The following is a 57,671-nucleotide window of genomic DNA, read 5'->3' on the forward strand; positions in this document are numbered from 1 at the left end:
CAGGCCGCCGCCGACGTCGATGTGATCCACTGGCAGGCCGAGGTTGCGCAATTCGCCGTAGTAACGGATCGCTTCCTTGAAGCCGTGCTGGTAGTCCGCCAGGTTGGCGATCTGCGAACCCATGTGGAAGTGCAGCAGGCGAATGCCCTGATCGAGGCCCGCGGCGCGGAAACGCTCGACCACCGACAGCAGTTGCGCCGCCGACAGGCCGAACTTGGATTTCTCGCCACCGGTGTCCGCCCACTTCGACGAGGCCAGCGACGACAGACGCACCCGCAGGCCCACCTGTGGCTTGACCTTGAGCGATGCCGCTTCTTCGATCACCAGACCGACTTCGGATTCTTTCTCGATCACGATGAATACGTTGTGGCCGAGCTTCTGGCCCATCAGCGCCAGGCGGATGAACTCGCGGTCCTTGTAACCGTTGCAGACGATGGTGCCGCCCTTCGGCGCCAGCGCCAGCACCGCCAGCAACTCAGGCTTGGAACCGGCTTCCAGGCCGATGGAAACGTTCTGGGTGGCGATGATGTTTTCGATCACCGCTTCCTGCTGGTTGACCTTGATCGGGTACAGCGCGGTGTACTTGCTCTGGTATTCCAGGCGCTCGATGTTGGCGTCGAACGCGCCGGTCAGCTGACGCACGCGGTCTTGCAGGATGTCGGGAAAACGAACCAGCAGCGGCAAGGACAGGCCGCTTTTGCGCAGCTGGTCGACTTGCTCGAACAGGTCGATGGGCGAGCTGCTCGGACCGTTCGGACGAACCTCGACGCGACCGGCGTCATTGATCGCGAAATACCCGGCCCCCCAATGGCGAATCCCGTAAACACTGCGGCTGTCCGCAACTGTCCATTGGCTGCCATCGTCTTTGCGTGTGCGTCGTACGGACATCGAAGTCCCCTATAAAGAAGTCATGGTGCGTCGCCTGGAATCAGGCCGGCGCAGTCTAAAGAATGAAAATGACGGTTCATCAACGGGGGAATAGACCCCGCCGACCGCAACGAGTTTAGAAACCGGTCATGAACAGGCTCTGTGAAAACCATGGTGACGACGCCAGGCCTGAAGGACTTCAGGACTGGATCAAGCCACAGGTGGTTTTCACAGAGGCTGCTAGCCGCCGGATTTCTTCGACTTGAAACCGAGCTTGATCAGTTCTGCCAAGAGTAGCTCGACATGATCGCCCTGGATTTCGATGACGCCGTCTTTCAACGCTCCACCGGTACCACAGCGTTTCTTCAGCGTGGTCGCCAGTTCCTTGAGCGCGTCTTCAGCCAGCGGCACGCCGGTGATGGTGGTCACCGTCTTGCCGCCACGGCCCTTGCTTTCGCGACGCACGCGAGCAATGCCGTCGCCAGCAGGGATAACGGTCTGTTTGCAGATGCAGGCGTCCACCGGTTTACTGCATTCCGGGCAATGACGACCTGCGTCGGTGGAAAACACCAGGCCGCCCAAGGCGGCGAAGGATGCGGCTTTTTTGGCCACCGGCAATCCTCTATGGGAGGACAAAGACTGGTCGCAGCACTTGGGCAAGGCTATCGACCGCGAAGCCCCACTCAGGCAGGGGCAGCGCTACTGAGCCGGGCTATGTCGGTTCAGCTTGAAAAGGTCGCGCAGTGTAACGGCAAAAACGCCGATTGCTAAGAGCCAATCGGCGCCAATTTATAGCTCTTTTGCGACGTCTTCGCCGCGAGACCTCAGATAGCGTTTCAAGGCTGCCAGGGAGTCCGGGCAATAAGGCTTTTCCCTGATTTCCCGCAGCACTTCTTCAACCGGTAAAAAGCGCGCTTCCAGCACCTCTTCCGGCTGCAAAACCAACGGGCCATCCCACACCGCCGAAAACGCCGAGCACCAGAGGCGATTGCCGGTGTCCTCGAAGAAAAAATGGTCATGGGCGGTCAACTCGACACCACTGACCCCCAATTCCTCTTCCAGCTCCCGGGCCGCCGATTCGGCATAGGTTTCTGTGGCGAGCACCATGCCGCCCGCCGCCACGTCCCAATAACCCGGATAGATCGCCTTGCTCAGGGTCCGCCGGTGCACGCACAGCTCGCCCCGTGAGTTGAACAACATGATGTAGGTGCCCCGCCCGATCAACCCGCGTTCGCGCAAGTCGGAACGCACCAGCGCGCCGAGCAGGTTGTCCTGCTCGTCGACCCAGGCAATCTGCTCTGCGTCGGAAGCGGCCCGATGGGCTGCCTCGCGCAGGTTGTTGCTGGAACTGTCGACCATGACTCAGCCCTGATTCAGCAGTTGACGCAAATCGATCACCGCCGCGTTGGCCCGGGAAATGTAGTTGGCCATGACCAGCGAGTGGTTGGCCAGCACCCCGAAGCCGCTGCCGTTGAGGATCATCGGGCTCCAGACCGGCTCCTGCGATGCTTCCAGCTCACGGATGATCTGGCGCACGCTGACCGTGGCGTTCTTCTTGGCCAGCACGTCAGCGAAGTCGACTTCGATGGCGCGCAGCAGATGGGACAAGGCCCAGGCCTGGCCGCGGGCTTCGTAGAACACGTTATCGATCTGCATCCATGGGGTCTCGACGATTTCCTCGTCGACCTGAGGCGCGACACCCGGGGTGACGGCTTCAGTCTTCAGCGCGGTGTTGAGCTTGACCCGGCCAACGCTGGCCGACAGCCGTTGCGACAGCGAACCCAGACGCGTCCCGACGTCACCCAGCCAGTTGTTCAGGTTGTCGGCGCGGGCATAGAACAGCGCGGTCTTCTGGTTCGGATCGGACAGGCGGTTCTGATAGCGGGTCAGGGAGTTGATGCCTTCCTGGAACTCGGACTCGCTGGAAGGCAGCATCCAGCTCTTGTTGTCGAAGTTGAAACGCGGTTCGGCCTTGGCCAGATCGGCGTCTTCGGTGGATTGCGATTGCGAGCGAGCGAAGTCCTTGCGCATCGCGCGGCTCAGATCGCGGACCTGAACCAGCACGCCGTATTCCCAGCTCGGCATGTTGTCCATCCACAGGCCCGGCGGGAAGCGGTCGTTGGAAATGTAGCCACCCGGTTTGTTCAGCAGTGTGCCGGCAACGGTCTTGAGGGTTTCCACGGTGGTATAGCCGACCACCATCTGCTTGCCTTCTTTCTCGGCAGCCATCTGCGCGGTCTGCTGCACCGGAAACAGTGCAGGCTCCTCGCTCCAGTACCAGCCCAGCACAATCGTCACCAGCAGGTAGATACCGACCAGCGTGGCCAGCGCCCGGCTGAACACCAGGCCGCCCAGGTAACTGCGGGTAGCCGATTTCGGTTCGGCGGCACGTTCGGGCGCGCTACCGGCGCGGTTCTTCCAGTCCAGCATGGCGATTTCCTTTCAAGCTCTTGGGTTCATCGGTTCGACCACAACCATACAACAACGTGCCTTGGCCCGGCACCCGCCGTTGGAATCATGTCGGAAATAAGCTTCCCGATGGGTGAAAACAGACCACGCCATCGGATGCGCCATGCCACCGCCGTCAACCACCGGTGCTTGATTGGCTGAACCGGAGGATTGCCTCTAAGGGATTCCCCTAGCCGCCCTGACCGAGAAATGCCTTTGCATTCATGCCGTTAATCAATCAGGGAGCGAGCCCCCATATTCCCTCGACAGTCGCCACGCACCCCACTGGGAAAAACCCTGAGAGCCCCGATCTACAGGCCTCCTTCAAGAATCGCCAGCCAATTACAGACTAGCCGGTCACAAACTGAATGCGCTCGCTTTGCAGATTATTGACGTACGACACTCATGCAATTGAAAAGAGATGCTAGCATAGAGCCACCAGTCGACCTCAGCGTGCCCCCTAACTAGTAGTCAGGATATGACCGAGCCAGAAGATCCCAGCCGCGAGCGCCTCAGGCACCACTTTGCCCAGCGGGTAATTCATCAGGCACGTCAGATTCTTGAGATATGGCAGCGCCTGCAACGCAGCGAGTGGTCCACCAACGATCTGTCGGAACTGAGCGAGGCCAACCTGCGCCTGCTACGGTTTGCCGAGCGCTTCGAACAGCCGGAACACATACAACTGGCTCGCCAGATCAGCCTGTCGCTGGAGGCTGTCGACGCTAATCGCGGACGCCTGAGCAGCGACTTGATCACCGATCTCAACCGTTTGATGCAGCGCCTGTCGCGCACCGGCCTGCGCCACGGCGACCAACTGGACCAGACCTTTCTGCCGCCGTTGCGCAAGCCGATCTACGTGATGCTGCAGGATCACGACCGGGCCGAGCGCCTGGCCAAGCAACTGGAATTCTTCGGCCTCAGCGCCCAGGCCCTGGACAGCGTAGCGGCGTTCCGCTCCTCGATGGTCGAGCGTTTGCCGGCGGCGATTGTCATGGACGTGGACTTCAGCGGCCCCGGTGTCGGCCTGAAACTGGCCGCCGAAGCCCAGGAAGGCCTCGATCATCGATTGCCGCTGCTGTTCTTCAGCCTGCATGAAACCGACACCCCGACCCGCCTGGCCGCCGTGCGCGCCGGTGGCCAGGAGTTCCTCACCGGCACCCTCGAAGCGTCGAGCCTGCTGGAGAAAATCGAAGTCCTGACCTGCGTCGCCCAGTACGAACCCTATAAAGTCCTGATCATCGACGACTCCCGCGCCCAGGCCTTGCACACCGAGCGCCTCCTTAATAGTGCAGGGATCGTCACCCGGACCCTGATCGAGCCGATCCAGGCCATGGCCGAGCTGGCGGATTTCCAGCCGGACCTGATCATCCTCGACATGTACATGCCGGCCTGCACCGGTACGGAGCTGGCCAAAGTGATCCGCCACAATGACCGCTATGTCAGTGTGCCGATCATTTACCTGTCGGCCGAGGACGACCTGGACAAGCAACTGGACGCCATGAGCGAGGGCGGCGACGACTTCCTGACCAAGCCGATCAAGCCCCGGCACCTGATCACCACCGTGCGCAACCGTGCCGCGCGGGCGCGCAATCTGAAAGCGCGGATGGTCCGCGACAGCCTCACCGGCCTGTACAACCACACCCACATTCTGCAATTGCTCGAGGACTGCTCATTCCGCGCCCGCCGCGAGAGCAAGCCCCTGAGCTTTGCCATGCTCGACATCGACCACTTCAAGCGGGTCAACGACAGCCACGGCCACCCCATGGGCGACCGGGTGATCAAGAGCCTGGCACTGTTCCTCAAACAGCGGCTGCGCAAGACCGACTTCATCGGTCGCTACGGTGGCGAAGAGTTCGCCATCGTCATGCCCGACACCGACATCGAAGCGGCCCACAACGTATTGGACGAAATCCGCCAGCGTTTTGCCGAGATTCACTACCCCGCCCAACCGGAAGACCTGTGGTGCACCTTCAGCGCCGGGGTGGTTGAACTGTGCGAAGACACTGACAGCCTGCTGATGGCCAGCCAGGCGGATGAGGCGCTGTATCGAGCCAAAGCGGCCGGGCGCAACCGCGTGCACGCCGTGCCCGCGTCAAAGCAAAGTGCCACTTTTTCATCTCAATCGACCCCTTCCGTCATAACCGTGTAACAAAATCGCAATAAATTCAGGCGCTTAACATTCCGCCGCTGGTAGTCCCGCGATGCGCCTGAAGCTGCTGACCAATCTCAATACTGTCCTTTTAGTTGCCGTGTGCGTGGCCCTTGGCGCCACGCTCTGGTGGTCGCAAAAAGCCCTTGAGCGCCCCTATCTATTGATGGAGCGCTACCTCGGCCTTTCCCAGCAGTTTCAAAACGACGTGGCACGCAACGTCGAGGACTACCTCGCCAGCGGCGACGCCCTGCGCCTGAGCAGCGCCAGCCAGGCCATCGACAACCTGCAACAGGAACTCGGCCAATTGCCACCGGCGCTGGCTGAAACCTTGCGCCCCAGCCTGTCGAGCCTTAACGAATTCAGCAAAACCGACTTGCTGGCCGCCGGCAAACTCGCGGGCGACCCGCAGGCCCTGTTACTGCAAGCCGAACGCGAACTGGGCGCCAGCCTCGATCAACTGAGCCAGTACGCCAACGGTAACGCGGCGTACCTGACACCCCTGCTCGCCGCCGCCCAGCACCTGGGCAAACTGTCCCTGGCCCGGGACAAGCTGGTGAGCAGCGGTCGCAGTGAGCTGGCGGCCGATGTCGAGCGCGAAGTCGGCAACATCCGCGCCCAGGCCAGCCAACTGGACGCCTTGCCATTGCTGGGTGTGGCGGCCAGCAGCGAGTCGAACACTGATGATTTCGCCGCGATGATGGGCCTGGAAAACACCGAGAAAACTGCTGCCGAAGACGCCGGGGTCGGTTTCAAGCGCGAGCTCAACAGCCTGCTCAACCGCTATCCCGCGGAATTGGCGCGCACCCGCGACCAGATCCAGAAACGCGCCGACCTCAGCGCCGCGACCCACCTGAAAATCGCCGATGTACAGCAGGCCATCGCAGGCCTGGAGCCAGTGGTGCGGGCCCAGCACGGGCAAATCCAGGGCGAGGTGCGCCTGATGCAAGGCCTGATGATCGGCCTGATTCTGTTGATTGCCCTACTCATCGACACCCTGCAACGCAAGTTGGCGCGGACCCTGACCAACCTCGCCCCTGCCCTCTCGACCTGGGCCGAGGGCGACTTCAGCCAAGACATCCAGCTGGGCAAGACCAACCGCGAACTGCATGACATCGAAGCCTCGCTCAATCGCCTGCGGGCCTACCTGGTGGATCTGGTGGGGACCATTCGCCTGAACGCCGAACAGGTCGCCGGCAGCAGCCGGACCCTGGCGGAGCTGAGCAATGACCTGCACAGCGGCGCCGAACACCAGGCCGGTGACACGGCGCTGATCCGCGATTCCCTTGGCGAACTGGAAGCGACGATCCAGCAAGTCGCCGGCGATGCCAGTCAGGCGGCCGACGCCAGCCGCCATGCGGGGCTGGCGGTGAAACACGGGCAGAAAGTCATCGGCCAGAGCCTGACCGGCCTGCATGCGCTGGTGGGTGAAGTCCAGGGCAACGCGCAGATGATCGAGCATCTGGCGCAAGAGTCCGCGACCATCGGCGGCGTGCTGACGGTGATCCGCTCGATTGCCGACCAGACCAACCTGCTGGCACTGAACGCCGCCATCGAAGCGGCACGCGCCGGGGAAATGGGCCGCGGCTTTGCCGTGGTCGCCGAGGAAGTCCGCTCACTGGCCATGCGCACCGCCGGTGCCACGGCGGAAATCCAGACCCTGATCGCCGGGCTGCAAACTGCCGCGCAACAATCGGTCGAAGGCATGCGTGCCCAGGTCGAACACGCCGAAGCCACCGCCAGCCAGGCCCAGGCAGCGGATGGCGCGCTGGATAAAATCGTCGGGGCGATCCAGACCATTTCCGACACCGCGGTACGCATCGCCGATGTCACCGCCCAGCAGAGCGGCGCGGTCAGCGAGATCCGCGATCACAGTGAACGCATCCACCAATTGGGTGGGGATAACTTGCTGCGCATCGGTGAAGGACGTGAGCAGGGGGAGAATCTACTGGTACTGGGTGGGCGACTGCATACAGCCGTTCAGGCTTTCCGCGTCTGATATATCGCCATCGCGAGCAGGCTCGCTCCCACAGGGTCATGCGCAGCCCCTCTGTGGGCGCGAGCCTGCTCGCGATGGCATCAGATCAATCCCCCTCAATACCTTGCCTGCACACCTATCAGCTGTCCGCTATCATCCCCCCAAGCCCGATACGCGAGACCGCCATGCGCCGTTTGCTCTGCCTGCTGCTGTTAGTGCTCGCCCTGCCGGCCGCCGCCACCGGCCTGCTGGAGAGTCGTCCCAGTTCGACCCTGGGTTCGATCAACAACAGCGCTGACTTTTTGCCGGTGCGCGAAGCCTTCAAGTTGAGCCTGGTGGAAAGCACGCCACAATCGATCAAGCTGCGCTTCATCGCCACCGAGGGTTATTACCTCTACCGCCACCGCTTCCAGTTCCGCGCCGATCCGGCCGATGTCAGCCTCGGTGCGGCACAATTGCCCAAGGGCGAACAGAAGCACGACGAGTACTTCGGCGATGTCGAGGTCTACCACGGCATCCTCGACGTCGAACTGCCGCGCACCGATCAACGCCCGTTCACCCTGGCCGTGACATATCAGGGCTGCGCGGACAAAGGTCTGTGTTATCCCCCGGAAACCGAACGCCTGAGTATTGATGGCAACGGCGCAACCACTGTTCATGACTGGGGTTGGCGCGAACTGGCGCTGTTCTTCCTTGCGGGCCTGGGCCTGACCTTCACCCCGTGTGTGCTGCCGATGCTGCCGATCCTTTCCGGTGTGGTGCTGCGCGGTCAGGTCGGTGGCTGGCGCGGCTTTAATCTGTCTCTGGCTTATGTGCTACCGATGGCGGCCTGTTTTGCCCTGCTCGGCGCCCTCATGGGCCTGTTCGGTGCACAGCTCAATCTGCAGGCACGACTGCAATCGGCCTGGGTGCTGGTGCCGTTTGCGATGTTTTTTGCCCTGTTTGCCCTGGCGATGTTCGGCGTCTTCGAACTCAAACTGCCACAGGCGATCAGCAGTCGACTGGACCGCATTGCCGGTCGCACCGAAGGCGGTTCCCTCTGGGGCGCGGCAGTCTTGGGCGTGGTGTCCAGCCTGCTGGTTTCGCCCTGCGTCTCGGCGCCCCTGGCCGGCGCGTTGCTGTATATCAGCGCCAGCGGCGATGCCCTGGGCGGCGGTTTGAAACTGTTCATGCTTGGCCTGGGCATGGGCGCCCCGCTACTGCTGGTGGCGACGGGCGGCGCGGCATGGCTGCCGAAAAGCGGGCCCTGGCTGGTCTACGTGAAAAACGCGATTGGGGTTTTGCTGCTGGGGTTGGCGATTGGTTTGCTCGGTCGGGTACTGCCCGGCCAGGTCACCCTGCTGCTGATCGGCTTGCTGGCCGGCGGCGTCGGTTTGTTCCTGGGGGCGCTGGAATTCGTCTACAAACCGCCGAGAAAGCGCCTGGGCCAGTTGCTCGGCATGTTCCTGCTGTTTTACGCCCTGGCCTGTTGGTACGGCGGGTTCAGCGGCCAGAGCGACCCGTTCAATCCGATCGGCCAGCCACGCACAGCCGTAGTCGAGGCCTCCGCGCCCGACGCCAACGCGTGGCAAACCGTCAGCACCCCGCAGGACCTCGATCGCGTACTGGCCGAAGCCCGTGCCGCCAGCACCCCGCTACTGCTCGACTGGTACGCCGACTGGTGCATCAGCTGCAAAGTCATCGAACACCAAGTGCTTAATGACGCCATCGTCGTCGAACGTCTGAAAGGCTATCGACTGATTCGCTTCGATATCACCGACAGCAACGCCGAACAACGGGCACTGCTGGACCGCTACCAACTGTTCGGTCCCCCGGCGCTGATGTTTTTCGGCAAGGACGGCGTTGAACGGATCGATGTTCGTGTGATCGGAGAGATCAACGCCAGCGACTTCGCCGAACGTGTCGCGAAGGCGAATGACCGGATTTAATCAAGCGGTCATATATTTCGCGCAAACATCGGGCATCGTGCTGGCTATTGCAGAGAACTGGACAGTCACAAAGGCTTTGCGGCATAGTCGCCGGGTTCTGACAATTGCTCACCGACAACATGGGAACAACCGATGGCGACGCTACTGGTTCTGCACGGACCCAACCTGAACATGCTTGGCACCCGTGAACCGGGCACCTATGGCGCCACGACACTGGCGCAGATCAACCAGGACCTGGAACGCCGCGCCCGTGAAGCCGGCCATCACCTGCTGCACCTGCAGAGCAATGCCGAGTACGAATTGATCGACCGCATCCACGCCGCTCGCAGCGAAGGCGTGGACTTCATTTTGATCAACCCCGCAGCTTTTACACATACAAGTGTCGCATTACGTGACGCGCTGCTGGCGGTGAGCATCCCATTCATCGAAGTGCATTTATCCAACGTGCACAAACGCGAACCTTTCCGCCATCACTCTTACTTCTCCGACGTCGCGGTGGGAGTGATCTGCGGCCTTGGCGCCAGCGGTTATCGACTGGCCCTGGAGGCCGCCCTGGAACAGATTGAACAACAAGCTAAGCGCCCCTGACCAACCCTTGGGAGTTGATGATTCATGGATATCCGTAAAGTTAAGAAACTGATCGAATTGCTGGAAGAGTCCGGCATCGACGAGCTTGAGATCAAGGAAGGCGAAGAGTCCGTACGTATCAGCCGTAACAGCAAGACTCCGGCTCAGCAGTACTACGCACCGGCTCCAATGCCTGCTCCGGTTGCCGCGCCTGTCGCTGCCGCCGCTCCGGCCGCTGCCCCTGCTGCCGCAGCCGCGCCAGCACTGAACGGCACCGTTGCCCGTTCGCCGATGGTGGGTACTTTCTATCGCAAATCTTCGCCAACCTCGCCAGCCTTCGTTGAAGTCGGCCAGACCGTGAAGAAAGGCGACACCCTGTGCATCGTCGAAGCCATGAAGATGATGAACCACATCGAAGCTGAAACCAGCGGTGTGATCGAATCCATCCTCGTTGAAGACGGCCAGCCGGTTGAGTTCGACCAACCGCTGTTCACCATCGTTTGAACCGCGGAGAGCCTTTGATGACTGCGAAGTTGGAAAAAGTTCTGATCGCTAACCGCGGTGAGATCGCCCTGCGGATTCTGCGTGCCTGCAAAGAGATGGGCATCAAGACCGTCGCCGTTTACTCCAAGGCCGACAAAGAGCTGATGCACCTGGGCCTGGCAGACGAATCCGTCTGCATCGGTCCGGCTTCCGCCGCGCAATCCTACCTGCACATCCCGGCAATCATCGCCGCGGCCGAAGTGACCGGCGCCACTGCCATTCACCCAGGCTACGGTTTCCTCGCGGAAAATGCCGACTTCGCCGAGCAGGTCGAGAACTCCGGCTTCGCCTTCATCGGCCCGAAAGCCGACACCATTCGCCTGATGGGCGACAAGGTTTCGGCCAAGCACGCGATGATCGCCGCTGGCGTACCGACCGTTCCAGGCTCCGACGGCCCACTGCCGGAAGACGAAGAAACCGCTCTGCGCATCGGTCGTGAAGTCGGTTATCCGGTGATCATCAAGGCCGCTGGCGGCGGTGGTGGTCGCGGCATGCGCGTGGTGCACAAGGAAGAAGACCTGATCGCCTCGGCGAAACTGACTCGCTCCGAAGCGGGTGCAGCGTTCGGCAACCCGATGGTCTATCTGGAAAAATTCCTGACCAACCCGCGTCACGTGGAAGTCCAGGTCCTGTCCGACGGCCAGGGCAACGCCATCCATCTGGGCGACCGCGATTGCTCGCTGCAACGTCGTCACCAGAAGGTTCTCGAAGAAGCGCCGGCACCGGGCATCGACGAGAATGCCCGCCAGGAAGTCCTCGCCCGCTGCGTCAAGGCGTGCATCGACATCGGCTACCGTGGCGCCGGCACGTTTGAGTTCCTGTACGAGAACGGTCGTTTCTACTTCATCGAAATGAACACCCGTGTTCAGGTGGAGCACCCGGTATCGGAAATGGTCACCGGCATCGACATCGTCAAGGAGATGCTCAGCATCGCCGCCGGCAACAAGCTGTCGTTCACCCAGGATGACGTCGTCATCCGCGGTCACGCGCTGGAATGCCGGATCAACGCCGAAGACCCGAAAACCTTCATGCCGAGCCCGGGCACGGTCAAGCATTTCCACGCTCCAGGCGGCAACGGCGTTCGCGTCGATTCGCACCTGTACAGTGGTTATGCCGTTCCGCCGAACTACGATTCGTTGATCGGCAAGCTGATCACCTACGGAGCAACCCGTGACGAAGCCATGGCGCGCATGCGCAATGCGCTGGACGAGATCGTGGTCGACGGGATCAAGACCAACATCCCGCTGCACCGCGACCTGACCCGTGACGAAGGCTTCTGCAAAGGGGGCGTGAACATTCACTACCTCGAGCACAAGCTGGCTGGCGAGAAGCACTAAGCTTCGACCGGCACATGACAAGGCCGCCTTCGGGCGGCTTTGTTGTTTCTGGACATTTCATCAAGCAACACTGCCCCCCTGTAGGAGCGAGCTTGCTCGCGATAGCGGTGGATCAGGCAACAAAGATGTTGAATGTAATTCCGTCATCGCGAGCAAGCTCGCCCCCACAGGCATCGTGGACTCCCACAAAACCTCCGCGCTCGCGTAAACTTGCCTGCTTCTCGCCGCCCACCAGGCTGCAATCAATATTTTTCAAAGGTGCCCGCCATGCCTTGGCTGCAAGTCCGTCTCGCCATCAGCCCAGAACAAGCCGAAACCTACGAAGACGCTTTCCTTGAAGTGGGCGCCGTGTCGGTGACCTTCATGGACGCCGAAGATCAGCCGATCTTCGAGCCGGAACTCAACACCACCCCGCTCTGGTCGCACACGCACCTGCTGGCCCTGTTCGAAGGCGGTACCGAGCCAGGCCCGGTACTGGCCCACCTGGAATTGCTGACCGGCAGCCCGCTGCCCGAGCATCACAGCGAAGTGATCGAAGACCAGGACTGGGAACGCAGCTGGATGGACGGTTTCCAGCCAATGCGCTTCGGTCAGCGTCTGTGGATCGTGCCGAGCTGGCACGCCGCGCCCGAGCCCGACGCCGTGAACCTGCTGCTCGATCCGGGCCTGGCATTCGGCACCGGCACTCACCCGACCACCGCTCTGTGCCTGGAATGGCTCGACGGCCAGGACCTCAAGGGCTGCAACGTCCTCGACTTCGGCTGCGGCTCGGGCATCCTTGCGATTGCCGCCCTGCTGCTCGGCGCCAAACATGCCGTGGGCACCGACATCGACGTGCAGGCACTTGAAGCCTCCCGTGACAACGCCGGGCGCAACAATATCGCCGAAGAGCTGTTCCCGCTGTATCTGCCGGAGGACATGCCACAGGTTCAGGCCGATGTATTGGTCGCCAACATTCTCGCCGGCCCGCTGGTATCCCTGGCGCCGCAATTGTCCGGCCTGGTCAAGCCAGGTGGACGCCTGGCCCTGTCGGGCATCCTCGCCGAGCAAGGTGACGAGGTCGCAGCGGCCTACGCCAAGGACTTCGACCTGGACCCGATCGCCAATCGCGATGGCTGGGTGCGCATTACAGGCCGTCGGCGCTAGAATGAGCGCCTGCATAGACCGGATCGCCGCATGACCGACAGCTTCGTCACCCAGTGCCCGCATTGCCAAACCAGCTTCCGCGTCAGCCATGCTCAATTGAGCGTGGCTCGCGGTGTCGTTCGCTGCGGCTCTTGCCTGCAGGTGTTCAACGCTGCCAAGCAACTGCTTGAGCAGGCTGGCAAGGAGCCGGTCGCGCCGGTTGTGTCGCCTGCCCCTGTCGAAACGCCGGTTGTCGCGGAACCACGGGCCATCAGCCAAAAGCAATGGACCGCCAGCGAGCTGGACCTGGACAGTCTCGACCTCGACGAAGAACTTGCCCGTCTCGAACAGCGGGAAATCCAGCCGACCACCGAGTTCGGCAGGCACCGCGAAGACACCCTCAGCGCGCGTCGCGACAGCGCCGAAACCGACGAAGAACCCTGGGCTTCCGACAGCCTGTTCAGCGAGCCCGCGGCAGAGCGCCTGCAAGCGGAGGACGATCTTGACGACCTCGATACGCTCGACGAACTGGAAGAACCGGACGCCGCCGAACCGGTGAACGAACCGGGCAGCATCCTCTCGCGCACCGAACCTTCGCTCTCACTGGAACCGGTGGAACTGGACGACGAACCGCAGCCGCCGCAACTTCGCCTGCATGATCCGCTCGACGCCCCACTGCATCACGAACGCCTGTCGGCGAAGGCGGTCGATGAAGTTGAAGACGACCTGCCCTCCATCGAGCCCGCACGCAAGCGTCGCGAACGCAGCGAGCCGGGCGTTCGCGCCGAAGTCTTGCAGGACCTGACCGACGACCCGCTGCAACTGGACTGGCAGAAACGCCGCTCCCCGTGGGGCCGTCGCTTCTTCTGGCTGCTGCTGATCCTGCTTGGCGCCGGCGCACTGGTCGGCCAGTACGTCGCCTACCATTTCGACGAGCTGGCGCGCCAGGACCAGTACCGCCCCTGGTTCCAGCAACTGTGTCCGCAAATCGGTTGCACCGTGCCATCGAAGGTCGACATCGCAAAAATCAAGAGCAGCAACCTCGTGGTCCGCAGCCACCCCGATTTCAGCGGCGCACTGGTGGTCGATGCGATCATCTACAACCGCGCGCCCTTCTCCCAGCCGTTCCCGCTGCTGGAACTGCGCTTTGCCGACCTCAATGGCCATCTGATCGCCAGCCGTCGCTTCAAGCCCGGCGAGTACCTCAATGGCGACCTCGAAGGCATGGTGGAAATGCCACCACAAACGCCGATCCACATCGCGCTGGACATCCTCGACCCAGGCTCCAAGGCGGTGAACTACAGCCTGAGCTTCCACTCACCCGAGTGAAACGGTTCACTGATGCCGTCCTGACGACGGCTTCCTGACGCCCCCTGCGTAGACCAAACCGCTGGCGATAACAAAATAACTGTTCAGATTTTGTTCAATTCAGCCTTTATCCGGTCATCGAGAGCGGGTATCATGCCAACCCTTTTTCGAACTCTCATGATCCGGCCCCACAACAGGGAAGTCCTATGTCGGCGGTACGCATCGGCCCATACACATTAAACAACAGCTTGATTCTCGCCCCCATGGCGGGCGTCACCGACCAGCCCTTTCGTCAGCTGTGCAAGCGATTGGGCGCCGGGCTAGTAGTCTCGGAAATGGTCACCAGCGACATGAGTTTATGGAACACCCGCAAGTCGCGGATGCGCATGATCCACGAAGGTGATCCCGAGCCACGCTCGGTACAGATCGCCGGTGGCGACGCGCAGATGCTGGCGGATGCGGCTCGAGCCAACGTCGAGCTGGGTGCACAGATTATTGATATCAATATGGGCTGTCCGGCAAAGAAGGTCTGCAACAAGGCCGCCGGCTCGGCACTGCTGAAGGATGAAGCACTGGTAACCGAGATCCTGCAGGCCGTCGTGGCTGCGGTCGATGTGCCGGTTACCCTGAAGATCCGTACCGGCTGGGACCGGGACAACAAGAATGGCCTGACGGTGGCGAAGATCGCCGAGCAGGCAGGCATCACGGCGCTGGCGGTCCATGGCCGCACCCGTGCCGACCTGTACACCGGTGAAGCCGAGTACGACACCATTGCCGCGATCAAGCAGGCAGTGTCGATACCGGTCTTCGCCAATGGCGATATCGATTCGCCGGAAAAAGCCCGGTACGTGCTCGACGCGACCGGTGCCGATGGCCTGTTGATTGGCCGGGCCGCCCAGGGGCGGCCATGGATTTTTCGCGAGATCGATCATTTCCTGCGTACCGGCGAGAAGCTCCCGGCGCTGGAGCTGATCGAGGTGGAACGCATTCTGCTAGAGCATCTTGCTGCGCTGCACACCTTCTATGGGGATGTGATGGGCGTGCGCATTGCTCGAAAGCATGTGGGCTGGTATCTCGCAACCCTGCCGGGCGCCAGGGAGTTTCGCGCCCACTTCAATCGTTTGGAAGATACGGAAGCACAATGCGCCAACGTTCAGGCCTTCTTCGCCGAACGTTACAAGAGCCTGACAGGGGACGGAGAGGGGGTGGCCGCATGACGATGATGACCGAGACTTTAGTGAGTGGAACTGCACCCGTGAGCGACAACGTGAATTTGAAACAGCACCTCAATACCCCGAGCGAAGAAGGCCAGACCCTTCGCGGGAGTGTCGAGAAAGCGCTGCACAATTATTTCGCCCACCTTGAGGGCGCTGCCGTCACGGATGTGTACAACCTGGTGCTCTCCGAAGTCGAGGCTCCCCTGCTCGAGTGCGTGATGAACTACGTCAAGGGCAACCAGACCAAGGCCAGCGAGATGCTCGGACTCAACCGGGGCACGCTGCGCAAGAAACTCAAGCAGTACGATTTGCTGTAAGCATTCAATCAAACCAGAAAGGCGCCCGCGTAAAACCGGTCGCCTTTTTTGCTGACTTCCTTTGCTTTTGATGGAAATTGAGATGACCGACCAGACTACCCGCCTGCCGATCCGCCGCGCCTTGATCAGCGTTTCCGACAAGACCGGGATCCTCGAATTCGCCAAAGAGCTTGAAGCCCTGGGCGTCGAGATCCTCTCCACCGGCGGAACCTTCAAGCTGTTGCAGGATAACGGCGTTGCTGCAGTGGAAGTCGCCGATTACACCGGCTTCGCGGAAATGATGGATGGCCGGGTCAAGACCCTGCACCCGAAAATCCACGGCGGGATCCTTGGTCGCCGCGGTATCGACGACGCCATCATGAACGAGCACGGCATCAAGCCGATCGACCTGGTAGCGGTCAACCTGTACCCGTTCGAAGCCACCATCAGCAAGCCAGGCTGCGACCTGCCGACCGCCATCGAGAACATCGACATCGGCGGCCCGACCATGGTTCGCTCCGCAGCCAAGAACCATAAAGACGTGGCCATCGTGGTTAATGCCAGCGACTACGCCAACGTGCTGGAAAACCTCAAGGCCGGCGGCCTGACCTACGCTCAGCGTTTCGACCTGATGCTCAAGGCCTTCGAACACACCGCCGCCTACGACGGCATGATCGCCAACTACATGGGCACCGTGAACCAGGCCGCTGACACCCTCGGCACGGAAGGTCGCAGCGAGTTCCCGCGCACCTTCAACACCCAGTTCATCAAGGCGCAGGAAATGCGCTACGGCGAGAACCCGCACCAGAGCGCGGCGTTCTACGTGGAAGCCAAGCCTGCCGAAGTCGGTATCGCTACCGCGACCCAACTGCAAGGCAAGGAACTGTCGTACAACAACGTGGCCGACACCGACGCCGCGCTGGAATGCGTGAAGAGCTTCGTCAAGCCAGCCTGCGTGATCGTCAAGCACGCCAACCCGTGCGGCGTGGCAGTAAGCCCGGATGCCGAAGGCGGTATCCGCAAGGCCTACGACCTGGCCTACGCCACCGACACCGAATCGGCATTCGGCGGCATTATCGCCTTCAACCGCGAGCTGGACGCTGAAACCGCCAAGGCCATCGTCGAGCGTCAGTTCGTCGAAGTGATCATCGCCCCAAGCGTCAGCGAAGAAGCCCGCGCCATCGTTGCGGCAAAAGCCAACGTGCGCCTGCTGGCGTGCGGCGAGTGGTCGGCCGATCGTGCCGCTGCCTGGGATTACAAGCGCGTCAACGGTGGCCTGCTGGTGCAGAGCCGCGATATCGGCATGATCGGTGCCGATGACCTGAAAGTCGTGACCAAGCGCGCACCGACCGAGCAGGAAATCCACGACCTGATCTTCGCCTGGAAAGTCGCCAAGTACGTCAAGTCCAACGCCATCGTCTACGCCAAGAACCGTCAGACCATCGGTGTCGGTGCAGGCCAGATGAGCCGCGTGAACTCCGCTCGTATTGCCGCGATCAAGGCTGAACACGCTGGCCTGCAGGTGCAGGGCGCAGTCATGGCATCCGACGCGTTCTTCCCGTTCCGCGACGGTATCGACAACGCGGCCAAGGCCGGCATCACTGCGGTGATCCAGCCAGGCGGTTCGATGCGCGATAACGAAGTGATTGCAGCCGCTGACGAAGCTGGCATCGCGATGGTATTCACCGGCATGCGCCACTTCCGTCACTGATACACCGATCGACTGTGGGAGCGAGCCTGCTCGCGATAGCGCCCTTTCAGACACATTGATGCTGGATGTGCCGTCGCCATCGCGAGCAAGCTCGCTCCCACAGAAAAGCAGCTTCAGTGCTGACTCCAGAATTAGCGTCATCCGAGGTTTTTGAAATGAATGTTTTGATCATTGGCAGCGGTGGCCGTGAACACGCCCTGGCCTGGAAAGTGGCTCAGGATCCGCGCGTGCAGAAAGTGTTCGTGGCCCCGGGCAACGCCGGTACCGCCATTGAAGCCAAGTGCGAAAACGTCGCTATCGACGTACTGGCCCTGGAACAGCTGGCCGATTTCGCCGAGAAGAACGTTTCCCTGACCATCGTCGGCCCGGAAGTGCCACTGGTCGCCGGCGTCGTCGACCTGTTCCGCTCCCGTGGCCTGGATTGCTTCGGCCCTACCGCTGGCGCAGCCCAGCTGGAAGGTTCGAAAGCGTTCACCAAGGACTTCCTCGCCCGCCACAAGATCCCGACCGCCGACTACCAGAACTTCACCGAGATCGAGCCGGCCCTGGCTTACCTGCGTGAAAAAGGCGCACCGATCGTGATCAAGGCCGATGGCCTGGCCGCCGGTAAAGGCGTGATCGTCGCCATGACCCTCGCCGAAGCCGAAGACGCCGTTCGCGACATGCTGGCAGGCAATGCCTTCGGCGATGCCGGTTCGCGCGTGGTGATCGAAGAGTTCCTGGACGGCGAAGAAGCCAGCTTCATCGTCATGGTCGACGGCAAGAATGTCCTGCCGATGGCCACCAGCCAGGACCACAAGCGCGTCGGCGACGGCGACACCGGCCCGAACACTGGCGGCATGGGTGCCTACTCCCCTGCTCCGGTCGTAACCAGCGAAGTGCACAAGCGCGTCATGGACCAGGTGATCTGGCCGACAGTTCGCGGCATGGCCGAGGAAGGGAACGTCTACACTGGGTTCCTGTACGCGGGCCTGATGATCGACAAGGCCGGCAATCCAAAAGTCATCGAATTCAACTGCCGCTTCGGCGACCCTGAAACCCAGCCGGTCATGCTGCGTCTGCAGTCGAGCCTGGTGCTGCTGGTTGAAGCGGCCTTGGCACAGGCACTGGACAAGGTCGAGGCACAATGGGATCCACGTTCGAGCGTCGGCATCGTCCTGGCTGCCGGCGGCTATCCTGGTGACTACGCCAAAGGTGCGGCGATCAAGGGTCTGGATGCAGCGGCAGCACTGGAAGGCAAGGTCTTCCACGCCGGTACTGCACTGAAGGACGGTCAAGTGGTAACGGCCGGTGGTCGCGTACTTTGCGCCACTGCCATGGGTGACAGCGTTGATGCCGCTCAACAGCAGGCATACAAACTGGCGGCCAGTATTGATTGGGAAGGCTGTTTCTATCGCAAGGACATTGGCTACCGTGCCATTGCCCGCGAGCGTGGCGAAAATCAGGAATAAGCTGTTCATTCGGTCGGGCAAGGGCTCCGCGCCCTTGCCTGATTATTCCGGCGCCGCGCATAGTTATATTCTGGCATCAACCTACGAAGGGATTTCGCCGTGCGCTGGCTCAGGATTGCCATAGGTTTCACCGTCACCCTGCTGACCCTGCTCTGCATGCTCCCGGCCCAGGCCGGTCAAGGCAGTGCCTTGGCGATATTGTTCGACGAACAGGGCGACCTGCAGTTGAGCGATGTCCGTTCAGCCCGCTACACCAACCAATTCAGTCCTATCGACCTTGAACGCGTCACGGCGGCCGAGCCTGGCGGCGCGCTCTGGCTGCGCTTTCGCCTTGCACCGGGCAGGCATGAACAGCTGCTGAAAGTGTTCGCGCCCGATTTGCAGCAACTCAATATGTATGTGCTGGACGGCGACAAGCTGATCGAGCAATCGAATACCGGCAACAAACAACCCCAGGCCGACCGGCCACTGCCCAGCAGCGATTTCATGCTGCCATTGCCGCAGGTCAACAAACCCCTCGACGTTTACCTGCGACTGGTCTCCGAACACCAGTTGCGACCCTACGTATCCCTGGAGCCGGCCGTCATGGCCGCCGCCAGCCAGGGCCAGTCTCTGGTCTATGGCCTGCTGCTTGGCTGCATAGGCATGCTGATGCTGTACAACCTCATCCGGTACGCCTACACCCGCTCACGCAGCAGTTTGTGGCTGGCGGCCTGTGAAGCGTTGCTGATGCTCAGCACGGTGCTGTTACTGAACCTCGCGGGCGGCTGGCTGCCCGACTGGCAAGCGTTGCAAACGCCTGGCGCCTATCTCGCCTTGCTGCTCACCGCCCCCTGCGGCCTGATGTTCGCCTATCGCTTCTACTCCCCCCTGGGCCCGCATCCGCTCAACAGACTGCTGCTGGGCGAAATTCTGTTGATCATGATCTGTGGCCTGTTGCTGCTCTTCGTCAACACACTGCCGCTGAACCTCATCACCTACGGCCTTGTCGCCCTCGCGGGCTTGACCATGCTGTTCGTCAGCGTCCATCACTGGCAAAAGGGCTATCGCCCGGCGCGGCTGTTCGTTGCGGCCATGCTGGTGTTCAACCTCGGCACGCTGATCATTCTGCCCGCCCTGCTCGGGCTGACCCTCACTGAGCCCCATGGCCTGATCAGCACGCTGCTGGCGTTCATTTGCATCAGCGGCCTGCTGATGAGCATTGCCCTGAGCGAGCGCCAGCGCCGCATCACCGAAGATCGTTTCAGCGTCAGCCGCGACCTTGCGGCCAGCAATGCCGAGATCAACGCCAAGGCCGAATTCCTCGCCAAGATCAGCCACGAAATCCGCACCCCGATGAATGGCGTACTGGGCATGACCGAGCTGTTGCTGGGCACGCCGCTGTCGGTCAAGCAGCGCGACTATGTCCAGACCATCCACAGCGCTGGCAACGAGTTGCTCACACTGATCAACGAAATCCTCGACATTTCCAAACTCGAATCCGGACAGATCGAACTCGACGATGTGCAGTTCGACCTCAACGCGCTGATCGAAGACTGCCTGAGCATCTTCCGCGCCAAGGCCGAACAGCAGAACGTCGAGCTGATCAGCTTCATCCAGCCGCAGGTGCCGCGGGTCATCAGCGGTGATCCGACGCGCCTGCGCCAGACGCTCCTCAGCCTTCTTGAAAACGCCCTGAAGAAAACCGATGAAGGCGAGGTCCTGATCGTCGTGGCGCTTGACGAACTCGGTGCCAAACCGCGCCTGCGCATCGCCGTGCAGGACAGCGGCGAGCCCATGGAGGCCGATGAGCGCGAGGCGTTGCTGCATGCCGAACTGCACAGCAAGCACTTCCTTTCGGCCAATCGCCTGAGCGGCAACCTGGGGCTGGTTATCGCCCGTCAACTGATTCGCCTGATGCACGGCGAATTCGGCATCAAGAGCGGGAGCAATCAGGGCAGCACGCTATGGCTGACCTTGCCACTGGACCCCGATCGCCTTGAACACCCGACCTCCGACCTCGATGGCCCGTTGCAGGGTGCACGGGTATTGGTGGTGGATGACAACGACACCTGTCGCAAAGTACTGGTCCAGCAATGCAGCGCCTGGGGCCTGAATGTCAGCGCCGTGGCGTCCGGCAAGGAAGCGCTGGCCCTGCTGCGCACCAAGGCGCACCTGCGCGATTACTTCGATGTGGTCCTGCTGGACCAGAACATGCCCGGCATGACCGGCATGCAGCTGGCGGCCAAGATCAAGGAAGACCCGAGCCTGAACCACGACATCCTGCTGATCATGCTCACCGGCATCAGCAACGCACCAAGCAAGATCATCGCGCGCAACTCGGGGATCAAACGCATCCTCGCCAAACCGGTGGCCGGCTACACCCTCAAGACCACCCTGGCCGACGAGCTGAACCAGCGTAACAAAGGTCTCGCAGTCATTCAGCCAGCACCGGCCGGGACGACACTGCCGGTCAAGGTGCCAAGTGATTTCCGCATCCTCGTGGCCGAAGACAACAGCATCTCGACCAAAGTGATCCGCGGCATGCTGGGCAAGCTCAATCTGCAACCCGACACAGCCAGCAATGGCGAGGAAGCCTTGCAGGCCATGAAGGCCCAGCGTTATGACCTGGTGCTGATGGACTGCGAAATGCCGATCCTCGACGGCTTCTCGGCGACCCAGCAACTGCGCGCCTGGGAAGTGGGCAACCAACGCACCCGCACCCCCGTGGTGGCCTTGACCGCACACATCCTCGCCGAGCATAAGGAGCGCGCGCGTCAGGCCGGCATGGACGGGCACATGGCCAAACCGGTCGAACTCTCGCAGTTGCGTGAACTGATCGAACACTGGGTTGCCCAACGTGAGCTGCAGAACCGCACCGCGACACCCACGTCCTGAGCCGACAGACCCGGCAGCGCCTGATAGACTCCCCCTCGACTTCCCTCGCCAGTGAGCCTGCACCATGCTTCACGTGTTGTTCAGTGTTTACCTGAAGATGCTGGTGCTCTATAGCCCGTTCTTCGTGTTGTCCTGCTTCATCAGCCTGACCCGTGGTTACTCGCGCAAGGAACAACACCGGCTGGCCTGGAAAGTGGCGATCGCCACGCTGGTCTCCAGTGTCCTGCTGTATTTGTTCGGCCGGGTGATTTTCACCGTCTTCGGCATCACCGTGGACGCCTTCCGCATTGGAGCCGGCAGCGTACTATTCATCTCGGCGCTGGGCATGGCTCAGGGCAAGTCGGCGGTGCAGACCGACAACGTGCAACAGGACGTGACCATCGTTCCGCTCACCATCCCGTTGACCGTCGGCCCCGGCACCATCGGTGCCCTGCTGGTGATGGGGGTGAGCCAGCCACATTGGGATGACAAGCTCATCGCCATTGTCAGCATTGCCTTGGCCAGTTTTACGGTCGGTGTGGTGTTGTATCTGTCCAACCGTATCGAGCGAATTCTCGGCGATCAGGGTTTGCAGATTGTCAGCCGATTGATGGGGTTGTTTGTGTGCGCGCTTGCGGCGCAGATTATTTTTACTGGGGTCAAGGGCTATTTGGTTCCCTGACCGTTGCTGAAAAACTGTGGCGAGGACATTGATTCCCTCGCCACAATTCATTGCTCACCTCACCCGATCATTTACGCCGACTGAAGCGTTTGACCAGAACTTCCTTGCGATGCACACCTAGGTATTCTTCGATATCCGTCTTTATTTCCGCATATCGAACGGGGCTGAACGTGATGAACGACTTCCCGCGAAAAACATCCAGCGAAGACGTCTTCCAATCAACAAACAACACACCGCCATCATTACTCCCACCCTGATGATCGATGGCCGCTACTGCAATCACGATAATTCCATTTTGCATCTGTTCGACTGGAATCATCGACACCCGAACACCTTCCGCCTTTTTCGATTCAATATTCAATAAGTTGATCGCCTCGGGTTCTTTTTTCAATGCGTCCAACGTGGAGTCAGTGATCGCACTGAGCACGGCAGCACCCGGAATTGCGGCTTTTGCCGCATCGACGGCAGCTTGAATAACATCAACCATGACGTTATCCATTTTCACCTTGATCGAAGCGTTGCTTTGCCTGGAATAACCTTTATCCGCCACATAACAGCCAAGATCTTCCATGCACTTGGCAAACGCGAGATACCAGGCCTTCGGATCGGAATTCCCAGGCACTTCGTAGCTGGCTTCCATCCGCGACATGGTGATCAGGTTTTCGATGATCGCCATATTCTCCAGGCTGATCTTGTCACCATAACCAATCAGGCTATTGCCCAATACCAAGGCATCCAGTTCCCTGGTTGGACTCGTTGCCACCTCAGATACCAACGATCTGGCGCGCCTCCCAGCGGACAACCCGGCCTTGCGTTTCAGCAAGCGGGACCTTACGAAGTCAACACTTTGCGCAACACTGACCGTACTTTCAAAAGTGTCCATAGATAAATCCTTTTATTGGTTAATTAGCGTTCCATCCAGGAACACAAAAAAACTACTCCAAGTTGCCCGGAGCAACAACTTCATCCAGATACAGCATATTTATTAAAAAAAGAACGAGCCTATACCCATAAGCCCTGCCACCTGACAACACAGGTGGCAGGGCTTAATTCAAAAACGATAAGTAGTTATTGATTACGGGATAGGCGTGAGTTTGTCGCCATAACTGCGTGGCGTATAAACCCAGGGGCGGCCATCGGCACGAGGAATCACCCGCGTCGTCGAAGACCCAATGAGGACCATGGTCCGCATGTCCACTTGATCGACACTCAACTCACCCAGGGTGGTGACTCGCAGGGTCTGCCCCGGACGGCCGATGTCCCGCCCCAGTACCACCGGTGTATGGGGTTCGCGGTGCCGGGCGACGATGTCCAGCGCCTGCCCAAGCTGCCATGGACGCGAACGCGAGATCGGGTTGTAGAACGCCAGGGCCAGGTCGGCCTGGGCCGCCAGATCCAGACGTGTCTCGATGATCGACCAGGGCTTGAGGTTGTCCGACAGCGACAGCACGCAGAAGTCATGCCCCAGAGGCGCACCGGCCTGGGCAGCCGTCGCCAGTGACGCAGAGACGCCCGGCAGCATTTCCAGGTCAACGCTGTGCCACGCCGGATCACTGGACTCATGCAGCGCTTCAAGCACGGCGGCGGCCATGGCAAAAACGCCCGGGTCCCCCGAAGACACCACCACTACCGACCGCCCTTGAGCCGCCAGTTCAAAGGCATGCCTTGCCCGCTGCATCTCTTCACGGTTGTCGGTGCAATGCAGAACCTGGTCATCCCGGAACGGTCCGGCCATGCGCACATAGGTTTCATAACCCAGCACATCATTGGCCCGAGCCAGTTCGGCCTTCACGGCCGGCACCATCAACTCGGCTGCCCCCGGACCCAGCCCAACCACCGCCAGACGCCCGCGAGGACGACCGATCTGCGATGGGTCCAACGGCTGCTCGGCGACCGCAATCGCAATAGCCTCATCGCCAAGCATGGAGACCGGCTGCCCGACCGCGTCGCGAGCCCGCTCGACAATAGGCAGATCGGCGCTGGCAAAGCGCAACGACACACCCAGTTCAAGCGCAGCTTCATGCAATTGCGCGCTGGCCATCTCAGTATCTGCCGCCAGCAGACAAGCCACCGATTGCACTGCGATTTGCGCCTGATGCAGCGCCTGGCGAATCGCCTTCGACACATCCACGATCCCGGCGCTGACCGCTACCAACACACTACGCGGATAAATCAGCAATTCGTTGGCCGCCGGAGCTCTTTCCCCAGGGCCGACATGCACCGCCAACCGCGCCTGGGCATCCTCTGGCAACTGCGCCTGCGCCAGCCAGGGTGCCGAGCCTTCGATGCGCACCGATTCGCCGGCCAACAAATCCGAGACGAAACGCTTGCCCAGTTCCAGGTCCGCAAGGGCATAACCGCTGGGCGGATTGAGCAGGCAAGTACCAAAACGCAGCTCGCCGCTGGTGGTAATGGCGGCGGCCACGTTCAAGCCGGCGCCGATCTCTCGCGCCATCACGTTCACGCCACCCAGACCACCGAGCAACGGCACCACCGCACTGCCGTCTTCCGCCACGGCCAGCACCGGTGGCTCGGCGCCTTTTTCCAGCAGCAGTGGCGCCAGGGTGCGGATCACGATGCCCGCGGCGCACAGGGCAATGATCGGCGTGTCCTGCTGATAAAGCTCACGCAGGGTCGCACCGAACTCTTGATAAACACGGTCCGCGCCGTCGACCCGCCCGGCCAGGCCATGGATCAGGGCACCGGGGTACAACTGCGCAATGGTGCGTGCTGTGGCGAGGCTGCCATTGCCGAGAATGACAATCGCCGGAACTGGACGGGCCATCAGCCTTGCCACCTTTCACCGGGAACGATGATCAATGAGAAATACGGCGACGACATCGGCTCGACCTGATCCAGCGGGACGATCTTCTGGTTGGCCATAGTCGCGCGTTCGACGTAGAGCGCACGCTCGGCCAGCCCCAGTTCTTCCAGCACCTGGCGAACCTTGGGAAAGTTACGGCCCAACTTCATGATCACTGCGGCATCGGCATCGGCCAGGCGGCGCTTGAGTTCGTCGTGGGGCAGCACACCGGACAACACCGACAGACTCTGATTGCGATACACCAGCGGCGCGCCGAGCACCGAAGCACCACCGAGCATCGAACACACGCCGGGCACCACTTCGGCCTGATAGCGCTCGGCGAGCCGGTCGTGCAGGTACATGTAGGAACCGTAGAAGAACGGATCACCTTCGCAGATCACCGCCACGTCACGGCCCGCATCCAGATGCACGGCCAGTTGCTCGCTGGCGGTATCGTAGAAGTCGCTGATCACCTGCTCATAGGACAGCGGCGCGGGCAGTGCCTCGGTTGTCACCGGATAAACCAGCGGCAACAGTGTCTGCGCGTCCTGCAAGTGCGCCTCGATGATGCCGAATGCGTTGCCCTTTTTACCCTTGGCGACGAAGTACGCCACCACCGGCGATTCACGCAGCAGGCGCAGCGCCTTGACGGTAATCAGTTCAGGATCACCGGGGCCGACGCCGAGGCCGATCAAACGTCCAGATTGCTGCATCATTCGATCTCCGTGGCGAGGGCATTGACGGCAGCGGCGGCCATGGCGCTACCGCCCAGGCGACCCTGCATGATGACGAAAGGCACGCCACGGCTATCCGCCGCAAGCATGGCCTTGGATTCGGCGGCACCGACGAAACCCACCGGGAAGCCGAGGATCAGCGCCGGTTTCGGGGCGCCGGCATCGAGCATTTCCAGCAAATAAAACAGTGCCGTCGGTGCATTGCCGATCACCACCACACTGCCTTCCAGGTGCGGACGCCAGAGTTCCAGGGCGGCGGCGGAGCGGGTATTGCCCAACTCACGGGCAAGCTCAGGCACGCTTTCATCGCGCAGGGTGCAGATGACCGGGTTGTTGGCCGGCAACCGTGCGCGGGTCACGCCTTCGGAGACCATCCGCGCGTCGCACAGAATCGGCGCGCCGGCCGCCAGCGCATCGCGCCCGGCCTTGCCGGCGCCTTCAGAAAACTGCAAACCGTCGATGGCCTCGACCATGCCGCAGGCGTGAATCACCCGCACCGCGAGTTTTTCCAGATCAGCCGGGATTCGCGCGAGGTTGGCCTCGGCACGAATGATCGCGAAGGAGTTGCGATAGATCTCCTGACCGTCGCGGATGTAATCAAGCATCGAAGGGGCTCCGTGAGCGGGCGTCGAGCAAGGCCGCGACCGCTTCAATAGTAAGGTTGCGCGCGTGCAGCGTGCCGAAGCCGGCCTGCGCTGCATCGCGAAAATATAGATCGTAGTGGCCGGGCGCGACCGCCAGCAGCGTGGCCGGTGCGGTATGCGCGGCGGCGCAGGAACGCGGGCAACCGCTCAGGTGCACGCTCAACGCGAGGCCGTGGCGTTGCAACAGCGCGGCCAGTTGCAAGGCATCGCCTTTGGTGTCCGCCAGGCTTTTGCCGCAGCCGTTTGAACCGGTGCAGGCGATCATCCGCGTCAGCGCCTGATCGACGTGGCACAACAGGCCCAGTTGCTCCAGGCGCTGGATGACTTGCGCGCAGTGTTCGTCGGGAATGTTGGGCAGCAGCAGGCTTTGCCAGGGCGTGAATCGCAGGCTGCCGTCGCCGTAGGTGGCTGCCAGTTGTGCCGCACCGCGCAGTGTTGCGGGATCGAGTCGGCCCAGCGGCGGTACCGCTCCCACATAGGCAACACCGGGCTTTTTCTGCGGATGGGCGCCGATGTGCAGAACGCTCGAATCCGCGAGGCGCCGCCAATCGGTGACAGCCTCAATCGATACACGCTCGGCCAGTCGGGTCAGCAGGTTTTCGGTGCTGCACTCGGCCAGTAAATGACGCATCCGCGTTTGCTCGGGGCGCGCCAGTTCCAGGAACAACTCAAGCACTGCGACCACCAACCCATGGCCATCCTCGAGTGCCACCGAGCCCGCTGGCGCATCAGTCGGGCAGCCGGCCAGGCCGAACGCCAGCCGCTGCTCACCCTCATGCGCAAAGGCCGAGAGCCACAGGTCATGGGGATGTTCGAGCATGTTCAGCGCCTCGCCACCATCGAGCTGCACGGCAAACTTGGCACTGAGGTCGTGAAAGCGTTCGTCGCCCTGCAACGTGGCGAGAATCCGCTCGGCCAGTGGCCGGGTGTCGATCAGCATCTGCCGGTCAAGGCCGGCCGCGGGGCTGAGCATCAGGTTGCGCACATCGTCACTGGCCGCATTACGCGGTCCCAACCCGGCCGCGAGCAGGTCGTCGATCAAGGCCGTCTGTTCGCAGCCAATCCCGCGAATCTGCAGGTTGGCGCGGTTGGTCGCCTCGATCACACCACCGGCATAGCGTTCGGCGGCCTGCGCCACCGCGACCGCTTGCCGTGCGCAGATCGCGCCACCGGTGAGTTTAATCCGGCAAATACCCCCGTCCAGCGCCCGGACAATACGTAACAACCCGGGACAGGCCGTAGGACGCAAAGGGTTGGATGTCTGAGGAGAGCTCACAGGATGACCGGCACGAAATGAAGGGCAGCATTATGCCTGCTTTGTCCGGCGGGATGAAAAGCCCGAGGCACTTGGCGACGAATAGAGCGTGAAGTTGCGCCGCAACCTGCACTCACAGCCAGAATCAATTCGCCAGATGGGTTTCGTTTAAAGCCTGTCATGCAGCCTGTAGTTTTTCACCGGCAAGACTTCACCCTCTTTGACTAGGAGCAACTCATGGACAGTAAAAACTCAAATGGAATATTGACCGGCCACAGTCTCGTCTCATGTATCGATGAACTGTCACCGCAGGACTACCTCGACCTCACTCATTGCACACAGATCGCCACGAAGTCCGCTGACAGGGTTGCCAGCCGCTTCGCCAACTCGACAGCGTGGCTGGACGAGTATGTCTCGACCTTGAATTTTTTCGGCTGGTCGGTGTTTGAGGATGCCATCCAGACCCGCACCCGCTACGACGTGTCGCAAAGCGTTGCGGATTATCTGGTCAGGAGTGCCCACGGCATGCACGACACCCGTCAGGGCAATGCCATGATCGATACCCTCGACGCCTTGAAACCCGACAAACCGGCGCTGTACTCGCTGGATGAAGAAAGCCTGATGGGCGAGCGCTTTCAGGTCTTGCCTGCGCGGTACGACTCAAAGGGCTTCCTGGAAATAGCGGTGTTCAATCTTGAATTGGTGGCGCACACCAAAAAGAGCAGTTTTCTGTTCTGGAGTTGGGAAGAACAGGCCGCCAAAATCATTCAGAGTCGAGCCTTTCTCAAGTTGGACAAACGCATACTCGAAGGCAAAAGAACGCTCCTTGAAAACAAGTGCCGTGAACTCCTGATGAAACGATTCGACCTGAGAAAAAAGCCGGCTCATTAAGCCTTGGGCCGCTTGAGTCGCCGTTCACTACAATTTCGGCGAATGCAATCCACGCCGCGCTATCATGCGCGACCGCCAGATCGATAGCGTCGGGCGCGGCGATGATTGGGCTTTGATCGAGAGAAGAGGAACAGCATGACCCCCTGGCTGACAGTGGTAGGCATTGGCGAAGATGGCTTCAAGGGGCTCGGCAAAAATGCACGGCACGCTCTGCTGAAAGCCTCACGGATCATTGGCGCGCAACGGCAGCTGGATTTGTTGCCGACCTGTATCCGCAGCGAACGGCAGCTGTGGCCCAGCCCCTTTTCCCTTGAGCCGGTGCTGACGCGTCGCGGTGAATCCGTGTGTGTCCTGGCCAGCGGCGACCCGATGTTTTTCGGGGTTGGCGCCAGCCTCGCCCGGCAAGTCGCCAGCGATGAAATGCTGATCCTCCCCGCCCCTTCTTCCTGCTCGCTGGCCGCCGCCAGAATGGGTTGGCCCTTGCAGGACGTGGTCACCCTGTCGGTGGTGGCCCGTCCGATCGCCGCGCTCAATGCCCAGTTGTCCAGCGGCCAGCGCTTGCTGGTGCTGAGCAACGATGGCCAGAGCCCCGCCGCCATCGCCGCCCTGTTGCGCGAGCGGGGTTTCGGCCCCAGCCGCCTCACCGTGCTCGAACACCTGGGCGGCGAGGCTGAGCGTCGAGTCGACGGCATCGCCAGCGACTGGAGCATTGACGCCACGGCCGACTTGAACCTGATCGCCATCGACTGCATCGCCGAACCAAACGCGCCACGCCTGTCACGCCTTGCCGGGCTGCCGGACAGCGCGTACAAGCATGACGGCCAATTGACCAAGCGCGATGTCCGGGCGATCACCCTCGCTCGCCTGGCGCCGACGCCCGGCGAGCTGTTGTGGGATGTCGGCGCGGGCAGCGGCTCGATCGGCATCGAATGGATGCGCGCCCACCCGAGCTGCCGGGCGCTGGCGATCGAGGCCGATGACGGGCGCCAGCAATTGATCGAGCACAACCGCGACGCCCTCGGCGTACCCGGCCTGCAATTGATTCGCGGCCGTGCCCCGCACGCCCTCGAAGGCCTGGAACGTCCGGACGCCATTTTCATCGGCGGCGGCGTCACCCGCGAAGGCGTGCTGGACAGCTGCTGGGCCGCCCTGAAACCCGGCGGCCGGCTGATCGCCAACGCGGTCACCCTGCAAAGCGAAATGACCCTGATGGCGTGGCGCGAACGACACGGCGGAGAGCTGACGCGCATTCATATCGCCCAGGCGCAACCGCTGGGCGACTTCGACACCTGGCGCCAGGCATTGCCGATTACCGTGCTGGACCTGACCAAGCCGCTCGCCCCCTGACCTCCCCATTCCCTTGTAGGAGCTGTCGAGTGCAACGAGGCTGCGATCTCTTGATCTTGCTTTTAACAATCAAAAGATCGCAGCCTCGTTGCACTCGACAGCTCCTACAGTGGAAACGCACCCTGCCGGAGTTTTTCAATGAAACGCATTCTGTTGCTGGGCGGTGTGACCGAGGCGCTGGCCATCGCCCGAACCCTCGGCCCCGAACACGTCTACAGCCTGGCCGGCATCGGCCGGGTACCGACGGACCTGACCTGCCAGGTACGTGTCGGCGGTTACGGCGGCGCCGAGGGCCTGGCGCAGTTCATCCGCGACGAGCGTATCGACCTGCTGCTCGATGCCACCCATCCCTACGCCGCGCAAATCAGCCATAACGCCGCCCACGCCGCACACTTGAGCGCTATCCCCTGCTGGGCGCTACGCCGCCCGGCGTGGCAGCCACAGGCCGGGGACGACTGGCGCGAGGTGCGCGATTGGCCGGAACTGATCGAAGCGCTCAAACCCTTTCGCCGACCACTGTTCACCCTCGGCCGCGAGCCCCTGCAACACCTGGACGAAATCCCCGCGAACCAATTCTGGACCCTGCGCGCGCTGGACGAGTACCCGGGCAACGAGCGCTGCGAAGTGATCGGCGCACGCGGGCCCTTCCAGATTGAAGATGAACGCGCGCTGTTCGAACGTCGGCAGATCGACGTACTGATCAGCAAAAACAGCGGCAGCACCGCGACCGAACCCAAGCTGGAAGTCGCGCGCGAACGTGGAGTGCCGGTGCTGGTGCTCAAACGCCCGGTTTTGCCGGTGGTTGAGCGGGAGTTTGGTTCGGTTGGAGAAATACTGAAGGCCTTGTCGGAATTCTCCCAAAGCCTGTAGTCATCATTGAACTTACTGACAATATTCCAGGAAAGGGCTGGCTGATTTTCTCAATATCTCCAACTTAAAGTCGCATTCCTCTAACTCGATCAAGTTCCCAGGCACACCTTTCAACGGGAGAGACTCATTTCATCCTCGGCGAAGGTCTGCTTGCCAACTTGTATCCCAAGGAATACGATCAAAAAATGATCGACTTTGAACGATCCCATGTTTTTGCCGACTGGCTCGGCGCCCTGAAAGACACCGTGGGAAAGGCTCGCATCATCGCCAGAATCCGGGCGGCAGAGCATGGAAACTTTGGTGATTGCATGCCGGTAGGCGCAGCAGTCTACGAAATGCGCATTCATCACGGGCCCGGATACAGAGTGTATTTCACTCGCAGAGGCGAAGTGGTTTACCTGCTCTTGGTGGGTGGCGACAAGTCGACACAAAAACGCGATATCAAGCGCGCCATAGAAATGGCGCAAAACATCGGTAATGGGAGTGAGTCATGACCGAGCAATTTTCCCGATTCGACGCCGCCGAGTTTCTCAAGTCTCCGCAAGAAATGGCCGCGTATCTCGATGCCTGTTTTGAAGAAGATGCAGGCGATGGTGTGTTGATACGTGCCGCACTCAACGACATAGCCCGCGCCCAGGGCATGACTCAAGTGGCCCGGGATGCCGGTGTAGGTCGTGAGAGCTTGTACAAAGCGTTGAGCAGCACCGGCAACCCGGAATTCGCAACGATCATGAAGGTGATGAAAGCCCTCGGCATGCGATTGCATGCAGTTGCTGTTTGATTGCACGACCGCAGTCACGCAAATCTGAATAAAGCTCAAGCAATACTGGCAATCTGCAATTCGCGACTATCATCAAGGCTATGGACACGCTCTGCGACACCACACCGCACGGCGTTTTTTTACTTATCGGCATGGGTCAGGCTAAATAGCCGCGCCTGATCGCCCACTCAACCGGAACTGCCCCATGTCCCGTCAACGGCTCGCAATTGCCTGGATAGCCTGCTTTGCAGTGCTGTTCAATCTGCTCGCCATGCCGATGGGTGGAGCGATGGCGCAGTCGACGAAATCACCTGCCGAGCAGTTGTTGTGGGGCAGTTTCTGTACCTCCGGCGGCAGCAAGATGGTCGCGATCGACCTGGGAAACATCCAGCAGAAAGCGCCGCAAAGCGACGATCATTCCAACATGCAGCATTGCTGGTGCTGTTCCGGTTCGGCGCCACTGGTGGCGTTGCCCGGGCATGTTCCGCAGCTGTATTTCGCGCAGTTCGAGTCCAATCGAAGCGTCCCGCCCGCCTCACTCAATACGCCGACGCCGCGCCAGCAATGGCCGAGCCTGAACCCCCGCGCATCCCCTCTGGTGTGATTCCTTCTCGCAATTGACCTGCGTCTTGAATCGTTCCGGAGAACCATCATGCTGAACAAACTCATCGTTGTGGCCGCACTGTTGCTGCCTGCCTGCTTTGCCAATGCCCACGAATACAAGGTCGGGGAGCTGGAAATCGCTCATCCATGGTCGCAGGAGCTGCCGCCCAACGCCCCGAACGTGGCCGCCTATTTCGTGATTCACAACGACGGCAAGGCCGCCGACCGCCTGCTCGGCGTCGACTCGCCGATTGCAGGCGTTGCGCAATTGCACGAGCACGTGATGCAAAACGATGTGATGAAAATGCAGCACGTACCGGCCGTGGATATCCCCGCTGGCGGCGAAGTCACCTTTGCGCCCATGGCCTACCACGTGATGTTGCTGAACCTGAAGGACCGCAGCCTGCTGAGCGATGGCAAGCGCTTCCCGATGACCCTGCACTTCGAGAAAGCCGGTGACGTGACGGTCGACGTGGCGGTGCAGAAGCAGGCGCCCGAAGACGGGCAAAAGCACGCGCACGCTCAGTAACCGACCGAGCAGAACACGCCCATGCGCCCGCTTGGCACCCGGTCATCCAGCCCCCCTCGCCAGTCATCGAGACTGACACGCGGCAGCTGGATCAGCCTGTTCGCCATGTTGATGATCTTCATCGGCCCACTGGTTTCCCAGTCGATGCCGATGGATTCGCGCGCCGCCATGACCATGAGCATGTCGATGGACATGCCGGCCATGGATCACACCGGGCACGCTGCACAACCTGACGCCGAACACTGCCCTCCCCATGCCGGGCACCATGCACTCTGGGAAAAATGCGGCTATTGCAGCCTGCTGTTCAATTGCCCGGCCCTGACCGGTGGCGCTTCCTTCACAGGATTCGACACACCACCCAGCACGACCTTCACCACGCCTTCTCCACGCCTGGGCCATGCCCGGCAAACCTTCTTCCCCGGCGCCCGAACCCGCGCCCCGCCGATCGTCACGTAATCCCGCGCCCCCATAACTAAAAGATCCGAGCCCTCGCGGAGCACACGTGATGAAACAGCCCAAAGTGAATTTCTACAATCTCGCCTGGCGCTGGCATTTCTATGCCGGCCTGTTCGTGGCGCCCTTCATGGTAATGCTGGCCCTGACCGGCACCATTTACCTGTTCAAGCCACAACTCGACTCATTGATGTACAGCAGCCTGCTGAACGTACCGGCCGGCCATCACAGCATTCCCGCCGATGACTTGCTCAAGCGAGTGAAAGACGCCTATCCCCAAGGCACGATCAAGCAGTACCTGCCACCGGTGAACGCCGAGCGCAGCGCGCAGTTTGTCGTACTCGACAGCGGCAAGGAGCTGAACGTATTTCTCGACCCGTACCACGGCGACATCCTCGGCGAGCAAGACGCCAAGAAAAACCTGCAAGCCATTGCGCGGGCTATTCACGGCGAGCTGATGATCGGCACCGTCGGCGACCGCCTGGTGGAACTGGCCGCCGGCTGGGGTGTGGTGCTGGTGGTTTCCGGAGTGTTCCTGTGGTGGCCGCGCGGTCAGGCCGCGGGCATTCTGTGGCCACGCCTGAGCAGTCGCGGCCGGGTGCTGTGGCGCGACCTGCATGCCGTTACCGGGTTCTGGGGCGCCTCGCTGCTGCTGGTGATGCTGCTCAGCGGTATGACCTGGACCGGGTTCTGGGGCGAAAAGTTTGCCGGTGTATGGAACGTGTTCCCGGCCGCAATGTGGAACGACGTACCCAAATCCGATGTTGAAGCGCGCAGCCTCAACGAGGCCCATCGCCAAACCGTGCCATGGGCCCTGGAAAACACGCCGATGCCGATGTCCGGCGACCATGCCGAACACATGGCCCATGAGGGTGCGCATGCAGGCCCGGCCGCGCCGACCATCAGCCTGCAAGACGTGCAAAACATCGCCGTACAGAACAAGGTCGAGCCCGGCTACAGCATCACCCTGCCGAAAACCGCGACAGGCGTGTTCACCATCGCGGTGTTCGCCGATGACCCGCGCAACGACGCCACCCTGCATGTCGATCAGTACAGCGGCAAGGTCCTGGCCGATGTGCGCTTCGAGCAATACGGCACCGTCGCCCGCGCCACGGAAATCGGCGTGATGCTGCATGAAGGCAAGATGTTCGGCGTGGTCAACCAGATCATCGTGTTGCTGATCTGCCTGATGATCCTGCTCAGCGCCGTCAGCGGCGTGGTGATCTGGTGGAAGCGTCGCCCGCAAGGAAAATTGGGCGTGCCGCCGCTGCGTCATGACCTGCCGAAATGGAAAACCGCGATGGTGATCATGTTCGCCCTGGCGGTGGCGTTCCCGTTGGTGGGGGCTTCGCTGGTGGCGGTCTGGGTGCTCGACAAGCTGCTGCTGTCGCGCTTCACCCGGCAAGCTGAGAGCGCCTCAACTTCATCATGAGACACGCGAGATGCGCGGGAATGAAGGGACTGTAAACTTCCCGCGCTTAGCGTCTCCTTTGACCTTAAGACCGCCATCGCGAGCAGGCTCGCTCCCACAGGATTAACGCAATCCCTGTGGGAGCGAGCCTGCTCGCGATGGCGTCTTCAGCATCACCGCAAATATCAGAGTCAATGCATGACCTCGCTGAACTTCACCCACCTCACCTGGTCCCCCCTGGGCCACGGCCACTGTCATCACCAGTTCCAGCTACGCGATGCCTCGCTGCACGTGGCCGCCGGTGAGTTCGTCGGCTTGATCGGCCCCAACGGCAGTGGCAAGACCAGCCTGCTGCGCTGCGCCTGGCGCTTCAACAAACCGGAAGGCGGCGAGGTCAAACTCGATCACCACAACGTCTGGCAGCAATCCTCGCGCTGGTGTGCGCAACGCATCGCCGTGGTGTTGCAGGAATTCCCGGATGCCTTCGGCCTGACCGTCGACGAAGTGGTCGCCATGGGCCGCACACCGCACAAGGGGCTGTTCGATGGCGACACGTTTGAGGATCGCAATCTCGTCAGCCAGGCCCTGGAATCGGTCGGGCTCAGGGGCTTCGAAGATCACGCCTTCTCCACCCTTTCCGGTGGTGAAAAGCAGCGCGTGATCCTCGCCCGCGCCCTGGCCCAGCAGCCGCAAATGTTGATCCTCGACGAGCCGACCAACCACCTCGACCCGCGCTATCAGCTGGAGCTGTTGCAGTTGGTCAAGCGCCTGAAGATCGGCACCCTGGCGAGCATCCACGACCTCAATCTGGCCGCCGCTTTCTGTGATCGGTTGTATGTGATCAACCACGGCCGCATCGTCGCCAGCGGCACGCCGAAGGAAGTCCTGAGCAGCGCATTGCTGCGCAATGTATTCGGTGTCGATGCGCTGATCGATGAACACCCCTTGCACGGCTACCCACGAATTACCTGGATAACCCAACCATGAGTCTGCGTCCCCTGCTGTACCTTTCCCTGTTGCTGGGCAGCGCCCAGGCCTTTGCCGAGGCCACGCACTACCCGCTGACCATTCAAAGCTGCAATCGCCAAGTGATTTTCCAGCAAGCACCGAAGCACGCCGTCAGCCACGACATCAACATGACCCAGATGATGCTCGCCCTCGGCCTGAAACCGCAGATGGCCGGCTACAGCGGTGTGTCCGGCTGGAAGTCGGTGACGCCCGAAATGCACGGCATCCTCGACGGCCTGCCGGAACTGGCGGCCAAGTATCCGTCGGTGGAAACCCTGCTCAATGCCAACGTCGACTTCTTCTTTGCCGGCTGGGATTACGGAATGCGCGTGGGCGGCGACCTCACGCCGCAGACCCTGCAACCACTGGGCATCAATGTCTATGAGTTGACCGAGTCCTGCGCCTTCGTGATGAAGCGCCCGCCGGCCACGCTGGAAGACACCTACAACGACTTGCGCAACCTCGGGAAAATCTTCGACGTGCAGGATCGCGCCAACGCCTTGATCAGCCAGATGCAGGCGCAGATCGCCGGGATTGGCAAAAAGCTGCCTGCCGAAAAACCACGGGTGTTCCTGTACGACAGCGGCGAAGACCGGGCCATGACCTCGGGTCGCCTGGGCATGCCACAGGCGTTGATCGCTGCCGCTGGCGGACGCAACGTGCTTGACGATGTCGAGGCGAGCTGGACCCGGGTCAACTGGGAGAACGTGGTCGAGCGCAATCCGCAGGTGATCGTGATCGTCGACTACGGCGAAGTCACTGCCGAACAGAAGATTCAATTTCTGCGCGACAACAAGGCACTGCAATCGGTGGATGCGATCAAGCACCAGCGCTTCGTCGTCATCCCCTACGTGCAGGCCACGCCGGGCATCGACAACGTGCTCGCCGTGGCAACCCTGGCCAAGGGTTTCCACGGCGAATGATCAATCGTCGCTACGCAATGCTGTTGATTGCCCTCGGCACGCTGCTGCTCTTGTCGTGCGTGGTGTCCCTGGGCTTTGGCCCGGCGCGGGTGCCGGTGGACGTGGTGTGGCGAATTCTGCTGCACAAGCTGTTCGGTTTCGGCGTACCCGACTGGAGCGCCGGGCAGGAGCATATTGTCTGGCTGATCCGCGTGCCGCGCATGTTGCTGGGTGCGCTGGTGGGTGCGGGTCTTGCGCTGATCGGCGCGGTCTTGCAGGCGGTTACACGCAACCCGCTGGCCGATCCGCATTTGCTCGGTGTGACCTCCGGCGCCACCCTCGGCGCGGTCATCGTGGTGTTGCATGTCGGTGAAATCGCCGGCCTCTTGACCTTGCCCATCGCCGCGTTCATCGGCGCATTGTCGAGCATGCTGGTGGTGCTGATGATCGCCAGTCGCCACGGCCGCCTGGACAGCGATCGCCTGCTGCTGTGCGGTGTGGCGGTGTCGTTCGTGATGATGGCGATCGCCAATCTGCTGCTGTTTCTCGGTGATCACCGCGCCAGCTCCGCGGTGATGTTCTGGATGCTCGGCGGGCTCGGGCTGGCACGCTGGGAACTGCTGGCCGTCCCTGCAATCAGCGTTCTGCTCGGCCTGGTCTTGCTGCTGGGCATGGCGCGCTCGTTGAATGCCTTGATGGCGGGCGAGCAGACGGCCGTGACCCTGGGGCTGAACGCGCGGACGGTGCGGCTGTGGGTGTTTGTGATTGCCTCGCTGATGACCGGGGTACTGGTGTCCATCAGCGGTTCGATCGGTTTTGTCGGACTGATGGTGCCGCACATTGCGCGGCGATTGGTGGGTGCGGAACATCGTCGGCTGCTACCTGCATGCGTGCTGCTCGGCAGCCTGTTTCTCGTTTGGGTCGACGTTGCCGCACGAACGATGATCGCGCCGGAAGACCTGCCGATTGGCGTCGCCACCGCAGCCATCGGCGGCCTGTTCTTCATCGGACTGATGCGCAGGCGCTGACTCACACAAATCAAACCTGTAGGAGTGAGCCTGCTCGCGATTGCGGTGTGTCAGGCCCTATGAATGGTGACTGTCACACCGCAATCGCGAGCAGGCTCACTCCCACAATGGATGAGTGTCGCTCACAAATTCTGCGCCCCAATGCAGCGCACTACGGCGCACCACTGCCCCGACCTCGTCCCTTCATGGTGCACCGCCAACTTGCGCAACCGCTCTAAACCGACATTCTCCCGCCTTCCCCCGACCGGGCACAGCCCTTGCTAAAGACCCTTCAGTCGTCCGCATCTGCCAACCAGAAAAATTAAACGTTCATGGAGATCGCACAATGAAGCGTCGCAGTTTGATCAAGGCTTTCACTCTCTCCGCCAGCATTGCCGCAATGGGCATGACCTGGACGGTCCAGGCCGCCGAAACCATCAAGGTCGGGATTCTGCATTCGTTGTCCGGGACCATGGCGATCTCTGAAACATCGCTCAAGGACATGGCGTTGATGACCATCGACGAGATCAACGCCAAGGGCGGCGTCAACGGCAAGATGCTGGAGGCGGTGGTGGTCGACCCGGCTTCGAACTGGCCGTTGTTCGCCGAGAAAGGCCGGCAGTTGCTGACCCAGGACAAGGTCGCGGTGGTGTTCGGTTGCTGGACGTCGGTGTCGCGTAAATCGGTGCTGCCGGTGTTCGAAGAACTCAACGGCCTGCTGTTCTACCCGGTGCAGTACGAAGGCGAAGAGATGTCGCCGAACGTGTTCTACACCGGCGCCGCGCCGAACCAGCAAGCGATCCCCGCCGTCGAATACCTGATGAGCGAAGAAGGCGGCAGCGCCAAGCGCTACTTCCTGCTCGGCACCGACTACGTCTACCCGCGCACCACCAACAAGATCCTGCGCTCGTTCCTGCACTCCAAAGGCGTGGCCGACAAGGACATCGAAGAGGTCTACACCCCGTTCGGTCACAGCGACTATCAAACCATTGTCGCCAACATCAAGAAGTTCTCGGCCGGCGGCAAGACGGCGGTCATCTCCACGGTCAACGGCGACTCCAACGTGCCGTTCTACAAAGAGCTGGCCAACCAGGGCCTGAAGGCCACCGATGTTCCGGTGGTGGCGTTCTCCGTGGGCGAAGAGGAACTGCGCGGCATCGACACCAAGCCGCTGGTGGGCAACCTCGCGGCGTGGAACTACTTCGAATCGGTGGAGAACCCGGTGAACAAGAAGTTCGTCGATGACTGGAAGGCCTACGCGAAGAAACACAACCTGCCGGGCGCCGACAAAGCGGTGACCAACGACCCGATGGAAGCCACTTACGTGGGCATCCACATGTGGGCGCAGGCGGCTGAAAAGGCCAAGTCCACCGACGTCGACAAAGTCCGCGAAGCCCTTAGCGGCCAGACCTTCGCCGCACCGTCGGGCTACACCCTGACCATGGACAAGACCAACCACCACCTGCACAAGCCGGTGATGATCGGCGAGATCCAGGGTGACGGACAGTTCAACGTCGTCTGGCAAACCGAAGGCCCGATCCGCGCCCAGCCGTGGAGCCCGTTCATTCCGGGCAACGACAAGAAGCCGGAGTATGCGGTGAAGAGCAACTGATCGCTGGATGCCCGCCTCCACCCGAGGCGGGCACAAATCCCTGTGGGAGCGAGCCTGCTCGCGATGACGGCGGCACATTCAACATCACTGTGACTGAACCACCGCTATCGCGAGCAGGCTCACTCCCACATTTAGTCCGTGTAAGGCGCCTCTCTATGCCCACCGCCCTTTACCGCTTCATTTTCGCCATCGCACTTTTGCTGCCGATGGCCTCCCATGCCGGCGACGCCGAGGACTTCCTCGCCGCCAACCCCACACAGCAAGCCAAACTGCTGGAGTCCTGGGCCGCGCAGCCTGACCCGGCACGCATCGAACTGATCAACGCCCTGCAACAAGGCGAGTTGACCGTCGATGGCCAAGCGAAAACCCTGCGCCTGAACAATCGCCTTCGCGGCTTGATCGACACCGCGCTGGCCAGCCATCAATTGCTCGCCGCCGACGCGAAAATCCGTCTGGTCGCCGCGCAGCAATTGCAGAAAAGTGCCAAACCGGCACAGCTCAAATTCCTCGACCAGCAGTTGGCCGGCGAAAAAGATGAAGGCGTCCACGCTGCCCTGAGCCTGGCCCTGGCCAATCTGCAACTGGTGGACAGTGACCCGGTCATACGCCTGGCCGCCGTGCGCCTGCTGGGCGAAACCGGCGATCCGCTGGCTCGCACCCGCCTCGAAGGACTGCTGGAACCTGGCGTCGAATCCGATGCCGGCGTGCGCACCGCCGCCGAGACCAGCCTCGCGCAAGTCAAACGCAAACTGCTGGTCGGCGAGCTGATCGGGCAGGCTTTCAGTGGCATGTCCCTGGGCTCGATCCTGCTGCTGGCGGCACTCGGCCTGGCGATCACCTTCGGCCTGCTCGGCGTGATCAACATGGCCCATGGCGAGATGCTGATGCTCGGCGCCTACTCGACTTACGTGGTGCAGTTGATGTTCCAGCGCTTCGCGCCGCAGGCCATCGAGTTCTATCCACTGATCGCATTGCCGGTGGCGTTCTTCGTCACCGCCGCCATCGGCATGGCGCTGGAACGCACGGTGATTCGTCACCTCTACGGGCGTCCGCTGGAAACCCTGCTCGCCACCTGGGGCATCAGCCTGATGCTGATCCAGCTGGTGCGCCTGGTGTTCGGCGCACAGAACGTAGAAGTAGCCAACCCGGCTTGGCTGTCGGGCGGAATCCAGGTGCTGCCCAATCTTGTGCTGCCGTACAACCGCATCTTCATCATCGCCTTCGCCCTGTTTGTCGTGGTGCTGACCTGGCTGCTGCTGAACAAGACGCGCCTGGGCCTGAACGTTCGCGCGGTCACCCAGAACCGCAACATGGCCGCCTGCTGCGGCGTACCCACCGGCCGCGTCGACATGCTCGCCTTCGGCCTGGGCTCAGGCATCGCCGGCCTCGGTGGCGTGGCGCTGAGCCAGATCGGCAACGTCGGCCCGGACCTGGGCCAGAGCTACATCATCGACTCGTTCCTGGTGGTGGTGCTCGGCGGTGTCGGGCAACTGGCTGGTAGCGTGTTCGCCGCCTTCGGCCTGGGGATAGCCAACAAGATTCTCGAACCACAGATCGGAGCCGTGCTCGGCAAGATCCTCATCCTCGCGCTGATCATTCTGTTTATCCAGAAACGTCCGCAAGGTCTCTTCGCGCTCAAAGGACGGGTGATCGACTGATGAACCAGCCCCTGCTCGTTACCGCGACACAAAAAGCCGGCCCCAAAGTCACAATTGCCGTCGGTGTTGTCGTCCTCGCTCTGCTGCTGGCGTTGCCGCTGCTGTCGTTGTTGCCGGCGGACAGCACGCTGCATGTGTCGGCTTACACACTGACGCTGGTGGGCAAGATTCTTTGCTACGCCATCGTCGCCCTGGCCCTCGATCTGGTCTGGGGCTACGCCGGCCTGTTGTCCCTCGGCCACGGCCTGTTCTTTGCCCTGGGCGGTTACGCAATGGGCATGTACCTGATGCGTCAGGCTTCGGGTGATGGCTTGCCAGCGTTCATGACTTTCCTGTCGTGGACCGAACTGCCCTGGTACTGGGCCGGCACCGACAGCTTCCTCTGGGCCATGTGCCTTGTGGTGCTGGCGCCGGGGTTGCTGGCACTGGTGTTCGGTTTCTTCGCCTTCCGTTCGCGGATCAAGGGCGTGTATTTCTCGATCTTGACCCAGGCCCTGACCTTCGCCGGGATGCTGCTGTTCTTCCGCAACGAGACCGGGTTTGGCGGCAACAACGGCTTCACCAATTTCCGCACGATTCTCGGCTTCGGCATCGCCGAACCGGGCACCCGCGCGACGCTGTTCCTGGCCACGGTGCTGTTGCTGGTGGCCAGCCTGTTCATCGGCTGGCGCCTGGCGCAAAGCAAGTTCGGCCGGGTATTGACCGCCCTGCGCGACGCGGAGAATCGCCTGATGTTCTGCGGCTACGACCCACGGGGTTTCAAGCTGTTCGTGTGGGTGCTGAGCGCTGTTTTGTGCGGGCTGGCCGGTGCGTTGTATGTGCCGCAGGTGGGCATCATCAACCCGAGCGAAATGTCGCCGACCAACTCCATTGAGGCTGCCGTCTGGGTCGCCCTCGGCGGGCGCGGCACCCTGATCGGCCCACTGCTCGGCGCTGGCGTGGTAAACGGCATGAAGAGCTGGTTCACCGTGGCGTTCCCGGAGTATTGGCTGTTCTTCCTCGGCGCGCTGTTCATTGTCGTGACCCTGTACCTGCCCAAGGGCGTGATCGGTCTATTGAAAAGGAGAGGTGAGCAATGAGAACCATGGCCACCGGAGAATTCATGCTCGAACCTGTCTTTTATCCACCGCAGCCGAACAAGGATGCGGGCAGCAGTCGCGATGCCATCGGCCTGGGCCAACGCGTCGGCCCCGGCCTGGATACGCGCCACGGCACCATCCTGACCCTGGAAGACATCAGCGTCAGCTTCGACGGTTTCAAGGCGCTGAACGATTTGAACCTGTACATCGGCGTAGGTGAGTTGCGCTGCATCATCGGCCCCAACGGCGCGGGCAAGACCACGCTGATGGACGTGATCACCGGCAAGACCCGGCCCAGCCACGGCAAGGCCTGGTTCGGCGAAACCCTGGACCTGACGCAAATGAGCGAGGTGCAAATCGCCCAGGCGGGGATCGGCCGCAAGTTCCAGAAACCGACGGTGTTCGAAGCCTTGAGCGTGTTCGAGAACCTGGAGCTGGCGCAGAAAACCGACAAGTCGGTGTGGGCCAGCCTGCGGGCTCGCCTGAGTGGCGAACAGAAAGATCGCATCAGCGAAGTGCTCGACACCATCCGCCTGACCAGCTCGGTCAATCGCCCGGCCGGCTTGCTGTCCCACGGGCAAAAGCAGTTTCTGGAAATCGGCATGCTGCTGATGCAAGACCCGCAACTACTGCTGCTCGACGAGCCGGTGGCCGGCATGACCGACGCCGAAACCGAGTTCACCGCCGAACTGTTCAAGACCCTGGCGGGCAAGCATTCGCTGATGGTGGTGGAACACGACATGGGCTTCGTCGGTTCCATCGCCGACCACGTCACGGTGTTGCACCAGGGCAGCGTGCTGGCCGAGGGGTCGCTGGAGCAGGTGCAGGATAACGAGCGGGTGATCGAGGTTTATCTCGGTCGCTAGACCTGTAAACACCTAACCAACTGTGGGAGCGAGCCTGCTCGCGATAGCGGTGTGTCAGGCAACAAGGATGTTGCGCCATAGACCGCTATCGCGAGCAGGCTCGCTCCCACACAGGGGAATTCCCCCAGGGATCTGAGGAGATTCTGGACATGCTGCAAGTCGACAAACTGCACCAGTACTACGGCGGTAGCCACATCCTGCGCGGCCTGAGCTTTGACGTGAAGGTCGGCGAAGTCACCTGCCTGCTCGGGCGTAACGGCGTGGGCAAGACCACGCTGCTCAAGTGCCTGATGGGTCTGCTGCCCGCCAGGGAAGGCGCGGTGAATTGGGAAGGCAAACCGATCACCGGCTTCAAGCCGCACCAAAGGGTGCACGCCGGGATTGCCTACGTGCCCCAGGGCCGGGAGATCTTCGGCCGCCTGACCGTGGAAGAAAACCTGCTGATGGGCCTGTCGCGCTTCCCCGGCAGCGAAGCCAAGGAAGTCCCGGCGTTCATCTACGAGCTGTTCCCGGTGCTGCTGCAAATGAAACAACGGCGCGGCGGCGATCTGTCCGGCGGCCAGCAACAGCAGCTCGCCATCGGCCGGGCACTGGCCAGCCGCCCGCGCCTGCTGATACTCGACGAACCCACCGAAGGCATCCAGCCGTCGGTGATCAAGGAAATCGGCGCGGTGATCAAGAAGCTCGCGGCCCGCGGCGACATGGCCATTTTGCTGGTTGAACAGTTCTACGACTTTGCCGCCGAACTGGCAGACCAATACCTGGTGATGTCTCGCGGCGAGATCGTGCAGCAGGGACGTGGCGAAAACATGGAAGCCGAAGGTGTGCGCGGGCTGGTCACCATCTGAGCCGTGAACCATTTTGTTGCGCACCACCGAGGACTGCGCCTCTTTCTGGTGCATCGCGACTATCCATAACCGCCCTCCAGCCTGCGATGCCGTGCGGCACAGCCTTTGCAACTGTCCGCATGACCACAAGATAAGCAGCGACCATGACTCTTCCCGCCTCCGGCGCCTTGTTCACCCCCAGCTGGCACGCCGAGCTGGAACTGGGCTACGCCCGTTTCGGCGACAGCACGCGCCCGGTTCACCGTCGGCACAAGGGCCCGCTGCGGGTGCAAAAACACCTGTACGCCGAAGGGCCGCAAGTGTGCCAGCACATCATCGTCCACCCGCCGGGCGGCATTGCCGGGGGTGATCGCCTGGACATCTCGGCCAGCGTCGGCCGTGAGGCTTGGGCGCAGATCACCAGCCCCGGCGCAGCCAAGTGGTATCGCGCTGCAGGCGCCGCGTATCAGCGCCTGGATCTGAAAGTGGCGGCCGGTGCGACACTGGAATGGTTGCCCCAGGAGACGATCGTTTTCAGTGCGGCCCAGGCTGAACTGCGCACCTGCATCGACCTTGAAGGCGATGCCCGGCTGTTCTACTGGGACGTGGTGGCACTGGGTCGCCCGGCCAGCGGCGAGCGCTTCGACCTCGGGCATTTTCAGGCGCAACTGGATATCCGTCGCGACGGCCGGTTGCTCTGGCATGAGCGCCAGCGCATTGTCGGCGGTGATGGCTTGCTGGACTCGCCGATCGGCCTTGATGGACAGCCGGTGTTTGCCACGCTGTTGGTGACCGGGGACATCGAGAGCGATTTGCTGGAGCGCTGCCGGTCACTGAACAATGACGTGCGCGGGGACTTGACCCAGTTGCCGGGCTTGCTGGTTGCCCGTTGCCTGGCCAACGAGGCGCTGTTGGCGCGGGGCTGGTTGATTGAATTATGGCGATTGCTGAGGCCTGCGTTGCTCGGCCGGGAAGCTGTCCCACCCAGAATATGGAACACCTGAGTTTGCTTTTTGTGGGAGCGAGCTTGCTCGCGATGGCGTCGGCACACACAACATTGACGTCGCCAGACACACCGCTATCGCGAGCAAGCTCGCTCCTACAGGTTTTGTGTTCACAGGTTGAATGACTTTTAAACTGCCGAAACTGGATTCCAACGATGGACCTGACCCCACGAGAAAAAGACAAGCTGCTGATCTTCACTGCCGGCCTCGTGGCCGAGCGGCGTCTGGCCCGCGGTGTGAAACTCAATTACCCGGAAGCCATGGCCTACATCAGCGCGGCGCTGCTCGAAGGCGCCCGGGACGGGCAGACCGTGGCCGAGCTGATGCACTACGGCACTACCCTGCTCAATCGTGAACAAGTGATGGAAGGCATCCCGGAAATGATCCCGGAGATCCAGGTCGAAGCCACCTTCCCCGACGGCACCAAACTGGTCACCGTCCATCAACCGATTGCCTGAGAGCCAACCATGACTTACACCATTCGCGATGCCGTAGAGGCCGACCTGCCAGCCCTGCGTGACATCTACAACGACGCCGTGCTCAACACCACGGCCATCTGGAACGAACAGCCCGTGGACCTGGGCAACCGCCAGGCCTGGTTCAACGCCCGACAGGCCCAGGCGTACCCGATCCTGGTGATCGTCAACGCCGGGGACAATGTGCTGGGCTACGCTTCATTCGGCGACTGGCGGCCGTTCGAGGGCTTCCGTCACACCGTCGAGCACTCGGTCTACGTACGCAGCGACCAGCGCGGCAACGGCCTGGGTCCGAAGCTGATGGACGTGCTGATCGAGCGCGCCAGGGGCTGCGGCAAGCATGTGATGGTCGCCGCCATCGAAAGCGGTAACGCCGCCTCCATCCGCCTGCACGAGCGCATCGGTTTCGTGACCACCGGGCAAATGCCGCAAGTGGGCACCAAGTTCGGGCGCTGGCTGGACCTGACCTTCATGCAACTGACCCTCAACCCTGGCGCCGAGCCTCCCCTCGCCAGCAAGGAGTGACACTCGATGAACCCCGCCCAACTGCGACGCGTCAACGTTGAAAGCTTTGCGCACTATCGTCAGGGTTTGATTGACCTGCTGCTCGATGCCGTCGGTTATGGCGCCAGCGTCGGCTTCATGGCCGATCTGGATGCCAACCAGGCCCATGCGTATTTCGATGAGGTCCAGGACAACCTGAAGAAGGGTCATGTGTTGCTCTGGGTGGTGGTCAAGGACGAACAGGTGCAGGCCAGCGTGCAGCTGACCCTGTGCCAGAAAGCCAATGGCCTGAACCGCGCCGAGGTGCAGAAGATGCTGGTGCGCGAGCATGCGCGGCGTCGCGGCCTGGGCCAACAATTGATGGCGGCGCTGGAACAGGCCGCCCTGCAACACAAGCGCGGCATGCTCTATCTCGACACCGAGGCCGGCTCCCCCGCTGAAGATTTCTACAAGGCGTTGGGCTACACCCGCGCCGGTGAAATCCCCGATTACGCCTGCGACCCGGACGGTCGCTACAAACCCACCGCGCTCTATTACAAGATTCTCCAGGGGGCCCATTGATGATTCCCGGTCAATACCAGGTCCAGCCCGGCGACATCGAGCTCAATGCCGGCCGCCGCACCCTTAGCCTGACCGTAGCCAACAGCGGTGACCGGCCCATCCAGGTCGGCTCGCACTATCACTTTTTCGAAACCAACGACGCCCTGACCTTCGATCGCGCCGCCAGCCGCGGCATGCGCCTGAACATTCCCGCCGGCACCGCGGTGCGCTTCGAACCGGGACAGAGTCGCGAGGTGGAGTTGGTGGATCTGGCGGGGCATCGGCGGGTGTTCGGCTTTGCCGGCAGGGTCATGGGTGACCTTGATTAACCGATCGTTCCCACGCTCTGCGTGGGAATGCATCCCGTGACGCTCCGCGTCACAAAAAGCGGACGCAGAGCGTCCATGGCGGCATTCCCACGCAGAGCGTGGGAACGATCAACGAAGGAACTGCAATGAAAATTTCCCGTCAAGCCTACGCCGACATGTACGGCCCCACCGTCGGTGACAAGGTCCGCCTGGCGGATACCGAGTTGTGGATCGAAGTGGAAAAGGACTTCACCACTTACGGCGAAGAAGTGAAATTCGGCGGCGGCAAAGTCATTCGCGATGGCCAGGGCCAGAGCCAATTGCTCGCCAGTGAGGTGGTCGACACCCTGATCACCAACGCCTTGATCATCGACCACTGGGGCATCGTCAAGGCTGACGTTGGCCTCAAGGACGGGCGCATCGCCGCTATTGGCAAGGCGGGGAACCCGGACGTCCAGCCCAACGTGAACATCGCCATCGGCGCCAGCACCGAAGTCATCGCCGGTGAAGGCATGATCCTCACCGCCGGCGGCATCGACACCCATATCCACTTCATCTGCCCGCAGCAGATCGAAGAAGCCCTGATGAGCGGCGTCACCACCATGATCGGCGGCGGCACGGGACCGGCCACCGGGACCAACGCCACCACCTGCACCTCAGGTCCCTGGCACCTGGCGCGCATGCTTCAGGCGGCGGACGCTTTCCCGATGAACATCGGCCTTACCGGCAAGGGCAACGCCAGCCTGCCCGAACCCTTGATCGAACAGGTCAAGGCCGGCGCCATCGGCCTGAAGTTGCATGAAGACTGGGGCACCACTCCGGCGAGCATCGACAACTGCCTGAGCGTCGCCGATCAATACGACGTGCAGGTGGCGATCCATACCGACACCCTCAACGAGTCCGGTTTCGTCGAGACGACCCTCGCCGCGTTCAAGGGTCGCACCATCCACACCTACCACACCGAAGGCGCGGGCGGCGGGCATGCGCCGGACATCATCAAGGCTTGCGGTTTTGCCAACGTGCTGCCGAGTTCGACCAACCCGACCCGGCCCTTCACCCGCAACACCATCGATGAGCACCTCGACATGCTCATGGTCTGCCACCACCTGGACCCGAGCATTGCCGAGGACGTGGCCTTCGCCGAAAGCCGTATCCGTCGCGAGACGATTGCCGCCGAAGACATCCTGCATGACCTCGGCGCGTTCTCGATGATCAGCTCCGACAGCCAGGCCATGGGTCGGGTCGGCGAGGTCATCACACGTACCTGGCAGACTGCCGACAAGATGAAAAAGCAGCGCGGGCCGCTACCGGGTGACGGCGCTGGCAACGACAACTTCCGCGCCAAGCGCTACATCGCCAAGTACACCATCAACCCGGCGATTACCCACGGCATCAGCCATGAAGTCGGTTCGATCGAAGTGGGTAAATGGGCGGATCTGGTGCTGTGGCGGCCGGCGTTTTTCGGGGTCAAGCCGACGCTGATTCTCAAGGGCGGGGCCATTGCGGCCAGTTTGATGGGTGATGCCAACGCCTCGATCCCGACACCACAACCGGTGCATTACCGCCCGATGTTCGCCAGTTACGGCGGCTCGCTGCACGCCACCAGCCTGACCTTTATCAGCCAGGCGGCGCAGGAGGCAGGCTTGCCTGAGGTGTTGGGTTTGAAGAAGAAAATCGCTGTGGTCAAAGGCTGTCGCGATGTGCAGAAGACCGACTTGATCCACAACGATTATTTGCCGAGCATTGATGTCGATCCGCAGACCTATCAGGTCAAGGCTGATGGGGTACTGCTGTGGTGCGAACCGGCGGACACCTTACCGATGGCGCAACGGTACTTCCTGTTCTGACCGCTCGCCCCCTGTAGGAGCGAGCCTGCTCGCGATGGAGGTCAGCACACCGCGTTTCGTCAGGCTGCCCACGTTATCGTTAACGTCCATCGCGAGCAGAGCTCGCTCCTACAATTATCCGCGTTGCAGTTTGGCGCGCCCAATCGCTTCGCCGGTCAGCCTCGCGATCAGCGACTGCTCCTGCACCGCAATAGCCTCCATCTCGGCGTAATACTGCGCATCACTCATTACCGTGCCAGGCGGAACCTCGCTGGCCGGTTTGCCCAGCTGTTTGGCCAACCGGAGAATTTCCGCGCGCCAATGCACTTTATGCACGGCCGAAGTGCTATCGACCCAGGCTTGTTGCGCGGCTTGCAAGTCCAGCAAGGGCTCGGCCCTGGCGTGCAATGCCTGGATCTGCTCCGAATGGTTTCGCCTGAGATAATCGACCCAGAACGGCTGCTCGATCAGCCGCTCCTGCAACTGTGCCCCCTGCTCTTTCTCGATCACCCGGTCGTAGGCTTTGCCAATCATCTCACTCGACACATCGGGCGCCCGGAACATCATCTCCCGGGATTGCCAGGGCAAGTCCAGGCGCTCGGCCAACATCGTGGGGTAGATCATATGGATCTCGACTTCATCGATATCCAGTAGCGGTTGTCCCTGCGCATTGAAGTGAGGAACCAGATCCCCGGCGTCATCGAATTCGGGAAACTGGCGCCCCTCGGCGACCAGCTCACCGACCCGTTCTCGAGCAATCCTGCCCAACTCGTCCAGGCGCCACTTGCCCCTCGCCAATCCTGCCAACTCGGTTTCGATCAGATCGTGCGCACCCAGTTCATGCGCTTGGGTGATCAACACCTCCACGCCCATGGCATTGAATAGCTGCGCGCCAGCATCCACACAGGTCGTAGGGGCCGCGGCCATGCGAAACAGTTTCTCGCGCAATGCCGTGTTCGCGGCGGTCGTTTCAACCATGGACCAGACTTTCCGACAGAGCTCAGCCCTTGCCTTTTCATTAGTGGTCAGCGCATCCGCCGAACGCGCCAACTTTCTCAATTCGTTGAAGAAAAACTCAGATCCAGGTTCCTTCTCCAGGTCAGCCCAGCGATCCTGCCTGGCTTGCCATTGCTGTTCGGTCAGCCCCTCTTTCCAAAGTCGGCTGTCGAGAATGCCCAAGGGGGGATGCCGTCGATCCGGCTCAAAACCGATCGATTGGCGATAGTCCCTGACCCTCTGCAAATTCTCGGCGGAAATGGAGGCAGGTTCGTGGCTGATGAGCGTGCGCGCCACGATCTCCGCCTGCACCGAACCCGGCTCCACTTGCGGAACGATTTCCAGCTTATTGGCCCGCAAATCCAGCAGGAAAGTACGGCCGCGCGGCTGCTCGAACAAGCCTGCGGGCCAAGCGTTGATTTCGGTATTGCCCAGCAGCAGGATCTGCAAATCCGGCATCAGGCCGATGTCAGGAGGTAACTTCAACGGGTTGCCTTCAAGCCCCAAATATCTCAACCGCGTCAACCGGCTCAGTTGAGTAACGGCTTGTGGATCAAGCTCTATCAGGTTGTCTGAGAGGTCCAGCTCCGTCAGGTGAACCATTCGCCCCAAGGGTTCCGGCAGCTCGACCACATCGTTTCCGCTCAGGTCCAGCTTTCGCAGTCGCTTGAAGTGGCGCAGAAAACCATCGGCGTTGTCTTCAATGCCCGCATTCGATAAATCCAAATGGGTGACGTGGTCGAAGTTTGCTGTCAGTGGCGGCAGCTCATCGAGCTGGCCATGCAGATCCATGTCGGAAAGATCGATGAATTGGCCCTGGGGCTGGCCGGTATTGTCCAGATCCACCTCACCCGTGCGCTGCCAGGCTTGTTTGAGCGCCTTGATAATCATCATTCGAGCACCCCGGCGCTGGGTAAAGTCATTCGTAACGCGCTCGGCGTCCGACACCCCATCCAGCTGTGCCCGTTGCCAGTTTTGCAAAGTGTGATTGAGTTGCTTGTATTCGCGTTCCCGGTTTCTCAGGATCGTTTCCTGCCTGTCGCCCATGCCCTCGATAAACGCACTGACTTGCGCTTCAGACATCGCCGGGTAGAGGGTGCGTACCCGCTCCTCGACGATACGCTGCCACTGACTGACGCCAGGACGATCGCTCAACGGATAACCGATACGCTCGCCGGACAGGCGCATTGGTGCCTTGAAGAAAGGTTGCTGGCGCGGCTGCATTTTCAGCAGTGGCCGAAGCTGATCGCGTGACGATTGATGCTCAATGACTTTCGCCTTCAACTGCGCGCCTTGGGAAACGTGAGGCAGCCCGATGGCCTGGCGATGCCGATCGGGCAACGCATGCTGAATCGAGGCATAGAGATCATCGGCACCATGCAGGTGTTCGTCACGGTCATTGCGCGCCGCGTAGCGCCCCTCGCCCACTCGCACCAGCACCTTGCGTTCGGGAACATCCTCGGCGCCGACACTGGCGCGAAGTTCGCCCTCCAGCCCGCCTTCGCGTATTTCAAGACGGATATCGTTGCTCCAGCCGGGCAAGCTCTCCAGCGTACCGAGCACCAGGACTTCAGTGTCCCTGGCGACCAGCTCATCAAAGTACAGTCCTTCATAGGCCCGGGTCAGGCGCATTTGTTGCTGTAATCGGCGCGCGCCTTCGGCCACGCGCAACGGAACACGCCCATGGGTGTCCAGGGTCGCCCGTTCAGCAGGTGTTGCATCGCTCAGCAGCTCGCGGATCATCGACGCAGGCATACCGGAGAAATCCCGCTGCACCACTGCCACAGCCGCGTCGGCCGACGGTTGTCGCTCGGCATAGAGGCTGCGCATCAATCGCGCCCGGTCATTGATCGCTTGTTGTTGGAGCTGTTTTCGCAAAGCGCCGACACGCTCCACGGGTGTTCTGGGCGTGTAATGGGGCAATAGCGATTTCACGTCGGCCTCGTCCAGGGAGGCGATGATGCGAGCGGGTAACTGGCCATTCATCAGGTCCGCACGACTGACGTTGATGATGTCTTGCGGCAAGGCATCGGGATCGCCGTACTTCACCGATGGCCCGCTCAGGCCGCTTCCCGAAAATGCCTCGATTGCCTTGCCTGCAGGCCATCCCGGCAGTTCCACTGCCAGAGAGGCGGCGTAACTGCACAGCGCACCGGAGAGTGAACCATCACCCGCTCCCTGGGCGACCCTGACGGCATCGCCATAGGCCCTGAATCTGTTCACGGTATCGAGCAGGATTGCCGGCATGGGTTCGCTTTCGGCATGCAAGCGGCGCAGTACGTCGGTATCGATGTCGCTGACCCGCCGGATCTGTTCCAGCTCGGCATCGCTGAAACCGTCGACCAATGGTCCGAGCCGGCGCATCAGCTTTGCGCCGTTCCATGTTTGGGGGCGCTCCAACTCATGGTGCCAGGCGCCTTCACCGTTATGTTGAAGTTCCGGGGTGTAGGCTTCGGGGCGGGACGGGTGCTGAATGCGGAACTGCCCGCTGACAGGGTCCTGTTTGACCCGGTAGTGCTCACCCTCCAAAGGCAGGATGGTCTGCCCCTCACGTGTGTACAAACCGAGCCCATCGGACCCGGCATTCGCTATTGGCGTGACGGAGGCCTTGTAGGGCGAAAGATCCGGTTTCCATAACTTTTGTCCACCGTCAGGCATCGTGACAGGCTTGAAGCCGTCGACCATCGGCGACATGTGAACGCTCGGTAGCACCACCGCACCGGCGCCGACAAACGCCACATTCAACGCCACGCTGGAAAAGTGGGCCCACATTTCCCTGGGTTCGCCCAGCTCATACGCTTCGATCCCCTCGAAAGCGTCATCCAGCATTTGCGCCGCCCCGACCGTCAGCATGATCGGGCCCAGCCCCGGCACGACAAAGGCCGCCAGGTTGAACACGCTGACCACCGCATCCAGATAGCTGGCCAGTCGCGCTGTTCGCGCATTGCGGTCTTCGTCGCCGGTGGGCACAGCGACTGCTCGTGCATCGGCATAGAGCTTGGCGACGGTGTTCAGGCGTAGTTGCTTCCACAGATCGCCCTGCAGATAAGTCTCATCCAGAGGCAGCCTTGCTGGCCGGGACTGCAGCGGAAAATCCGCCTGTGACCCAAGTTTTCCGGGGTTGTACAACTTGCCGAACTGCGCGAAGAAAACGCCTTGTTGGCGCATCGGCACGTACTGGCTGAAAAAACGTCGAAAGACGTTGTCGTGCAGGCGGGTCCGCAGGTCTGCCATGAAGTCTGCACTGGAGGCATATTCCTTCAATGGTTGTTGCGGATCGTTGGGCAAATAAACCACCAGGCGCTCCACCCGATCTGCGTTCTTGCGGTTCGGCCCGATCAGCAACGGCCCCACCAACTCGATACCGAACACCTTCAACGCAGCAAAGGTCACCGGTCTGTCGTCCAGCGCTACACCGCTGTTGCCGGAAAGCACTTTTTGCAGCATCTGGTAGACGTCACGACTGATATCCGATTGCAGCCAGGCCAGTTCGGTACTCACCGCCAGCCGTTGTCGCTGGTGCTCCTCCAGCTGTCGTTCCAGCGCGTTTCGCTCAGCTGCGTTCGATGGCTCCACGACGTCCTTGATGTGCTTCTGATACAGCGCCCCGAGGTCAAGAGTGCGACACAGCCCGGCAAAATCATGGGGGGCAATGGAGACGGCCTGGGAGTTGATCGCCTCGAACGTTGGCAAGATTTCGCCGTCGTAGCGGCTCCAACCGGTAATGACGTGGCAATCGTTGCAGCGAAGCGGCTTTTCTTCATCTGGCTCGAAGTTGGCCAGGGCCGCCTCAAGCAGTGAAGTGCCCCGATATTCGTGGCGCAGGCTATGAGCGTCTTGCTGCTCGAAAACAAAGAAACCATAAAAGTCATCCCGTCCCTTGAAAGCGAATTTACGGGCGAAGTAAACGTTTCTGACATCCAGATCCAGCTTGAACTTTGCCTTGATCGCTTGCTTGAGTGGCTGCTCGGCAAATTCGAAAACATCCTTGATGCTGCCAAGCCTGGCGTCGATCTGGTTCAAGATCTCGCGATAGCGCATGTGGCTATCCGTCAGGGCTGTTTTTTGTTCGGGCGTCGCCGTCCGGTACCAGGCGGGCAGTTGCAGCTCGTGGTTGCCGATTTCTGCCTTGCGCTGCAAGGAAGCCCCGGTGAACCAGGCGGGTATGCGGTCTTTGAGGAAGTCGTAGTGAACGCCTCGAAGGTCACTGCCGAACGAGCCATCGGAGGTGGAAAGTGGTGTATTTGAGTCGGGCATAACGGGTCATCCATGACTGATTGAGGAGGCCTCAGCCTAATGACCGACATCGCAAAAAAAACTTAATCCAGTACCGCCTGCGCAACCCACATAACCCTTTGGTCATGACGCCCTGGTTCAGCGGGTACCAGGGTGTGGGGATGCCGTGCATGGCGTTTCTCCTTTGAAGTGGAGCGCCATGCACGGTGGTTTCAACTGAGGTACACGGGTGTAACCGGGCCGAGCATTGTCAGCAGTGATTGTCTTCAGCGGGATGTTTCAATGGTGAAGGGCATTTCCATCCTTCGCAGTTTTGCCCGTTCCATCGCTTGTTGTGTCAGCAACTTGAGCAAATTGTCCTTCTCGGTTCTGAGCGCATCGTATTGCCCTGCAAATTCATCGTCGCTCATGACCCGACCCGGCGCGAAATCGCTTTCCGGTTTGCCCAGTTCAAAAGCCAATGTCCTGATCCGGGTTTTCAGAGCGTCTTTTTCCTCAGGGGACAGGCTGGAACCGAGGGCTCGCTCATCCAGTGCTGTTTTGTACTCGTACAGTGCATTCATCTGTCGATCAAATTGCCTGAAGCGTGCACGGTGGGATCCTTGCACATACTCCTTCCAGAAAGGCTGGGCGGCGATCGAGTCACGCAGCAAGTTGCCCTCCTCCAGTGCCAGCACTCGCAGTCGAGCATTCTCAATCATCGGCAAAGACACGCCGGCCATTTCGCGAAATTGCATGGTGCGTGCCTGCCAGGGCAAGTCGAGGCCTTTTTCCGCCTCGGGCCTGGCCAGTTCGGTGGTAAACGCCAGATGGACCTCGACGACATCAATGCTCCCGGTCACGTTACCGTCGGCTCCTACCCGACGGATCCGCTCTCCTTTGGCAATGCGCTCGGCGATATGGTGCTCGGCAATTCTTTCGAGCTCGTCCAGTCGGGATTTCCCTTTGGCCAGGCCGACCAGCTCGGCTTCGATCAGAGCGGGGTTCGCCAACCCATACGCTTCGTGAACCAGCACCTTCATACCCAGGATATTGAACAACTGTGTCGCCCCGTCGACACACTGCGTTCGCGCCACCGCTTCGGCAAAGATCGTCGTGCGCAATTCGCTGTCTTTTGCCATGGCCTCGAGCATGCGCCAGACCTTCGCCGTCAACTCTCGTCGATACAGGCCACCGGCGTTGAAGTCCGCTGATTGGGTCAATCGCCTGATTTCATCGAAAAAATGTTCGGAGTTGTACTCATCCTCGACCGCGTCCCAGATTGGCTGCCTTGTCTGCCATTGAACGGGCATACCCTCGGCCCATTGAACGCTGTCCAGGGTGCTTCTGGGGGGATAACGACGCTCGGGGTCCAGGCCGACCGACTCGGTGTAGTGCCTGAGGGTGTCCAGGTTTTCCGGGGACAGCCATTCGAAGTCGCGACTCAACAGGGTACGAGCCAGCAACTCGGCACGGAACGAACCAGGCGCAACGTCCGGTAGACGACTGATCGGATTGCGCCGCATATCCAGGTAAAAGTTACGCGGGCGCGATTGCGCAAACAGGCCTGTCGGCCAACTGTCGATACCAGTATTTTCCAGAATCAGAATATGCAGTTCGCGCATTCGGCTGATATCGGGAGAGAGTCTCAATGGGTTGCCCCTCAACCCCAGGGACCTGAGACGAGCCAGGCCCTTCAGGTGCGCCACCGCTTGATGGGTCAGTTCGATGCGGTTGTCGTTCAACACCAAATCTTCGAGCCAGATCATTTCGCCAATGGCCGGTGGCAAGCCGTTGAGCAGATTCGCACTGGCGTCCAGGTAGCGCAGTTGGCGGAAATACCCCAGAAAGTGCGACTGGTTCGCCTGCAGGCCGGCGTTGCGCACGCTCAGACTGGTAACGTGATCGAAATTGGCGGTCAGCCTGGGCATGCTCGCAAGGTGCCGGCCCATGGCTTGCCCATTCAGATCAAGCATTTGTGGATGGGCAATGCCAGGGACTTCGATGCCTGCCGGCCCCGTCCTTTGCCAGCACTGCCTGAGGGCGTTACTGAGTGCCTGCCTTGCTTGAATTTCTCTCGCAGCAAGCCTGTTGCCCGGCACGGTGACGGGTGCATTCACAAAGCGCTTGAGTGATCGCTCCAACTGATCGAACTCGTCCTCCAGCGCCTTGAGACGTTCACCGGCGGCACCACCGAAGCCGGAGAGCATTTCGTCCAGCTGCGCTTCGGATAACCCCGGATACAGCCAGCCCATGCGCTGACGCGGTGTATGTCGACTGACTTTGCGCGAAAAAAACGGCATGCCGCCGCGCAACCGCATCGTTTGCGGATCATAGGTTGGCTTGCGAATCGGATGCCGTTCCAGAACAGAGGCGAATCGCTCATGACTCAACGGCGAGCGCTGCAGCGCCTGCTTGAGCTTGTCACCTTCATGGATTTCAAACCCGAGGGTCTTGCGCTCGGCGTCTGGCAGGGCATGCAGCACAGAGGCATAGAAGTCATCGGCACTATGCAGATGCAGCCCTTGTTCATCCCGTGCGTGATAACGGCCCGACTCATCGACAAAAAGGACTTTGCGGATCGGGGCATCTTCCGGCCCGACGCTGGCTTGCAATTCGCCGGTAAATGAAAAGGCACGAATCTCGATGCGCACGTTGGTCGACCAACCCGGTATGACGGCCAGCGACGCCAGCTCCAACCGACGTGTATCGCTGTCCTCCAGCGATTCCAGATACAGGCCCTCGTAAGCGCGGCTGGATCGCACTAGCGCCTGTGCTGTTCGCGCTCGCTCGCGCAGACCAAGAGGCACACGGCGCTTTTGCGACAGGTGACCAAGCTCCTCGGCAGTGGCATCGCGCAACAAGGCTTCAGCGACCACCACGGGCATCTGTGGGAAGTCGTCGCGTAACAGCAGCACGTTGGCATTGCTGGACACATCCTTTTGCCTGTAGAGGGTTTCGAATACGCGTCGGCGATTTCGTTCGGCCTGCCTGACCAGTCGGCTTCGCAGCTCGTTGATACGCACCTGCCTGTCACTTGAAATGCCCTGGCCAAGCAATTCATGAATCTCCTGCTCACTGAAACGCTCGATCACACGTTGCGGCAAGAGGCCCGCCCGCAGTTCAGCCCGCGTCAGTTTGATCCGTTGTTGAGGCTTGAGATCGACATTGCCGAAATCGTGGGACGCGCCATCCATTGCGGCATCGACCAAGGCTATACCCCGTGATTCTGGCCAGCGCGGCAGCTCGACCAGGAACGCGGGCAGGACGTCCTCCAGCGCTTGCGGAATCCGCCCGGCCAGTATTTGCTTTGCAAGTTCGCCGGCCTGCGCATAAACCTTGAATCGTTCGAGAGAGTCGAGCAGCAACGCGGGCGGTGCTTCGTGCTCGACATGCATCCTGCGCAGTGCGCTTTCCTCGACGCCACTGACGGTCAGGACCTGCTCGAGGGTTTGATCGGACAGCGTATCCGTGGCCGCTCCCAATCGCCTCAGCAGGCGCGTCTTGTCCCACGCCAGGGGGCGATCGATTTCAGTCTTCCAGCTTCCGGCATTGTTGTGCCCGACAAGGGGTTGATAGGCCTCTGGCCGCTGTGGATGCACGAGGCGATGCAATTCACTCTGCGCGTCCTTCACCACCACGTAGTGCTTGTCTTCGAGCCGCAGGACTTCCTTGCCCTCATGCTGATAAAGGCCCAGCTCGTTGGGCTGCGAGGCTTGCGGCAAGAGCACCTGATGCTCGTAGGGCGACAGGTCCGGGTTCCACAGGCGTTCCTTGCCATTGATCTCCACCGGTTTGAGGTTTTCGACGAAGGGCGAAAGAGCCACGGGTGCCTTGGGCAGAACATACCCCGCGCCCATCAATGTGAATTGGGCGAAGTTGATCAACACACCGTTGATGTAGGTCGACGCCTCTTCTTTGTCGCCCTTGCTCCAGTCCTCAACGCCTTCGGCCAGTTCCGCCAACATCTGCGCCACCATGATGCCCAGCACCACCTCGTTCAATCCGGGCACCAGCATCGCCGCGAAGGTGAAGACGTTCCAGCCGATGTCCAGGTAGCTGGTCAATCGCTTCCAGCGA

The 57,671-nt window shown here is 61.2% G+C and carries 48 protein-coding genes (2 of these 48 running past the window's edge); 37 read left to right on the forward strand and 11 right to left on the reverse strand.

Annotated elements, in window-relative coordinates; all coding sequences use genetic code 11:
- From speA to ABTV29_RS28080, 4 genes are all read right to left on the reverse strand, one after another.
- Positions 1-888, reverse strand: partial view of an arginine decarboxylase gene (gene speA / locus ABTV29_RS28065; protein WP_433767786.1) — the start only. The gene continues 1,026 nt to the left of window position 1, outside the view; 888 of the gene's 1,914 nt are visible here — the first part of the coding sequence; the start codon lies at positions 886-888; its stop codon lies off the left edge, out of view.
- Positions 889-1,107: 219 nt separating this feature from the next.
- Complete coding sequence (locus ABTV29_RS28070) at positions 1,108-1,479, reverse strand: translation initiation factor Sui1 (protein ID WP_110966161.1); 372 nt, start codon at positions 1,477-1,479, stop codon at positions 1,108-1,110.
- A gap of 177 nt (positions 1,480-1,656) precedes the next feature.
- The gene (locus tag ABTV29_RS28075; RefSeq protein WP_433767787.1) at positions 1,657-2,226 is read right to left on the reverse strand and encodes an NUDIX hydrolase; all 570 of its coding nucleotides are present in this window, start codon (positions 2,224-2,226) and stop codon (positions 1,657-1,659) included.
- Positions 2,227-2,229: 3 nt separating this feature from the next.
- Complete coding sequence (locus ABTV29_RS28080) at positions 2,230-3,297, reverse strand: DUF2333 family protein (protein WP_433767788.1); 1,068 nt, start codon at positions 3,295-3,297, stop codon at positions 2,230-2,232.
- Between the two features lie 496 nt (positions 3,298-3,793).
- On the opposite strand from ABTV29_RS28080, the gene gcbA reads away from it, so the two are divergent.
- The 14 genes from gcbA to ABTV29_RS28150 all read left to right on the forward strand — a co-directional run bounded on the left by gcbA (position 3,794) and on the right by ABTV29_RS28150 (position 22,463).
- The gene (gene gcbA / locus ABTV29_RS28085) at positions 3,794-5,464 is read left to right on the forward strand and encodes a diguanylate cyclase GcbA (protein WP_433767789.1); all 1,671 of its coding nucleotides are present in this window, start codon (positions 3,794-3,796) and stop codon (positions 5,462-5,464) included.
- Positions 5,465-6,419: 955 nt separating this feature from the next.
- The gene (locus ABTV29_RS28090; RefSeq protein ID WP_433772052.1) at positions 6,420-7,463 is read left to right on the forward strand and encodes a methyl-accepting chemotaxis protein; all 1,044 of its coding nucleotides are present in this window, start codon (positions 6,420-6,422) and stop codon (positions 7,461-7,463) included.
- Positions 7,464-7,627: 164 nt separating this feature from the next.
- Positions 7,628-9,370 carry a protein-disulfide reductase DsbD gene (locus ABTV29_RS28095; protein ID WP_433767790.1) on the forward strand — a complete coding sequence of 581 codons (1,743 nt, stop codon included), beginning with the start codon at positions 7,628-7,630 and terminating at the stop codon, positions 9,368-9,370.
- Positions 9,371-9,502: 132 nt separating this feature from the next.
- On the forward strand, positions 9,503-9,958 hold the full coding sequence (aroQ, locus tag ABTV29_RS28100) for a type II 3-dehydroquinate dehydratase (protein ID WP_433767791.1): 456 nt from the start codon (positions 9,503-9,505) through the stop codon (positions 9,956-9,958).
- Positions 9,959-9,982: 24 nt separating this feature from the next.
- The gene (accB, locus tag ABTV29_RS28105; protein WP_433767792.1) at positions 9,983-10,441 is read left to right on the forward strand and encodes an acetyl-CoA carboxylase biotin carboxyl carrier protein; all 459 of its coding nucleotides are present in this window, start codon (positions 9,983-9,985) and stop codon (positions 10,439-10,441) included.
- Between the two features lie 17 nt (positions 10,442-10,458).
- A complete protein-coding gene (accC, locus tag ABTV29_RS28110) occupies positions 10,459-11,817 on the forward strand; it encodes an acetyl-CoA carboxylase biotin carboxylase subunit (protein ID WP_433767793.1) in 1,359 nt (452 codons plus the stop codon).
- Positions 11,818-12,084: 267 nt separating this feature from the next.
- Positions 12,085-12,963 (forward strand): 50S ribosomal protein L11 methyltransferase, encoded by an 879-nt coding sequence (gene prmA, locus ABTV29_RS28115; RefSeq protein WP_433767794.1) that lies wholly within the window; start codon positions 12,085-12,087, stop codon positions 12,961-12,963.
- Between the two features lie 30 nt (positions 12,964-12,993).
- Complete coding sequence (locus tag ABTV29_RS28120; protein ID WP_433767795.1) at positions 12,994-14,271, forward strand: DUF3426 domain-containing protein; 1,278 nt, start codon at positions 12,994-12,996, stop codon at positions 14,269-14,271.
- A 185-nt stretch (positions 14,272-14,456) separates the two neighbouring features.
- Positions 14,457-15,467, forward strand: coding sequence for a tRNA dihydrouridine synthase DusB (gene dusB, locus ABTV29_RS28125; RefSeq protein WP_433767796.1), 1,011 nt, complete (start codon positions 14,457-14,459; stop codon positions 15,465-15,467).
- Entirely contained in the window at positions 15,464-15,784 is a 321-nt protein-coding gene (fis, locus tag ABTV29_RS28130; protein ID WP_046819701.1) for a DNA-binding transcriptional regulator Fis, read from the forward strand. The genes dusB and fis overlap by 4 nt, the downstream gene beginning before the upstream one ends.
- Before the next feature lie 82 nt (positions 15,785-15,866).
- On the forward strand, positions 15,867-17,474 hold the full coding sequence (gene purH, locus ABTV29_RS28135; RefSeq protein ID WP_433767797.1) for a bifunctional phosphoribosylaminoimidazolecarboxamide formyltransferase/IMP cyclohydrolase: 1,608 nt from the start codon (positions 15,867-15,869) through the stop codon (positions 17,472-17,474).
- A 155-nt stretch (positions 17,475-17,629) separates the two neighbouring features.
- Complete coding sequence (gene purD / locus ABTV29_RS28140; RefSeq protein WP_110966147.1) at positions 17,630-18,925, forward strand: phosphoribosylamine--glycine ligase; 1,296 nt, start codon at positions 17,630-17,632, stop codon at positions 18,923-18,925.
- A 99-nt stretch (positions 18,926-19,024) separates the two neighbouring features.
- Positions 19,025-21,802 carry a response regulator gene (locus tag ABTV29_RS28145; RefSeq protein ID WP_433767798.1) on the forward strand — a complete coding sequence of 926 codons (2,778 nt, stop codon included), beginning with the start codon at positions 19,025-19,027 and terminating at the stop codon, positions 21,800-21,802.
- 64 nt (positions 21,803-21,866) lie between these two features.
- Positions 21,867-22,463: a MarC family protein gene (locus tag ABTV29_RS28150; RefSeq protein WP_433767799.1), complete on the forward strand. Its 597-nt coding sequence runs from the start codon at positions 21,867-21,869 to the stop codon at positions 22,461-22,463.
- Positions 22,464-22,530: 67 nt separating this feature from the next.
- Here ABTV29_RS28150 and ABTV29_RS28155 read toward each other — a convergent pair whose 3' ends face one another.
- From ABTV29_RS28155 to cobG, 5 genes are all read right to left on the reverse strand, one after another.
- Complete coding sequence (locus ABTV29_RS28155) at positions 22,531-23,346, reverse strand: hypothetical protein (RefSeq protein WP_433767800.1); 816 nt, start codon at positions 23,344-23,346, stop codon at positions 22,531-22,533.
- A 192-nt stretch (positions 23,347-23,538) separates the two neighbouring features.
- Positions 23,539-25,248: a precorrin-3B C(17)-methyltransferase gene (gene cobJ, locus ABTV29_RS28160; RefSeq protein WP_433767801.1), complete on the reverse strand. Its 1,710-nt coding sequence runs from the start codon at positions 25,246-25,248 to the stop codon at positions 23,539-23,541.
- Positions 25,248-25,979, reverse strand: coding sequence for a precorrin-2 C(20)-methyltransferase (locus ABTV29_RS28165; RefSeq protein ID WP_433772054.1), 732 nt, complete (start codon positions 25,977-25,979; stop codon positions 25,248-25,250). The genes cobJ and ABTV29_RS28165 overlap by 1 nt, the downstream gene beginning before the upstream one ends.
- Entirely contained in the window at positions 25,979-26,605 is a 627-nt protein-coding gene (locus ABTV29_RS28170; protein WP_305448029.1) for a precorrin-8X methylmutase, read from the reverse strand. The genes ABTV29_RS28165 and ABTV29_RS28170 overlap by 1 nt, the downstream gene beginning before the upstream one ends.
- On the reverse strand, positions 26,598-27,920 hold the full coding sequence (gene cobG / locus ABTV29_RS28175) for a precorrin-3B synthase (RefSeq protein WP_433767802.1): 1,323 nt from the start codon (positions 27,918-27,920) through the stop codon (positions 26,598-26,600). Before cobG ends, ABTV29_RS28170 begins: the two co-directional genes overlap by 8 nt.
- 216 nt (positions 27,921-28,136) lie before the next feature.
- On the opposite strand from cobG, the gene ABTV29_RS28180 reads away from it, so the two are divergent.
- From ABTV29_RS28180 to ureC, 23 genes are all read left to right on the forward strand, one after another.
- On the forward strand, positions 28,137-28,790 hold the full coding sequence (locus ABTV29_RS28180; protein ID WP_433767803.1) for a hypothetical protein: 654 nt from the start codon (positions 28,137-28,139) through the stop codon (positions 28,788-28,790).
- A 135-nt stretch (positions 28,791-28,925) separates the two neighbouring features.
- Positions 28,926-30,137: a precorrin-6y C5,15-methyltransferase (decarboxylating) subunit CbiE gene (gene cbiE, locus ABTV29_RS28185; protein WP_433767804.1), complete on the forward strand. Its 1,212-nt coding sequence runs from the start codon at positions 28,926-28,928 to the stop codon at positions 30,135-30,137.
- Positions 30,138-30,275: 138 nt separating this feature from the next.
- The gene (locus tag ABTV29_RS28190) at positions 30,276-31,007 is read left to right on the forward strand and encodes a cobalt-precorrin-6A reductase (protein WP_433767805.1); all 732 of its coding nucleotides are present in this window, start codon (positions 30,276-30,278) and stop codon (positions 31,005-31,007) included.
- 185 nt (positions 31,008-31,192) lie between these two features.
- Positions 31,193-31,501, forward strand: a complete 309-nt coding sequence (locus ABTV29_RS28195) for a type II toxin-antitoxin system RelE/ParE family toxin (RefSeq protein ID WP_433767806.1) — start codon at positions 31,193-31,195, stop codon at positions 31,499-31,501.
- Positions 31,498-31,788 carry an addiction module antidote protein gene (locus ABTV29_RS28200; RefSeq protein WP_433767807.1) on the forward strand — a complete coding sequence of 97 codons (291 nt, stop codon included), beginning with the start codon at positions 31,498-31,500 and terminating at the stop codon, positions 31,786-31,788. Before ABTV29_RS28195 ends, ABTV29_RS28200 begins: the two co-directional genes overlap by 4 nt.
- Positions 31,789-31,972: 184 nt before the next feature.
- Positions 31,973-32,371: a DUF2946 domain-containing protein gene (locus ABTV29_RS28205; RefSeq protein ID WP_433767808.1), complete on the forward strand. Its 399-nt coding sequence runs from the start codon at positions 31,973-31,975 to the stop codon at positions 32,369-32,371.
- A 48-nt stretch (positions 32,372-32,419) separates the two neighbouring features.
- On the forward strand, positions 32,420-32,899 hold the full coding sequence (locus ABTV29_RS28210; RefSeq protein WP_433767809.1) for a copper chaperone PCu(A)C: 480 nt from the start codon (positions 32,420-32,422) through the stop codon (positions 32,897-32,899).
- Between the two features lie 21 nt (positions 32,900-32,920).
- Positions 32,921-33,355, forward strand: coding sequence for a DUF2946 domain-containing protein (locus tag ABTV29_RS28215; RefSeq protein WP_433767810.1), 435 nt, complete (start codon positions 32,921-32,923; stop codon positions 33,353-33,355).
- A gap of 49 nt (positions 33,356-33,404) precedes the next feature.
- Positions 33,405-34,784 carry a PepSY-associated TM helix domain-containing protein gene (locus tag ABTV29_RS28220; RefSeq protein WP_433767811.1) on the forward strand — a complete coding sequence of 460 codons (1,380 nt, stop codon included), beginning with the start codon at positions 33,405-33,407 and terminating at the stop codon, positions 34,782-34,784.
- A gap of 177 nt (positions 34,785-34,961) precedes the next feature.
- A complete protein-coding gene (locus ABTV29_RS28225; RefSeq protein WP_433767812.1) occupies positions 34,962-35,750 on the forward strand; it encodes an ABC transporter ATP-binding protein in 789 nt (262 codons plus the stop codon).
- On the forward strand, positions 35,747-36,694 hold the full coding sequence (locus ABTV29_RS28230) for an ABC transporter substrate-binding protein (RefSeq protein ID WP_433767813.1): 948 nt from the start codon (positions 35,747-35,749) through the stop codon (positions 36,692-36,694). The genes ABTV29_RS28225 and ABTV29_RS28230 overlap by 4 nt, the downstream gene beginning before the upstream one ends.
- Positions 36,691-37,701, forward strand: coding sequence for a FecCD family ABC transporter permease (locus ABTV29_RS28235; RefSeq protein ID WP_433767814.1), 1,011 nt, complete (start codon positions 36,691-36,693; stop codon positions 37,699-37,701). The genes ABTV29_RS28230 and ABTV29_RS28235 overlap by 4 nt, the downstream gene beginning before the upstream one ends.
- 325 nt (positions 37,702-38,026) lie before the next feature.
- Positions 38,027-39,292 (forward strand): urea ABC transporter substrate-binding protein, encoded by a 1,266-nt coding sequence (gene urtA / locus ABTV29_RS28240; protein ID WP_433767815.1) that lies wholly within the window; start codon positions 38,027-38,029, stop codon positions 39,290-39,292.
- Positions 39,293-39,447: 155 nt separating this feature from the next.
- A complete protein-coding gene (urtB, locus tag ABTV29_RS28245; protein WP_433767816.1) occupies positions 39,448-40,950 on the forward strand; it encodes an urea ABC transporter permease subunit UrtB in 1,503 nt (500 codons plus the stop codon).
- Positions 40,950-42,029 (forward strand): urea ABC transporter permease subunit UrtC, encoded by a 1,080-nt coding sequence (urtC, locus tag ABTV29_RS28250; protein ID WP_433767817.1) that lies wholly within the window; start codon positions 40,950-40,952, stop codon positions 42,027-42,029. Before urtB ends, urtC begins: the two co-directional genes overlap by 1 nt.
- Positions 42,026-42,895 carry an urea ABC transporter ATP-binding protein UrtD gene (urtD, locus tag ABTV29_RS28255; RefSeq protein ID WP_433767818.1) on the forward strand — a complete coding sequence of 290 codons (870 nt, stop codon included), beginning with the start codon at positions 42,026-42,028 and terminating at the stop codon, positions 42,893-42,895. Before urtC ends, urtD begins: the two co-directional genes overlap by 4 nt.
- Positions 42,896-43,044: 149 nt before the next feature.
- Positions 43,045-43,743 carry an urea ABC transporter ATP-binding subunit UrtE gene (urtE, locus tag ABTV29_RS28260; protein ID WP_433767819.1) on the forward strand — a complete coding sequence of 233 codons (699 nt, stop codon included), beginning with the start codon at positions 43,045-43,047 and terminating at the stop codon, positions 43,741-43,743.
- Positions 43,744-43,886: 143 nt separating this feature from the next.
- Positions 43,887-44,726, forward strand: a complete 840-nt coding sequence (locus ABTV29_RS28265; protein ID WP_433767820.1) for an urease accessory protein UreD — start codon at positions 43,887-43,889, stop codon at positions 44,724-44,726.
- Positions 44,727-44,881: 155 nt separating this feature from the next.
- A complete protein-coding gene (gene ureA / locus ABTV29_RS28270; protein ID WP_077045336.1) occupies positions 44,882-45,184 on the forward strand; it encodes an urease subunit gamma in 303 nt (100 codons plus the stop codon).
- Between the two features lie 9 nt (positions 45,185-45,193).
- On the forward strand, positions 45,194-45,727 hold the full coding sequence (locus ABTV29_RS28275) for an N-acetyltransferase family protein (RefSeq protein WP_433767821.1): 534 nt from the start codon (positions 45,194-45,196) through the stop codon (positions 45,725-45,727).
- 6 nt (positions 45,728-45,733) lie between these two features.
- Complete coding sequence (locus tag ABTV29_RS28280; RefSeq protein WP_433767822.1) at positions 45,734-46,267, forward strand: GNAT family N-acetyltransferase; 534 nt, start codon at positions 45,734-45,736, stop codon at positions 46,265-46,267.
- On the forward strand, positions 46,267-46,575 hold the full coding sequence (locus ABTV29_RS28285) for an urease subunit beta (RefSeq protein ID WP_433767823.1): 309 nt from the start codon (positions 46,267-46,269) through the stop codon (positions 46,573-46,575). The genes ABTV29_RS28280 and ABTV29_RS28285 overlap by 1 nt, the downstream gene beginning before the upstream one ends.
- 125 nt (positions 46,576-46,700) lie before the next feature.
- Positions 46,701-48,401, forward strand: a complete 1,701-nt coding sequence (gene ureC / locus ABTV29_RS28290; protein WP_433767824.1) for an urease subunit alpha — start codon at positions 46,701-46,703, stop codon at positions 48,399-48,401.
- A 114-nt stretch (positions 48,402-48,515) separates the two neighbouring features.
- Here ureC and ABTV29_RS28295 read toward each other — a convergent pair whose 3' ends face one another.
- Both ABTV29_RS28295 and ABTV29_RS28300 read right to left on the reverse strand, forming a co-directional pair.
- On the reverse strand, positions 48,516-53,633 hold the full coding sequence (locus tag ABTV29_RS28295) for an NEL-type E3 ubiquitin ligase domain-containing protein (RefSeq protein WP_433767825.1): 5,118 nt from the start codon (positions 53,631-53,633) through the stop codon (positions 48,516-48,518).
- Positions 53,634-53,878: 245 nt separating this feature from the next.
- Positions 53,879-57,671, reverse strand: partial view of a dermonecrotic toxin domain-containing protein gene (locus ABTV29_RS28300; protein ID WP_433767826.1) — the 3' portion only. 1,469 nt of this gene lie beyond the right edge of the window; only the last 3,793 of its 5,262 coding nucleotides appear in the window; its start codon lies beyond the right edge, outside the window — the gene reads right to left on this strand; it ends in the stop codon at positions 53,879-53,881.

The sequence above is a fragment of the Pseudomonas putida genome (assembly GCF_050989985.1).
GTDB lineage: Bacteria > Pseudomonadota > Gammaproteobacteria > Pseudomonadales > Pseudomonadaceae > Aquipseudomonas > Aquipseudomonas putida_AI.

Bases quoted from the DNA above. Each gene is read 5' to 3' on its own strand.
- ABTV29_RS28075 (WP_433767787.1), bottom strand. From the start codon at position 2,226: ATGGTCGACAGTTCCAGCAACAACCTGCGCGAGGCAGCCCATCGGGCC.
- ABTV29_RS28080 (WP_433767788.1), bottom strand. From the start codon at position 3,297: ATGCTGGACTGGAAGAACCGCGCCGGTAGCGCGCCCGAACGTGCCGCC.
- gcbA (WP_433767789.1), top strand. From the start codon at position 3,794: ATGACCGAGCCAGAAGATCCCAGCCGCGAGCGCCTCAGGCACCACTTT.
- ABTV29_RS28090 (WP_433772052.1), top strand. From the start codon at position 6,420: ATGATCGGCCTGATTCTGTTGATTGCCCTACTCATCGACACCCTGCAA.
- ABTV29_RS28095 (WP_433767790.1), top strand. From the start codon at position 7,628: ATGCGCCGTTTGCTCTGCCTGCTGCTGTTAGTGCTCGCCCTGCCGGCC.
- aroQ (WP_433767791.1), top strand. From the start codon at position 9,503: ATGGCGACGCTACTGGTTCTGCACGGACCCAACCTGAACATGCTTGGC.
- accB (WP_433767792.1), top strand. From the start codon at position 9,983: ATGGATATCCGTAAAGTTAAGAAACTGATCGAATTGCTGGAAGAGTCC.
- accC (WP_433767793.1), top strand. From the start codon at position 10,459: ATGACTGCGAAGTTGGAAAAAGTTCTGATCGCTAACCGCGGTGAGATC.
- prmA (WP_433767794.1), top strand. From the start codon at position 12,085: ATGCCTTGGCTGCAAGTCCGTCTCGCCATCAGCCCAGAACAAGCCGAA.
- ABTV29_RS28120 (WP_433767795.1), top strand. From the start codon at position 12,994: ATGACCGACAGCTTCGTCACCCAGTGCCCGCATTGCCAAACCAGCTTC.
- dusB (WP_433767796.1), top strand. From the start codon at position 14,457: ATGTCGGCGGTACGCATCGGCCCATACACATTAAACAACAGCTTGATT.
- fis (WP_046819701.1), top strand. From the start codon at position 15,464: ATGACGATGATGACCGAGACTTTAGTGAGTGGAACTGCACCCGTGAGC.
- purH (WP_433767797.1), top strand. From the start codon at position 15,867: ATGACCGACCAGACTACCCGCCTGCCGATCCGCCGCGCCTTGATCAGC.
- purD (WP_110966147.1), top strand. From the start codon at position 17,630: ATGAATGTTTTGATCATTGGCAGCGGTGGCCGTGAACACGCCCTGGCC.
- ABTV29_RS28150 (WP_433767799.1), top strand. From the start codon at position 21,867: ATGCTTCACGTGTTGTTCAGTGTTTACCTGAAGATGCTGGTGCTCTAT.
- ABTV29_RS28155 (WP_433767800.1), bottom strand. From the start codon at position 23,346: ATGGACACTTTTGAAAGTACGGTCAGTGTTGCGCAAAGTGTTGACTTC.
- cobJ (WP_433767801.1), bottom strand. From the start codon at position 25,248: ATGGCCCGTCCAGTTCCGGCGATTGTCATTCTCGGCAATGGCAGCCTC.
- ABTV29_RS28165 (WP_433772054.1), bottom strand. From the start codon at position 25,979: ATGCAGCAATCTGGACGTTTGATCGGCCTCGGCGTCGGCCCCGGTGAT.
- ABTV29_RS28170 (WP_305448029.1), bottom strand. From the start codon at position 26,605: ATGCTTGATTACATCCGCGACGGTCAGGAGATCTATCGCAACTCCTTC.
- ABTV29_RS28180 (WP_433767803.1), top strand. From the start codon at position 28,137: ATGGACAGTAAAAACTCAAATGGAATATTGACCGGCCACAGTCTCGTC.
- cbiE (WP_433767804.1), top strand. From the start codon at position 28,926: ATGACCCCCTGGCTGACAGTGGTAGGCATTGGCGAAGATGGCTTCAAG.
- ABTV29_RS28190 (WP_433767805.1), top strand. From the start codon at position 30,276: ATGAAACGCATTCTGTTGCTGGGCGGTGTGACCGAGGCGCTGGCCATC.
- ABTV29_RS28195 (WP_433767806.1), top strand. From the start codon at position 31,193: ATGATCGACTTTGAACGATCCCATGTTTTTGCCGACTGGCTCGGCGCC.
- ABTV29_RS28200 (WP_433767807.1), top strand. From the start codon at position 31,498: ATGACCGAGCAATTTTCCCGATTCGACGCCGCCGAGTTTCTCAAGTCT.
- ABTV29_RS28205 (WP_433767808.1), top strand. From the start codon at position 31,973: ATGTCCCGTCAACGGCTCGCAATTGCCTGGATAGCCTGCTTTGCAGTG.
- ABTV29_RS28210 (WP_433767809.1), top strand. From the start codon at position 32,420: ATGCTGAACAAACTCATCGTTGTGGCCGCACTGTTGCTGCCTGCCTGC.
- ABTV29_RS28215 (WP_433767810.1), top strand. From the start codon at position 32,921: ATGCGCCCGCTTGGCACCCGGTCATCCAGCCCCCCTCGCCAGTCATCG.
- ABTV29_RS28220 (WP_433767811.1), top strand. From the start codon at position 33,405: ATGAAACAGCCCAAAGTGAATTTCTACAATCTCGCCTGGCGCTGGCAT.
- ABTV29_RS28225 (WP_433767812.1), top strand. From the start codon at position 34,962: ATGACCTCGCTGAACTTCACCCACCTCACCTGGTCCCCCCTGGGCCAC.
- ABTV29_RS28230 (WP_433767813.1), top strand. From the start codon at position 35,747: ATGAGTCTGCGTCCCCTGCTGTACCTTTCCCTGTTGCTGGGCAGCGCC.
- ABTV29_RS28235 (WP_433767814.1), top strand. From the start codon at position 36,691: ATGATCAATCGTCGCTACGCAATGCTGTTGATTGCCCTCGGCACGCTG.
- urtA (WP_433767815.1), top strand. From the start codon at position 38,027: ATGAAGCGTCGCAGTTTGATCAAGGCTTTCACTCTCTCCGCCAGCATT.
- urtB (WP_433767816.1), top strand. From the start codon at position 39,448: ATGCCCACCGCCCTTTACCGCTTCATTTTCGCCATCGCACTTTTGCTG.
- urtC (WP_433767817.1), top strand. From the start codon at position 40,950: ATGAACCAGCCCCTGCTCGTTACCGCGACACAAAAAGCCGGCCCCAAA.
- urtD (WP_433767818.1), top strand. From the start codon at position 42,026: ATGAGAACCATGGCCACCGGAGAATTCATGCTCGAACCTGTCTTTTAT.
- urtE (WP_433767819.1), top strand. From the start codon at position 43,045: ATGCTGCAAGTCGACAAACTGCACCAGTACTACGGCGGTAGCCACATC.
- ABTV29_RS28265 (WP_433767820.1), top strand. From the start codon at position 43,887: ATGACTCTTCCCGCCTCCGGCGCCTTGTTCACCCCCAGCTGGCACGCC.
- ureA (WP_077045336.1), top strand. From the start codon at position 44,882: ATGGACCTGACCCCACGAGAAAAAGACAAGCTGCTGATCTTCACTGCC.
- ABTV29_RS28275 (WP_433767821.1), top strand. From the start codon at position 45,194: ATGACTTACACCATTCGCGATGCCGTAGAGGCCGACCTGCCAGCCCTG.
- ABTV29_RS28280 (WP_433767822.1), top strand. From the start codon at position 45,734: ATGAACCCCGCCCAACTGCGACGCGTCAACGTTGAAAGCTTTGCGCAC.
- ABTV29_RS28285 (WP_433767823.1), top strand. From the start codon at position 46,267: ATGATTCCCGGTCAATACCAGGTCCAGCCCGGCGACATCGAGCTCAAT.
- ureC (WP_433767824.1), top strand. From the start codon at position 46,701: ATGAAAATTTCCCGTCAAGCCTACGCCGACATGTACGGCCCCACCGTC.
- ABTV29_RS28295 (WP_433767825.1), bottom strand. From the start codon at position 53,633: ATGCCCGACTCAAATACACCACTTTCCACCTCCGATGGCTCGTTCGGC.